Annotated in this window: 59 protein-coding genes and 1 tRNA gene (1 of these 60 only partly in view); 10 read left to right on the forward strand and 50 right to left on the reverse strand. The window is 64.0% G+C overall.

Annotation, left to right across the window (positions count from 1 at the left end):
• Positions 1–206 precede the first annotated feature (206 nt).
• On the reverse strand, positions 207–587 hold the full coding sequence (locus AC1VNY_RS19895; RefSeq protein ID WP_482406479.1) for a winged helix-turn-helix transcriptional regulator: 381 nt from the start codon (positions 585–587) through the stop codon (positions 207–209).
• A gap of 118 nt (positions 588–705) precedes the next feature.
• Here AC1VNY_RS19895 and AC1VNY_RS19900 point away from each other — a divergent pair, with 118 nt between their 5' ends.
• The 3 genes from AC1VNY_RS19900 to AC1VNY_RS19910 all read left to right on the forward strand — a co-directional run bounded on the left by AC1VNY_RS19900 (position 706) and on the right by AC1VNY_RS19910 (position 4,187).
• On the forward strand, positions 706–1,719 hold the full coding sequence (locus AC1VNY_RS19900; RefSeq protein WP_482406480.1) for a zinc-binding alcohol dehydrogenase family protein: 1,014 nt from the start codon (positions 706–708) through the stop codon (positions 1,717–1,719).
• A 191-nt stretch (positions 1,720–1,910) separates the two neighbouring features.
• Positions 1,911–2,990: a phosphotransferase gene (locus AC1VNY_RS19905; protein ID WP_482406481.1), complete on the forward strand. Its 1,080-nt coding sequence runs from the start codon at positions 1,911–1,913 to the stop codon at positions 2,988–2,990.
• 69 nt (positions 2,991–3,059) lie between these two features.
• The gene (locus AC1VNY_RS19910; RefSeq protein ID WP_482406482.1) at positions 3,060–4,187 is read left to right on the forward strand and encodes an Rv3169 family protein; all 1,128 of its coding nucleotides are present in this window, start codon (positions 3,060–3,062) and stop codon (positions 4,185–4,187) included.
• A 102-nt stretch (positions 4,188–4,289) separates the two neighbouring features.
• Here AC1VNY_RS19910 and AC1VNY_RS19915 read toward each other — a convergent pair whose 3' ends face one another.
• The 33 genes from AC1VNY_RS19915 to rpsL form a co-directional block, all read right to left on the reverse strand.
• Positions 4,290–4,586 (reverse strand): DUF1330 domain-containing protein, encoded by a 297-nt coding sequence (locus AC1VNY_RS19915; RefSeq protein WP_482406483.1) that lies wholly within the window; start codon positions 4,584–4,586, stop codon positions 4,290–4,292.
• A gap of 6 nt (positions 4,587–4,592) precedes the next feature.
• A complete protein-coding gene (locus AC1VNY_RS19920) occupies positions 4,593–5,387 on the reverse strand; it encodes an SDR family NAD(P)-dependent oxidoreductase (protein ID WP_482406484.1) in 795 nt (264 codons plus the stop codon).
• Between the two features lie 288 nt (positions 5,388–5,675).
• Positions 5,676–6,092, reverse strand: coding sequence for a 50S ribosomal protein L17 (gene rplQ / locus AC1VNY_RS19925; protein WP_028339307.1), 417 nt, complete (start codon positions 6,090–6,092; stop codon positions 5,676–5,678).
• A gap of 121 nt (positions 6,093–6,213) precedes the next feature.
• On the reverse strand, positions 6,214–7,245 hold the full coding sequence (locus tag AC1VNY_RS19930) for a DNA-directed RNA polymerase subunit alpha (protein WP_035631062.1): 1,032 nt from the start codon (positions 7,243–7,245) through the stop codon (positions 6,214–6,216).
• A 119-nt stretch (positions 7,246–7,364) separates the two neighbouring features.
• Positions 7,365–7,754, reverse strand: a complete 390-nt coding sequence (gene rpsK, locus AC1VNY_RS19935; protein ID WP_006021048.1) for a 30S ribosomal protein S11 — start codon at positions 7,752–7,754, stop codon at positions 7,365–7,367.
• Between the two features lie 115 nt (positions 7,755–7,869).
• Positions 7,870–8,238, reverse strand: a complete 369-nt coding sequence (gene rpsM, locus AC1VNY_RS19940; RefSeq protein ID WP_028339308.1) for a 30S ribosomal protein S13 — start codon at positions 8,236–8,238, stop codon at positions 7,870–7,872.
• A 189-nt stretch (positions 8,239–8,427) separates the two neighbouring features.
• Positions 8,428–9,312, reverse strand: coding sequence for an adenylate kinase (locus tag AC1VNY_RS19945; protein ID WP_482406485.1), 885 nt, complete (start codon positions 9,310–9,312; stop codon positions 8,428–8,430).
• Between the two features lie 71 nt (positions 9,313–9,383).
• Positions 9,384–10,718 carry a preprotein translocase subunit SecY gene (gene secY / locus AC1VNY_RS19950; protein ID WP_016843764.1) on the reverse strand — a complete coding sequence of 445 codons (1,335 nt, stop codon included), beginning with the start codon at positions 10,716–10,718 and terminating at the stop codon, positions 9,384–9,386.
• A gap of 156 nt (positions 10,719–10,874) precedes the next feature.
• Positions 10,875–11,360: a 50S ribosomal protein L15 gene (gene rplO / locus AC1VNY_RS19955; RefSeq protein WP_028339310.1), complete on the reverse strand. Its 486-nt coding sequence runs from the start codon at positions 11,358–11,360 to the stop codon at positions 10,875–10,877.
• A gap of 21 nt (positions 11,361–11,381) precedes the next feature.
• Complete coding sequence (rpmD, locus tag AC1VNY_RS19960; RefSeq protein ID WP_028335461.1) at positions 11,382–11,573, reverse strand: 50S ribosomal protein L30; 192 nt, start codon at positions 11,571–11,573, stop codon at positions 11,382–11,384.
• A 39-nt stretch (positions 11,574–11,612) separates the two neighbouring features.
• Positions 11,613–12,188 carry a 30S ribosomal protein S5 gene (rpsE, locus tag AC1VNY_RS19965; RefSeq protein WP_016843761.1) on the reverse strand — a complete coding sequence of 192 codons (576 nt, stop codon included), beginning with the start codon at positions 12,186–12,188 and terminating at the stop codon, positions 11,613–11,615.
• A 58-nt stretch (positions 12,189–12,246) separates the two neighbouring features.
• A complete protein-coding gene (rplR, locus tag AC1VNY_RS19970; RefSeq protein ID WP_482406486.1) occupies positions 12,247–12,606 on the reverse strand; it encodes a 50S ribosomal protein L18 in 360 nt (119 codons plus the stop codon).
• 11 nt (positions 12,607–12,617) lie between these two features.
• A complete protein-coding gene (gene rplF / locus AC1VNY_RS19975; protein WP_482406487.1) occupies positions 12,618–13,151 on the reverse strand; it encodes a 50S ribosomal protein L6 in 534 nt (177 codons plus the stop codon).
• 14 nt (positions 13,152–13,165) lie between these two features.
• Positions 13,166–13,564, reverse strand: coding sequence for a 30S ribosomal protein S8 (gene rpsH / locus AC1VNY_RS19980; RefSeq protein ID WP_018272133.1), 399 nt, complete (start codon positions 13,562–13,564; stop codon positions 13,166–13,168).
• A 15-nt stretch (positions 13,565–13,579) separates the two neighbouring features.
• Positions 13,580–13,885 (reverse strand): 30S ribosomal protein S14, encoded by a 306-nt coding sequence (gene rpsN / locus AC1VNY_RS19985; RefSeq protein WP_016843757.1) that lies wholly within the window; start codon positions 13,883–13,885, stop codon positions 13,580–13,582.
• 46 nt (positions 13,886–13,931) lie between these two features.
• Entirely contained in the window at positions 13,932–14,489 is a 558-nt protein-coding gene (gene rplE, locus AC1VNY_RS19990; protein ID WP_016843756.1) for a 50S ribosomal protein L5, read from the reverse strand.
• A complete protein-coding gene (rplX, locus tag AC1VNY_RS19995; RefSeq protein ID WP_482406488.1) occupies positions 14,482–14,796 on the reverse strand; it encodes a 50S ribosomal protein L24 in 315 nt (104 codons plus the stop codon). Before rplX ends, rplE begins: the two co-directional genes overlap by 8 nt.
• Complete coding sequence (gene rplN, locus AC1VNY_RS20000; protein WP_011473865.1) at positions 14,796–15,164, reverse strand: 50S ribosomal protein L14; 369 nt, start codon at positions 15,162–15,164, stop codon at positions 14,796–14,798. Before rplN ends, rplX begins: the two co-directional genes overlap by 1 nt.
• A 75-nt stretch (positions 15,165–15,239) precedes the next feature.
• A complete protein-coding gene (gene rpsQ / locus AC1VNY_RS20005; RefSeq protein ID WP_016843754.1) occupies positions 15,240–15,488 on the reverse strand; it encodes a 30S ribosomal protein S17 in 249 nt (82 codons plus the stop codon).
• A gap of 10 nt (positions 15,489–15,498) precedes the next feature.
• Entirely contained in the window at positions 15,499–15,705 is a 207-nt protein-coding gene (gene rpmC / locus AC1VNY_RS20010) for a 50S ribosomal protein L29 (RefSeq protein ID WP_016843753.1), read from the reverse strand.
• A 5-nt stretch (positions 15,706–15,710) separates the two neighbouring features.
• The gene (gene rplP, locus AC1VNY_RS20015; protein ID WP_016843752.1) at positions 15,711–16,124 is read right to left on the reverse strand and encodes a 50S ribosomal protein L16; all 414 of its coding nucleotides are present in this window, start codon (positions 16,122–16,124) and stop codon (positions 15,711–15,713) included.
• A 30-nt stretch (positions 16,125–16,154) separates the two neighbouring features.
• Positions 16,155–16,856, reverse strand: a complete 702-nt coding sequence (gene rpsC, locus AC1VNY_RS20020) for a 30S ribosomal protein S3 (protein WP_016843751.1) — start codon at positions 16,854–16,856, stop codon at positions 16,155–16,157.
• A gap of 20 nt (positions 16,857–16,876) precedes the next feature.
• A complete protein-coding gene (gene rplV, locus AC1VNY_RS20025) occupies positions 16,877–17,263 on the reverse strand; it encodes a 50S ribosomal protein L22 (RefSeq protein WP_016843750.1) in 387 nt (128 codons plus the stop codon).
• Positions 17,264–17,273: 10 nt separating this feature from the next.
• Positions 17,274–17,552 (reverse strand): 30S ribosomal protein S19, encoded by a 279-nt coding sequence (rpsS, locus tag AC1VNY_RS20030; RefSeq protein WP_028335459.1) that lies wholly within the window; start codon positions 17,550–17,552, stop codon positions 17,274–17,276.
• Between the two features lie 12 nt (positions 17,553–17,564).
• Entirely contained in the window at positions 17,565–18,398 is an 834-nt protein-coding gene (gene rplB, locus AC1VNY_RS20035; RefSeq protein WP_018272138.1) for a 50S ribosomal protein L2, read from the reverse strand.
• A 12-nt stretch (positions 18,399–18,410) separates the two neighbouring features.
• Positions 18,411–18,710, reverse strand: a complete 300-nt coding sequence (locus tag AC1VNY_RS20040) for a 50S ribosomal protein L23 (protein ID WP_028339313.1) — start codon at positions 18,708–18,710, stop codon at positions 18,411–18,413.
• Positions 18,707–19,327, reverse strand: coding sequence for a 50S ribosomal protein L4 (gene rplD / locus AC1VNY_RS20045; protein WP_038383104.1), 621 nt, complete (start codon positions 19,325–19,327; stop codon positions 18,707–18,709). The genes AC1VNY_RS20040 and rplD overlap by 4 nt, the downstream gene beginning before the upstream one ends.
• Position 19,328: 1 nt before the next feature.
• A complete protein-coding gene (rplC, locus tag AC1VNY_RS20050) occupies positions 19,329–20,048 on the reverse strand; it encodes a 50S ribosomal protein L3 (protein WP_029081772.1) in 720 nt (239 codons plus the stop codon).
• Positions 20,049–20,102: 54 nt separating this feature from the next.
• Positions 20,103–20,411 (reverse strand): 30S ribosomal protein S10, encoded by a 309-nt coding sequence (rpsJ, locus tag AC1VNY_RS20055; protein ID WP_002712302.1) that lies wholly within the window; start codon positions 20,409–20,411, stop codon positions 20,103–20,105.
• Positions 20,412–20,497: 86 nt separating this feature from the next.
• Positions 20,498–21,688, reverse strand: a complete 1,191-nt coding sequence (gene tuf, locus AC1VNY_RS20060) for an elongation factor Tu (RefSeq protein WP_028339316.1) — start codon at positions 21,686–21,688, stop codon at positions 20,498–20,500.
• A 39-nt stretch (positions 21,689–21,727) separates the two neighbouring features.
• Positions 21,728–23,800: an elongation factor G gene (fusA, locus tag AC1VNY_RS20065; RefSeq protein ID WP_016843742.1), complete on the reverse strand. Its 2,073-nt coding sequence runs from the start codon at positions 23,798–23,800 to the stop codon at positions 21,728–21,730.
• A 30-nt stretch (positions 23,801–23,830) separates the two neighbouring features.
• Positions 23,831–24,301, reverse strand: a complete 471-nt coding sequence (gene rpsG / locus AC1VNY_RS20070; protein WP_016843741.1) for a 30S ribosomal protein S7 — start codon at positions 24,299–24,301, stop codon at positions 23,831–23,833.
• 15 nt (positions 24,302–24,316) lie between these two features.
• On the reverse strand, positions 24,317–24,688 hold the full coding sequence (rpsL, locus tag AC1VNY_RS20075; protein WP_006611834.1) for a 30S ribosomal protein S12: 372 nt from the start codon (positions 24,686–24,688) through the stop codon (positions 24,317–24,319).
• Positions 24,689–25,388: 700 nt separating this feature from the next.
• On the opposite strand from rpsL, the gene AC1VNY_RS20080 reads away from it, so the two are divergent.
• The gene (locus AC1VNY_RS20080) at positions 25,389–26,597 is read left to right on the forward strand and encodes an FAD-dependent oxidoreductase (protein WP_482406489.1); all 1,209 of its coding nucleotides are present in this window, start codon (positions 25,389–25,391) and stop codon (positions 26,595–26,597) included.
• A gap of 45 nt (positions 26,598–26,642) precedes the next feature.
• Here AC1VNY_RS20080 and AC1VNY_RS20085 read toward each other — a convergent pair whose 3' ends face one another.
• From AC1VNY_RS20085 to rplJ, 6 genes are all read right to left on the reverse strand, one after another.
• On the reverse strand, positions 26,643–28,691 hold the full coding sequence (locus AC1VNY_RS20085; protein WP_482406490.1) for an ABC transporter ATP-binding protein: 2,049 nt from the start codon (positions 28,689–28,691) through the stop codon (positions 26,643–26,645).
• Between the two features lie 226 nt (positions 28,692–28,917).
• On the reverse strand, positions 28,918–30,978 hold the full coding sequence (locus AC1VNY_RS20090; protein ID WP_482406491.1) for an FAD-dependent oxidoreductase: 2,061 nt from the start codon (positions 30,976–30,978) through the stop codon (positions 28,918–28,920).
• A gap of 180 nt (positions 30,979–31,158) precedes the next feature.
• Positions 31,159–35,361: a DNA-directed RNA polymerase subunit beta' gene (gene rpoC, locus AC1VNY_RS20095; protein ID WP_016847590.1), complete on the reverse strand. Its 4,203-nt coding sequence runs from the start codon at positions 35,359–35,361 to the stop codon at positions 31,159–31,161.
• Between the two features lie 127 nt (positions 35,362–35,488).
• A complete protein-coding gene (gene rpoB, locus AC1VNY_RS20100; protein ID WP_038383109.1) occupies positions 35,489–39,607 on the reverse strand; it encodes a DNA-directed RNA polymerase subunit beta in 4,119 nt (1,372 codons plus the stop codon).
• A gap of 441 nt (positions 39,608–40,048) precedes the next feature.
• Positions 40,049–40,426 (reverse strand): 50S ribosomal protein L7/L12, encoded by a 378-nt coding sequence (gene rplL / locus AC1VNY_RS20105; RefSeq protein WP_038383110.1) that lies wholly within the window; start codon positions 40,424–40,426, stop codon positions 40,049–40,051.
• A 53-nt stretch (positions 40,427–40,479) separates the two neighbouring features.
• Positions 40,480–40,998, reverse strand: coding sequence for a 50S ribosomal protein L10 (rplJ, locus tag AC1VNY_RS20110; protein WP_038383111.1), 519 nt, complete (start codon positions 40,996–40,998; stop codon positions 40,480–40,482).
• Between the two features lie 620 nt (positions 40,999–41,618).
• On the opposite strand from rplJ, the gene AC1VNY_RS20115 reads away from it, so the two are divergent.
• The 3 genes from AC1VNY_RS20115 to sigJ are packed head-to-tail and all read left to right on the forward strand — an operon-like array spanning position 41,619 to position 43,396.
• Positions 41,619–41,996, forward strand: a complete 378-nt coding sequence (locus AC1VNY_RS20115; RefSeq protein WP_482406492.1) for a hypothetical protein — start codon at positions 41,619–41,621, stop codon at positions 41,994–41,996.
• 16 nt (positions 41,997–42,012) lie between these two features.
• Positions 42,013–42,534, forward strand: a complete 522-nt coding sequence (locus tag AC1VNY_RS20120) for a hypothetical protein (protein WP_482406493.1) — start codon at positions 42,013–42,015, stop codon at positions 42,532–42,534.
• A complete protein-coding gene (gene sigJ / locus AC1VNY_RS20125; RefSeq protein WP_482406494.1) occupies positions 42,512–43,396 on the forward strand; it encodes an RNA polymerase sigma factor SigJ in 885 nt (294 codons plus the stop codon). Before AC1VNY_RS20120 ends, sigJ begins: the two co-directional genes overlap by 23 nt.
• Positions 43,397–43,404: 8 nt before the next feature.
• Here the strand turns inward: sigJ and AC1VNY_RS20130 are convergent, their stop codons facing one another.
• The 7 genes from AC1VNY_RS20130 to AC1VNY_RS20160 form a co-directional block, all read right to left on the reverse strand.
• Positions 43,405–44,361, reverse strand: a complete 957-nt coding sequence (locus AC1VNY_RS20130) for a 2-hydroxyacid dehydrogenase (protein WP_482406495.1) — start codon at positions 44,359–44,361, stop codon at positions 43,405–43,407.
• Positions 44,362–44,516: 155 nt separating this feature from the next.
• Positions 44,517–45,209 carry a 50S ribosomal protein L1 gene (gene rplA, locus AC1VNY_RS20135; RefSeq protein ID WP_018272150.1) on the reverse strand — a complete coding sequence of 231 codons (693 nt, stop codon included), beginning with the start codon at positions 45,207–45,209 and terminating at the stop codon, positions 44,517–44,519.
• A gap of 6 nt (positions 45,210–45,215) precedes the next feature.
• Positions 45,216–45,644, reverse strand: a complete 429-nt coding sequence (rplK, locus tag AC1VNY_RS20140) for a 50S ribosomal protein L11 (protein WP_011088164.1) — start codon at positions 45,642–45,644, stop codon at positions 45,216–45,218.
• A 131-nt stretch (positions 45,645–45,775) separates the two neighbouring features.
• Entirely contained in the window at positions 45,776–46,309 is a 534-nt protein-coding gene (gene nusG / locus AC1VNY_RS20145; RefSeq protein ID WP_021081670.1) for a transcription termination/antitermination protein NusG, read from the reverse strand.
• 20 nt (positions 46,310–46,329) lie between these two features.
• On the reverse strand, positions 46,330–46,521 hold the full coding sequence (gene secE, locus AC1VNY_RS20150; protein ID WP_016840554.1) for a preprotein translocase subunit SecE: 192 nt from the start codon (positions 46,519–46,521) through the stop codon (positions 46,330–46,332).
• A gap of 349 nt (positions 46,522–46,870) precedes the next feature.
• Entirely contained in the window at positions 46,871–48,184 is a 1,314-nt protein-coding gene (locus AC1VNY_RS20155; protein ID WP_482406496.1) for an ATP-binding protein, read from the reverse strand.
• A gap of 20 nt (positions 48,185–48,204) precedes the next feature.
• A complete protein-coding gene (locus AC1VNY_RS20160) occupies positions 48,205–48,951 on the reverse strand; it encodes a response regulator (RefSeq protein WP_482406497.1) in 747 nt (248 codons plus the stop codon).
• 204 nt (positions 48,952–49,155) lie between these two features.
• On the opposite strand from AC1VNY_RS20160, the gene AC1VNY_RS20165 reads away from it, so the two are divergent.
• Positions 49,156–50,064 carry a DUF3313 domain-containing protein gene (locus AC1VNY_RS20165; RefSeq protein ID WP_482406498.1) on the forward strand — a complete coding sequence of 303 codons (909 nt, stop codon included), beginning with the start codon at positions 49,156–49,158 and terminating at the stop codon, positions 50,062–50,064.
• A 5-nt stretch (positions 50,065–50,069) separates the two neighbouring features.
• On the opposite strand, the gene AC1VNY_RS20170 is transcribed toward AC1VNY_RS20165, so the two are convergent.
• Both AC1VNY_RS20170 and AC1VNY_RS20175 read right to left on the reverse strand, forming a co-directional pair.
• Entirely contained in the window at positions 50,070–51,683 is a 1,614-nt protein-coding gene (locus tag AC1VNY_RS20170) for an acyl-CoA synthetase (RefSeq protein ID WP_482406499.1), read from the reverse strand.
• A gap of 60 nt (positions 51,684–51,743) precedes the next feature.
• Positions 51,744–52,508: a FadR/GntR family transcriptional regulator gene (locus AC1VNY_RS20175; RefSeq protein ID WP_018272155.1), complete on the reverse strand. Its 765-nt coding sequence runs from the start codon at positions 52,506–52,508 to the stop codon at positions 51,744–51,746.
• 184 nt (positions 52,509–52,692) lie between these two features.
• On the opposite strand from AC1VNY_RS20175, the gene AC1VNY_RS20180 reads away from it, so the two are divergent.
• Entirely contained in the window at positions 52,693–53,898 is a 1,206-nt protein-coding gene (locus AC1VNY_RS20180; protein WP_461320211.1) for an ABC transporter substrate-binding protein, read from the forward strand.
• 64 nt (positions 53,899–53,962) lie between these two features.
• On the opposite strand, the gene AC1VNY_RS20185 is transcribed toward AC1VNY_RS20180, so the two are convergent.
• Positions 53,963–54,038 (reverse strand) — tRNA-Trp (locus AC1VNY_RS20185).
• Positions 54,039–54,207: 169 nt separating this feature from the next.
• Here AC1VNY_RS20185 and AC1VNY_RS20190 point away from each other — a divergent pair.
• Positions 54,208–55,110: the 5' portion of a serine hydrolase domain-containing protein gene (locus AC1VNY_RS20190; protein WP_482406500.1), read on the forward strand. It continues 321 nt past the right edge of the window; only the first 903 of its 1,224 coding nucleotides appear in the window; the start codon lies at positions 54,208–54,210; the stop codon falls past the right edge of the window.

A 55,110-nucleotide genomic window follows, 5' to 3' on the forward strand; every position in this document is an offset into this window, starting at 1 on the left:
GGAGAGTTGTATAAGAGACAGCTCCACAAACTCGTCATGCCCGGGCTTGTCCCGGGCATCCACGTCTTTGTTTCCAGGCGAAGAAAGACGTGGATGGCCGGGACAAGCCCGGCCATGACGGTGCGGAAGAATCGGTTCATTCCATATGCGATTGCCCTGCCACACGCGGGGCGAGGTGAAGCGGAGTGCGTCGCTCGAACATGCTTTCAAGCCGCGCGCTTCGCCTTCTTCACAACGACCTCCGGCGCCGGCGCGCAAGACAGCCGCTTCTGATGGCCCTCGCCCCAGGCTTTCAAAATATCGATCACCGGGCGCAGGCTCTCGCCGAGTTCGGAAAGTGTATATTCGACCCGCGGCGGCACCTCGGCATAGACCTTGCGGATCACGAGGCCATCGTCCTCGAGCGCGCGCAGCTGCTTGGTCAACATGCGCTGGGTGATGCCGGGCATCCGCTTCCGCAGCTCGCCGAACCGCTGGGTGCCGGCCTGCAAGTGGTACAGGATCACGCCCTTCCATTTGCCGTCGATCAGGTCCAGCGCCGCCTCGACCGCGCAGCCCGGCCGGCGCGCAAAATTCTGCCGTTTCATCGGAGATTTCCCAATAGTATACAAACAGGGACTAGTTCCCTGTTTTTACAGTACTTGCCAAAAGGACGCCAGCGCGACAGGTAAGACGGCAGGCAATCGCCCACCACGGAGACCAGGCATGAAGGCCGTCGGATACCAAAAATCGCTGCCGATCGAGGCGGCGGATTCGCTCGTCGATTTCGAGATCGCCAAGTCCGAGCCGAAGGGGCGCGACGTCCGCGTCGCGGTGAAGGCCATCTCGGCCAATCCGGTCGACTACAAGGTGCGCAAGCGCGCGGCGCCGACCGACGGCGGCTACAAGATCCTCGGCTTCGACGCGGCCGGCGTGGTCGACGCGGTCGGGCCCGACGTCTCGCTCTTCAAGCCCGGCGACGAGGTGTTCTACGCGGGCTCGATCCTGCGCCAGGGCACCAATTCGGAATTTCACCTGGTCGACGAACGCATCGTCGGCAACAAGCCGGCGTCGCTTTCCTTCGCGCAGGCCGCCGCCCTGCCCCTGACCTCGATCACCGCGTGGGAGCTGCTGTTCGACCGGCTCGGCGCGGTGCCGGGCAAGAGCCTCGATCCGCGCACGCTGCTGATCACCGGCGGCGCCGGCGGTGTCGGCTCGATCCTGATCCAGCTTGCGCGCCGCCTCACCGGGCTGACCGTGGTCGCGACCGCAACGCGGCCGGAGTCGCAAAAGTGGTGCCGCGATCTCGGCGCCCATGCGGTGATCGACCACTCGCAGCCGATGAAGGAGCAGATCGAAAAACTGAAGTTGCCGCCGGTCGGCCTCGTCGCCAGCCTCACCTTCACCGACCAGCACTACAAGTCGATCGCCGACTTCATCGCGCCGCAGGGCAAGTTCGGCCTGATCGACGATCCGCCGGAGTTCAACGTCGCCGCGTTCAAGGGCAAGGCGGTTTCGGTGCACTGGGAATCGATGTTCACGCGTTCCTCGTTCCAGACGCCTGACATGATCGCGCAGCATCATCTGCTCAACGATGTCGCCGACCTGATCGACAAGGGCGTGCTGCGCACCACGCTCGACCAGACCTTCGGTACCATCAACGCTGCGAACCTCAAGCGCGCCCACGCTTTACTGGAAAGCGGCAAGTCACGCGGCAAGATCGTGCTGGAAGGCTGGTAAGGCTCCTAACGTCCGCTTCCTCATGCCCGGGGGCAACATCCCGGGCATGATATCCCCACAGGCCCGCCGCGGCTTTTGCCAAAGCCACGGCATCGCCTGTATGATTTGCGCAACGATCACCCCGTCCTCAATCCAACCGCGCAAGACGCGGCTGGAGCGGTGGTGACGCCCACGGGGATGGGAGGAAACCGATGAATTTGCTCACGGCCGATCCGTCGCGGATCGATCCGGAGTGGATGACGCGGGCGCTGCGCGAAGCCGGCGTGATCGACCAGGTCAGGGTCGTCGATCTCGCGTGCAAGCCGGTCGGCAATGGCCTCGTCGGCGACAGCTATCGATTTCACCTGACCTATGACGGCGATGAGCCGAACACGCCCGCGAGCGTGGTCGGAAAATTCCCGGCCGCGGATCCCGACAGCCGCCACTCCGGTTCCGCGCATACGCTTTACGTCCGCGAGGTCGCGTTCTATCGCGAGCTGGCCGCGACCGTCGCCATTCACACGCCGCGGCCGATTCTCGCCGAGATCGATCCGGCGACCGACGACTTCACCCTGATCCTGGAGGACCTGGCGCCGGCGCGCGCGGGTGATCAGCTCGCCGGATGCGTGATCGCCGACTGCCTGACGGCGATGCGTGAGGCCGCCGCGCTGCATGCACCACGCTGGAACGACCCGACGCTCGACACCGTGCAATGCTTCGTGGTGGCCGCAAGCCGGCGCAGAGACCTTCGCGCGGTGCTGCCCGGCATCATCGGTCACTACAAGGAGCGATATCGCGGCGTGATCGAGCCGGAATTTCTTGATCTGATCGACCGGCTTCCGGACGCGCTATTGCGCTACCAGTCCGATCGATCGGCGCCGCGAACGCTGCAGCACGCGGATTTCCGGCTCGACAACATGCTGTTCGACGTCCGCGGCAATACCCATCCGATGGCGACGCTGGACTGGCAGACGCTGACAGTGGGCCCGGGAATCGTCGACGTCGCCTATTTCCTCTCGGCCGGCATCGATCCGATCGAACGACGGCTTCATGAGGCCGACCTGGTGCGGTTCTATCATTCGGAACTGATCCGGCGCGGCGTGCGGGGATATGGCTGGGACGATTGCTGGCGGGATTACCGGCGTTACACGCTGCACGGCATCATGATGGGCGTCGTCTCCGCGCTCAGCGTCCAGCGCTCCGAGCGCGGCGACGCGCTGTTCCTGAAAATGACCCGCGGCGCCTGCGCGCAAGCGCTGGACCACAACAGTTTTTCATACTGGCAGGACTAGGGCGTTTTCGAGCGAACCGTATAGCGGTTCGCGTGCGGATGACGCGTCAGGACAGCGAAAGGGATCGGCGTGCTCAACAAACTGGACGACTTCCCCATCCACCAGACGCCGGAGCCGATCGCGGTTCCCTCGACCAGCGACCGCAATGTCTATGATCGGACCTGGTTCAATGGCTATACCGCCGACGGCGCGTATTATTTCGGCATCGGCATCGCGATCTACCCGCACCGCAAGATCCTCGATTGCGCCTTCAGCGTCGTGGAACGCGGTGGGCGGCAGCACTGCTTTTACGGTTCGCGGCGGGCCCCGATCGAGCGCACCGAGATGCAGGTCGGTCCGTTCCGGCTCGAAGTGCTCGAGCCGATGCTGCGGACCCGGGTCGTGCTCGACGACAATGCGACGGGCCTCGCCTGCGACCTGACCTTCTCCGCGCGCACGGCGGCGATCCAGGAAGCGCGCCAGACGCTTTGGTCCGGCGGCCGCCGCGCGATGGATTCGACCCGGTTCGACCAGTTCGGCCGCTGGAGCGGCGTCATCAGCCACCCCGACGGCGGGATCAAGGTCGACGATCGCACCTGCTACGGCACCAAGGATCGCTCCTGGGGCGTGCGCAATGTCGGCGAGCGCGACGTCGGAGGCGCGCCGATGCCGCCACCGAGCGTGTTCTTCCTCTGGGCGCCGCTGGTCTGGGACGACCACATCTCGCACGCGATCTTCTTCGACGGGACGCAGGGCGAAGCGCTGGTCCGCGAGGGCATCACCGCGCCGCTCTACCGAAGCGAGGCCGAGATCCCCGGCGTGATCGACGGCCTCGACCGCCGCATGGCGACCGCGCGGCATCGCGTCAAATACGTGCCGAACACCCGGCTCGCGCAGTCGGCTGAAATCGACCTCGTCGATATCGACGGCCACACCACGACCATCGCGCTCGACCCGATCCTCAAATTCCAGATGAAGGGCCTCGGCTACGGCCATCCGCAATGGGGCCAGGGCATGTGGAAGGGCGAGCTCGAGATCGGCGGCGAGTCGTTCGATCCAGTCACGCTGGACCCGCTGGCCCGCGAGAATGTGCACGTGCAGCAGGTGGTCCGCGCCCGCCAGGGCGGGCAGACCGGAATTGGCGTGCTGGAGCAGATTTGCTTCGGCCCTTACCGTCCCGCGGGCTTCAGCGAATTCCTGGACGGCGCGAAGGGATAGCTAGAGCCTATCCCGTTCCGATTGAATCGGAACGGGGCTCTAGATTCTTGTTTTGACGCGTTTTCTTCACGCGAACCGGTATCCACTTCGCTCGAAAACGCTCTAGATCGGCGGCACGCCCTCGACGAACAGAAGGCGTCGCTCCAGCGCGGTTGCGCGAAGCTTCAACGCTTCGGCGTATTCCGGTGATGCGTACCATTCGCGCAGGCGCGCCATGGTCGGAAATTCGACGATGACGATCGCGTTCGGTGGTGGACCGCCCTCCACCAGTTCAGCCGCGCCGCCGCGCACGACGTAGCGCCCGCCATATTGCGCGATGGTGTTCGCCGCCAGCGTCCGATAGGCATCGAACGCAGCGGCGTCCCGCATCTCGACCTCGGAAATCACATAGGCCGGCATGCGGCCTCATGCGATCGTGTTGACGATGCCGCCCTCGGCGCGCAGCGCGGCGCCGTTGGTCGCGGAGGCCTGCTTGGAGCAGACATAGACCACGAGATTGGCGATCTCCTCGGTGCTGGCAAAGCGCTGCAGCAGCGAGGTCGGCCGGTGCTGCTTGACGAAGTTCGAAGCCGCCTCCTCGACCGACTGGCCGTTCTGCTTGGCGAGATCCTTCACGAAGGTCTCGACGCCCTCGGACATGGTCGGTCCGGGCAGCACCGAGTTGACGGTAACGGCGGTGCCCTTGGTCAGCTCGGCGAGGCCGCGCGCGATCGCAAGCTGCGCGGTCTTGGTCATGCCGTAGTGGATCATCTCGGTCGGAATGTTGAGGCCGGATTCGGAGGAGATGAAGACGATGCGGCCCCAGTTGCGCTTCAGCATGCCCTGCATGTAGCCGCGCGACAGCCGCACGCCCGACATCACGTTGACCTCGAAGAAGCGGCTCCAGTCCTCGTCGGGAATGTCAAAGAACGGCTTCGGTTCGAAGATGCCGGCATTGTTGACGAGGATGTCGACGTCCGGCAGCGCCGCGAGCAGCGCCTTGCAGCCCGCCGCGGTCGAGACATCGGCGGCAATGCCGCGGACCTTTGCGCCGGGCACTGCTTTGGTGATCGCGGCAATCGCGGCATCGACCTTGGCCTGGCCGCGGCCATTGACCACGACCTCGGCACCGGTCGCCGCCAGCCCCTTCGCAATGGCGTTGCCGATGCCCGCCGTGGAGCCGGTTACCAGCGCAGTCTTTCCGGAAAGGTCGATTTTCATCTGTCATCTCCATTGATGTCGATGAGATATCGGGCGCGGCACGATGCACCGCAATTGTGTCTCACCGATGCGTGAGGAAATAGAACACACCTCGTCGTCCTGGCGAAAGCCAGGACCCATTACCACCGCAGGTGATTATGAGAAGGATTTGAGCCCCAGCGTCGCGCAACAATTTAGATTTGGGGTAATGGGTCCTGGCTTTCGCCAGGACGACGGGGATGGAGCGCGGCCGTCAAATAAAAACGGCGCCCGAAGGCGCCGTTCTCAAAATCTGCTCGGTAACCGGGCTTACGCCGCCTCGGCTTCCTTGTCCTGCGTCGGACCGGAGTCCTGGCCCTTGGCGTCGACGTCGCGGTCGACGAACTCGATCACGGCCATCGCCGCGTTGTCGCCGTAGCGGAAGCCGGCCTTGATGATGCGGGTGTAGCCGCCCTGGCGATCCTTGTAGCGGGTCGCCAGCGTGTCGAACAGCTTCTTGACCTGGTCGACGTCGCGCAGCTCCGAGATCGCCTGGCGGCGCAGGGCGAGGCCGCCCTTCTTGCCGAGGGTGACGAGCTTCTCGACGATCGGCCGCAGTTCCTTGGCCTTCGGCAGCGTGGTGACGATCTGCTCGTGCTTGATCAGCGCGGCCGCCATGTTGGCGAACATCGCACGCCGGTGCTCGGCGGTGCGGTTGAGCTTCCGATGAACCTTGCCGTGACGCATTGTCTATTCCTTACTTGGTATCTGCCGCGACGGTTCGTCGGACATGTTGCTCAGGTGGGCTGCCTGCGTTCGCCCGGTAGAATCATGGCCGGGACAGCCCGGCCATGATGATGGAATCGGATCAGTAGTGATCCTCGAAGCGCTTGGCGAGCTCGTCGATGTTCTCCGGCGGCCAGCCCGGCACTTCCATGCCGAGGTGCAGACCCATCTGGGCCAGCACTTCCTTGATCTCGTTCAGCGACTTGCGGCCGAAGTTCGGGGTGCGGAGCATTTCCGCTTCCGACTTCTGCACGAGGTCGCCGATGTAGACGATGTTGTCGTTCTTCAGGCAGTTTGCCGAACGCACTGACAGCTCGAGCTCGTCGACCTTCTTGAGGAACGCCGGGTTGAACGCGAGATCGGGGATGATCTCCTGCGTGACTTCCTTGCGCGGCTCTTCGAAGTTGACGAACACGTTGAGCTGATCCTGCAGGATGCGCGCGGCATAGGCCACCGCGTCCTCCGGCGTGATGGCGCCGTTGGTCTCGATCGTCATGGTCAGCTTGTCGTAGTCGAGGATCTGGCCCTCACGGGTGTTCTCGACCTTGTAGGAGACCTTGCGGACCGGCGAGAACAGGCTGTCGACCGGGATCAGGCCGATCGGAGCATCCTCCGGACGGTTGCGCTCGGCGGCGACATAGCCCTTGCCGGTCGTGACCGTGAACTCCATGCGGATCTCGGCGCCGTCGTCCAGCGTGCAGAGCTGCAGGTCGGGGTTGAGCACGGTGACATCGCCGACGGTCTGGATGTCGCCGGCGGTGACGGCGCCCGGGCCCTGCTTCTTCACGACCATGCGCTTCGGGCCTTCGCCCTGCATCTTGATCGAGATGTCCTTGATGTTGAGGACGATGTCGGTGACGTCTTCACGGACACCGGCGATCGAGGAGAACTCGTGCAGCACGCCGTCGATATGCACCGACTGCACCGCCGCGCCCTGCAGCGAGGACAACAGGATGCGGCGCAGCGCGTTGCCGAGCGTCTGGCCGAAGCCGCGCTCGAGCGGTTCAGCGACCACGGTGGCGAACCGGCTCGCGTCCGAGCCCGGCGTCACCTGCAGCTTGTTCGGTCGAATGAGTTCTTGCCAATTTTTCTGGATCGTCACTGTTTCACCCATTTGCCGGTCAGGGGGCCAAATCGAATGGCCGAACCCGGCGTTGGAGATCGCGGATCAGTCCGCGCGGTCAATTCCAAAAACCATCGCACGGCGGCCAGAGGCCGCCCGCGACTTACAGATCAAACGCGCCGACGCTTGCGCGGACGGCAGCCATTGTGCGGGATGGTGGTCACGTCGCGGATCGAGGTGACGGTGAAGCCCGCAGCCTGCAGCGCGCGGAGCGCCGACTCACGGCCCGAACCCGGGCCGGCCACTTCAACCTCCAGCGTGCGCATGCCGTGTTCCTGCGCCTTCTTGGAGACGTCTTCGGCCGCGACCTGCGCGGCATAGGGGGTCGACTTGCGCGAGCCCTTGAAGCCCATGGTGCCGGCCGACGACCAGGCGATGGTGTTGCCCTGCGCGTCGGTGATGGTGATGGTCGTGTTGTTGAACGACGAATTCACGTGCGCGATGCCGGAGGCGATGTTCTTGCGTTCGCGGCGGCGTACGCGGGTGGCTTCCTTGCCCATTTCAAACCTTTCCTGTGATCTCAACGCCGCCGTAGTGCCAGCGGCTACACCTCAAAACGCAAATGGCGAGTAGCGAATTTTCGATTCGCTACTCCCCACCTGCAATTCGCAAATCTTACTTCTTCTTGCCGGCGATCGCCTTGGCCGGCCCCTTGCGGGTGCGCGCATTGGTGTGGGTGCGCTGGCCGCGCACCGGCAGACCGCGGCGATGACGCAGGCCGCGATAGCAGCCGAGGTCCATCAGCCGCTTGATGTTGATGCCGACCTCACGACGAAGATCGCCCTCGACCAGATAGTCGCGGTCGATGACTTCGCGGATCTGCAGGACCTCCTGGTCGGTCAACTGGTTGACGCGACGGTCCAGCGGGATCTTGACCTTCTCCACGATGTCGGCCGCGTGCTTCTGGCCGATGCCATGGATGTACTGAAGCGCGATCAGAACGCGCTTGTTGGTAGGAATGTTGACGCCGGCAATACGGGCCACGGACTTCTCTCCTGTCGCCGATCCATCACGGATACGGGCTTCTCGAGTTCTTGCTCTCTCGGGCTTGTGTCCACAAACGCGAACACGACGCCCTCCCCTCATGTCCTTCGGGGCCCGGCATCGTCATAAAACTATCCAACTTGGATGCGGGGCTTATTAAAGGATTCATGTCGGTTTCGTCAACCGCTCCTAGCGTTTAGCTCGCTTTTTCGTGAGCTTTTTTGCCGCCTTTTTGGCGGTCTTTGCTCCCTTGCGGGCTTTCGCGGCGCCGGCGGCCTTCTTTACCGCCTGCTTTGCGGCTTTCTTCACGGTTTTCTTGGCGGCTTTGGCCTTGGAGGGCGCCTTGGCAGCCTTCCGGGCCGATTTGGCGGCCTTTTTGGCTGATTTAGCTACCTTCTTGGCCGGCTTCTTGCTGGCCCTCATGGCCACCTTGGCGGCCTTTTTAGCCGCCTTGGGGGCGTGATCCTCGTGATCCTTCGGTTCCAGCGCGCCGAGCGCGGTCAGGATCCGGTTGATCTCGCGGGTGACGTGCTCGATGGTCATCATGCCATCGACCGTCAGGAGCTTCCGCCGCTCCGAATAGTAGTGGATCAGCGGCTCCGTCAGCGAACGGTACTGCGCCAGGCGCTTGGTCAGCACCTCCGGCGTGTCGTCGAGGCGGACTTCCTCGCCGCGCGCGCGGGTTTCCTCGGCACGCTTCTCAACGCGGGCGAGCAGCGCGCTCTCGTTGACGCGGAGCTCGACCACGGCGTCGAGCTTGAGGTGCTTTTTCCGGAGCAGATCGTCGAGCGCCGCGGCCTGAGGCACGGTGCGCGGGAAGCCGTCGAGAATAAAGCCCTTCTTGGCATCGGGCTCCTCGATCCGGTCGGCGATGATTCCCACCACGACCTCGTCGGGAACCAGGCCGCCATTGGCCATGATCTCCTTGGCCTGCAAGCCGATCGGCGTGCCCGCGGCTACCGCAGCGCGCAGCATCTCACCGGTCGAGAGCTGGACGATGCCGTGCTTGTGCACCAGCCGCTGCGCCTGGGTTCCCTTGCCCGAGCCCGGCGGCCCCAAAAGGATCAATCTCATTTCTGTTTCGCCCCCCGGCTAGGTGGGCGACGTCCGCACACCTGTGTTTTGAGTTCGAAGCCGAGCCGCGATCAGCGGCGGCGGCCTCCCCTGAGCTTCGACTTCCTGATCAGCCCTTCATACTGATGAGCGAGCAGATAGCCCTGCACCTGCGACACCGTATCCATCGTCACGCTGACGACGATCAACAGCGAGGTGCCGCCAAAGTAGAACGGGACAGATGCGTAGGAAATCAGAATTTCAGGAATCAGGCAGACGATCGCGAGATACACCGCGCCGAGCACCGTGATGCGCGACAGCACATAGTCGATGTACTCGGCGGTGCGCTCGCCGGGCCGGATGCCGGGGATGAAGCCGCCATGCTTCTTCAGATTGTCCGCGGTCTCGGTCGGGTTGAACACGATCGCGGTGTAGAAGAACGCGAAGAACACGATCAGCGCGAGATACATGAACAGGAACAGCGGCCGGCCATGGCTGAGCTGGGTCGTGATCCACTGGAACCATTCCGGCCCCTTGCCGGCGTTGAAGTTCGCGACCGTGGTCGGCAGCAACAGCAGCGACGAGGCGAAGATCGGCGGAATCACGCCCGAGGTGTTGAGCTTGAGCGGCAGATGCGAGGACTGCCCCTCGAACATCTTGTTGCCGACCTGGCGCTTCGGATACTGGATCAAAAGCCGGCGCTGCGCGCGCTCCATGAACACGATGAAGGCGATCACGGCGACCGCCATCACGATGACGATCAGGATCAGGCCGGTCGACATCGCGCCCTGGCGGCCGAGCTCCAGCATGTTGGCGAGCGCCGACGGCAATTCGGCGACGATGCCCGCCAGGATGATCAGCGAAATACCGTTGCCGATGCCGCGCGAGGTGATCTGCTCGCCGAGCCACATCAGGAACATGGTGCCGCCGGTCAGCGTGATCGCGGTCGAGATCCGGAAGAACATGCCGGGGTCGCTGACGACATTGCCGGCGCCTTCGAGGCCGATCGCGATGCCGTAGGACTGGAACAGCGCCAGGATCACCGTCAGATAGCGCGTGTACTGGTTCAGCGTCTTGCGGCCCGCCTCGCCTTCCTTCTTGAGCGCCTCGAGCTGCGGCGACACGGTGGTCAGCAGCTGCACGATGATCGATGCCGAGATGTACGGCATGATGTTCAGCGCGAAGATCGCCATGCGGTGGATGCCGCCGCCGGCGAACATGTTGAACATGCCGAGGATGCCGCCGGACTGGCTGCGGAACACCTGCTCCCAGATGTTGGGATCGATGCCGGGCAGCGGTATGTAGGTGCCGAGCCGATAAACAAGCAGCGCACCCAGGGTGAACCAGATGCGCTTCTTCAGCTCGTCGGCTTTCGCCAGCTGTCCGAAATTGAGGTTGGCGGCAAGTTGTTCGGCTGCTGAGACCATGTTTCGGCTTTCTCCCGGAGCCCACTTCGCCAGCGCCCCCAAGGAGATCAATTCCCTGGGCGCCAGCAGACACCGGACATTATCTGGTGCTCGGCCTCGATAAGTCCATCATTCGATCTGCGGATTGCCCGCGCGTCGCGGGCAATGACGCAGATGTTACGCCGCCTCGCCTTCTTCCTTGGCGGGGGCCAGGATCTTGACCGAGCCGCCGGCCTTCTCGACCGCGGCAATGGCCGACTTGGAAGCGCCGTGCACCTCGATGGTCAGCTTGGTCTTGATCTCGCCGCGGCCGAGCAGCCGCAGGCCGTCCTTGGCGCGGCGCAGCACGCCAGCCTTCACCAGCGATTCGACGTTCACCGTCGCGCTCGCATCGACCAGCTTGTTGTCGATCGCTTCCTGCAGACGGTCGAGATTGATCTCGGCGAAGTCGAGCCGGAAGATGTTGTTGAAGCCGCGCTTCGGCAGACGGCGATGCATCGGCATCTGGCCGCCTTCGAAACCCTTGATGCGGACGCCCGAACGCGCGGTCTGGCCCTTGCCGCCGCGGCCCGAGGTCTTGCCCTTGCCGGAACCGATGCCACGGCCGACACGCATGCGCTTCTTGCGCGAGCCGGCGTTGTCGGCGATATCGCTGAGCTTCATCGCCCTTCTCCTTATCTCTGCTTACTCGCCGACGACGCGGACGAGATGCTGAACCTTGCTGATCATGCCGCGAACTTCAGGGGTATCCTGCAGCTCGGCAACCCGGCCGATCTTGTTGAGCTTGAGGCCGATCAGCGTCGAACGCTGCGAGTGATGGCGGCGGATTGCGCTGCCGATCTGCTCGACCTTGATGGTCTTGCTGGCCTTGGCCATGACAGTAACTCCGAATAGCGCTTCGAGAAGCGCGCGTTGTTATTCCGCCACCACTTCGGCGTCGCCGCCGACGCGGCGCGATTGCAGGGTGGAGACCTTGATGTTGCGGCGTGCCGCCACCGAGCGCGGCGAATCCTGATGCTTCAGCGCGTCGAACGTGGCGCGAACCATGTTGTAGGGATTCGACGAGCCGATCGACTTCGCCACCACGTCCTGGATGCCGAGCGTCTCGAACACCGCACGCATCGGGCCGCCGGCGATGATGCCGGTACCGGCCGGAGCGGCACGCAGGTAGACGCGGCCGGCGCCGTGACGGCCGGCGATGTCGTGATGCAGCGTGCGGCCTTCGCGAAGCGCGACGCGCGTCAGGTTGCGCTTCGCCGATTCGGTCGCCTTGCGGATCGCTTCCGGAACTTCGCGCGCCTTGCCGTGGCCGAAACCGACCCGGCCCTTCTGGTCGCCGATCACGACCAGCGCCGCAAAGCCGAAGCGCTTGCCGCCCTTGACGACCTTCGCCACGCGATTGATGTGGACGAGCTTGTCGACGAACTCGCTGTCGCGCTCCTCGCGCTCCCTGCTCCGTTCGCGTCCGCCGCGTTCGCGTTCACCTGCCATGGTGTTTTCCAATCTCTAGGAGGCCTTGCGCCTCTTTCCTCGTCATCGTTCGTAAAATTTAGAAGCTCAATCCGCCTTCGCGCGCTGCATCCGCGAGCGCCTTGACGCGCCCGTGATAGATGTAGGCGCCGCGATCGAACACGACTTCCCTGACACCCTTCTGCGCCGCGCGCTCGGCGAGCAGCTTGCCGACCGCCTTCGCCGCATCGATGTCGGCGCCGGTCTTGCCGGCGTCGCGCATGGTCTTCTCCAGCGACGAGGCGGAGGCGAGCGTCTCGCCCTTCTGGTCGTCGATGACCTGGGCGTAGATGTGCTTGGACGAGCGGAACACCGACAGCCGCGGACGGCCGCCTGCCGAGCGGCGAAGCGCAAGGCGCACGCGCTGCTTGCGCCGGGCATTCGTAACCTTGAGTGACATGACCGGCTCCGTTACTTCTTCTTGCCTTCCTTGCGGAAGATGAATTCGTTGGCGTACTTCACGCCCTTGCCCTTGTAGGGCTCCGGCGGACGGTAGGCGCGGATCTCGGCGGCGACCTGGCCGACGCGCTGCGGATCGTTGCCGGTGATCGTGATCTCGGTCGGCTTCGGCACCGCGATGGTGATGCCTTCCGGGATCGCGTACACCACGTCGTGGCTGTAGCCGAGCGCGAGCTGCACGTTCTTGCCCTGCATTGCGGCGCGGTAGCCGACGCCGGTGATCTCGAGCTTCTTCTCGAAGCCCTTGGTGACGCCCTCGACGAGGTTGGCGACCTGCGCGCGCGCGGTGCCGTACATCGCCTGCGCGCGGTTGGTCTTGATCCGCGGAGCGACCTTGACCTGGCCGTTCTCGAACTTCACCTCGACGTCGTCATGCACGACGAACTGAAGCTGGCCCTTCGGCCCCTTCACCTTGACGGTCTGACCTTCGACGGTCGCCGTCACACCCGACGGGATCGCCACCGGCCTTTTGCCGATACGTGACATCGTAAAATCCTTCCTCAGAACACCGTGAAGAGAACTTCGCCGCCCACGTTGGCGTCGCGCGCCTGGTGGTCAGCCATGATTCCCTTCGGCGTCGACAACACCGAAATGCCGAGACCGTTGTTCACGCGCGGCAGGTTCTTCACCGAGGCGTAAACGCGGCGGCCCGGCTTCGACACCCGCTCGATCTCGCGGATGACGGGCTCGCCGTCGAAATACTTCAGTTCGATCTCGAGCTCGCTCCGGCCCGAGGCATGCTCGACGCTGGCGTAGCCGCGGATGTACCCCTCGGACTTCAGCACCTCGAGCACGTTGGCGCGCATCTTCGAGCCCGGGCTCGAGACCTTGGACTTGGAGCGCATCTGCGCGTTGCGGATGCGGGTGATGAGATCGCTGATCGGATCGTGCGTAGACATTGTTCCGACCCTCCCTTACCAGCTCGACTTCACGAGGCCGGGAACCAGGCCCTTGGAGCCGAGTTCACGCAGCGCGATGCGCGAGAGCTTGTTCTTGCGATAGTTCGAGCGCGGACGCCCGGTCAGCTCGCAACGGTTGCGGATGCGCGTCGGCGACGAGTTGCGCGGCATCTCGGCGAGCTTCAGCGTCGCCGCGAAGCGCTCTTCCATCGGCTTGGTCTTGTCGGCGATGATCGCCTTCAGCTTCTCGCGACGCGGGCCGGCGTTCTTCGCCATCCGCTTGCGCCGGTTGTTCTTCTCGACTGAACTCTTCTTTGCCATGCTTGGCTCCTGGGTATCCGCGTTTGAGTGGCTTTGGCTCAGCTACTCACTGCCGGAACGGGAAATTGAAAGCGGTCAACAAGGCACGCGCCTCGTCGTCGGTCTTGGCGGTGGTGCAGACCGTGATGTCCATGCCACGCGCTTCCGAGACCTTGTCGAAGTCGATCTCGGGGAAAATGATGTGCTCCTTGATGCCGAGCGAATAGTTGCCGCGGCCGTCGAAGCTCTTCGGGTTCAGGCCGCGGAAGTCGCGGACGCGGGGCAGCGCCACGTTCACCAGGCGGTCGATGAACTCGTACATATGGGTCTTGCGCAACGTGACCTTGCAGCCGATCGGCTGGTTTTCACGCAGCTTGAAGGTCGCGATCGCAATCCGCGAATAGGTCACGATCGCCTTCTGGCCGGCGATCTGGGTCAGCTCGGCGGCGGCGGTCTCGGCCTTCTTGCGGTCGTTGACGGAGTCGCCCACGCCCATGTTGAGCACGACCTTGTCGAGGCGCGGCACCTGCATCACGTTGGCATAACCGAACTTCTCGGTCATCATGCCGCGGATCTTCTTGTCGTACTCCGCGCGCAGACGCGGCGTGTAAGCTGTATCAGCCATCGATCTCTGCTCCCGAGCTCTTGGCAACACGAACCTTCTTGCCATCGGCCTGAATCTTGAACCCGATGCGGGTCGGCTTTCCGTCCTTGCCGACATACGCAATGTTCGAAAGGTCGATCGGCATCTCCTTGGAGATGATGCCGCCTTCCTGGGTCTGGGTCTGCTTCTGGTGACGCTTCACCAAGTTGATGCCGCGAACGAGAGCCTTGTTCTCGTCCGGACGCACCTCGAACACCTCGCCGGTGCGACCCTTGTCGCGGCCGGTGAGCACCATCACCTTGTCGCCCTTGCGGATCTTGGCAGCCATCACAGCACCTCCGGCGCGAGCGAAATGATCTTCATGTGGTTCTTGGCGCGCAGCTCGCGCGGCACCGGCCCGAAGATACGGGTGCCGACCGGCTCGGACTGATTGTTGATCAGCACGGCGGCGTTGCGGTCGAAGCGGATGACCGAACCGTCGGCGCGGCGGATGTCCTTGCGGACCCGGACCACGACGGCCTTCATCACGTCGCCCTTCTTCACCTTGCCACGCGGAATGGCTTCCTTGATCGACACAACGATAACGTCGCCCACGGTGGCATAGCGGCGCTTGGAACCTCCAAGAACCTTGATGCACATGACACGGCGTGCGCCTGAATTATCGGCCACGTCGAGGTTGGTCTGCATCTGAATCATTGATGCACCTCGTCCTCTTTCTGCGCTTTAGCGCGCTCAAAATTTCCCTGAATTCCCTCGGCCAGGCCGAAGTAATCAGGCCGTTTTCTTGTGTTCGCCCCGGACCACGGTCCAGCGCTTCAGCTTCGAGATCGGCTTCGATTCCTCGATCCAGACCATGTCGCCCGGCTTGAACTGGTTGTTCTCGTCGTGCGCGTGGTAGTTCTTGGAACGGCGGATCGTCTTCTTGTAGATCGGGTGGGTGAAGCGGCGATCGACGCGCACCACGATGGTCTTGGCTTGCTTGTCGCTGACGACCACGCCCTGCAGAGTACGTTTCGGCATAGCTGGCCCCTTACTTCTTCTTCGCGCGCTGCTGGGCAGCGATGGTCTTGATACGAGCGATATCGCGGCGGGCTTCCCGCATCCGCGAGGTGTTCTCCAGCTGCCCGGTGGCCCGCTGGAAACGCAGGTTGAAGCGTTCCTTCTTCAGATTCAGGATCGCGTCTTCCCGCTGGTCGTCGCTCATCGCGCGAATGTCTTCAACTTTCATCTCGGCCATGGCGATTACTCCGCAATGCGCGCAACGAAGCGCGTCTTGATCGGCAGCTTGGCGGCGGCGAGCGAAAGCGCTTCCTTCGCGGTCTGCACCGGCACGCCGTCGATCTCGAACATCACGCGGCCCGGCTTGATCCGGACCACCCACAATTCCGGGGCACCCTTGCCGGAGCCCATGCGGACTTCGGCGGGCTTCTTCGACACCGGCACGTCCGGGAACACGCGGATCCAGACGCGGCCGGCGCGCTTCATGTGACGGGTCAGTGCGCGGCGGGCGGCTTCGATCTGACGGGCGGTGACGCGCTCAGGCTCCATCGCCTTCAGGCCGAACTGGCCGAACGCCAACGTCGCGCCAGAGGTCGCAACGCCGTGGATACGGCCCTTATGCGCCTTCCGGAACTTCGTTTTCTTAGGTTGCATCATGGCTTTAAGCCCTCAAATTCCTGCTTTGCCTCAAGCGGCGTCGCGGCGCGAACGCGGCGTGCTGTCGCCTTCGGCCATCTTCTTGTCCTGGGCCATCGGATCGTGCTCGAGGATCTCGCCCTTGAAGATCCAGACCTTGACGCCGCAGGTGCCAAAGGTCGTGAACGCGGTGGCAACGCCGTAGTCGACGTCGGCGCGCAGCGTGTGCAACGGCACGCGACCTTCGCGGTACCACTCCATGCGCGCGATTTCGGCGCCGCCGAGACGGCCCGAGCAGTTGATGCGGATGCCACCGGCACCGAGACGCATCGCCGACTGCACGGCGCGCTTCATGGCGCGGCGGAACGCGACGCGGCGCTCGAGCTGCTGGGCGATCGATTCAGCGACCAGGGTCGCGTCGAGCTCCGGCTTGCGGATTTCGACGATGTTGATCACGACGTCCGACGAGGTGATGTCGGCAACCTTCTTGCGCAGCTTGTCGATGTCGGCGCCCTTCTTGCCGATCACGACGCCCGGACGGGCCGAGTGGATCGTCACGCGGCACTTCTTGTGCGGACGCTCGATCACGATGCGGGCCACGGCCGCCTGCTTGAGCTCCTTGTGCAGGATCTCACGGATCTTGACGTCCTCGTGCAGCAGCTTGCCGTATTCCTGCTTGCCGGCGAACCAACGGGAGTCCCAGGTCCGGTTGATGCCGAGACGCAGTCCGATTGGATTGATCTTTTGACCCATCGTCTTCTCCTGCGCCCTTCTTAGGCGCTTGCCTCGGCCTCGACCTGACGAACCACGATGGTCAGGTGCGAGAACGGTTTGAACACACGGCCCGAACGGCCACGGCCGCGCGGAGCAAAACGCTTCATCACGATGCCGTTGCCGACATGCGCCTCGGCGACGACCAGATCGTCAACCTCGAGGTCATGGTTGTTCTCGGCGTTCGCGATCGCCGATTCCAGGCACTTCTTGACGTCGACCGCGATCCGCTTGCGCGAGAACTGCAGGTCGGCGAGCGCAGCGGACGCCTTGCGGCCGCGGATCAGCTGCGCCACCAGGTTGAGCTTCTGCGGGCTGACGCGCAGCATGCGGGCGACGGCCTTGGCCTCATTGTCCGCGAGGCTACGTTCGCGCTTTGGTTTGCTCATCGGTTAATCCTCAAGCCTTCTTGGCTTTCTTGTCGCCCGAATGGCCGTGGAAGGTCCGGGTCGGCGAGAACTCGCCGAACTTGTGACCCACCATTTCCTCGTTGATTGCCACCGGCACGTGCTTGTGGCCGTTATAGACGCCGAACGTCAGGCCGACGAACTGCGGCAGGATGGTCGAGCGGCGGCTCCAGATCTTGATGACGTCGTGACGGCCGGACGAGCGCGCGGCATCTGCCTTCTTGAGCAGAGAACCTTCGACGAACGGGCCTTTCCAGACTGAACGAACCATGTCCGGCGTTCCTTACTTCTTCCGCTTGTGGCGGCTGAGGAGAATGAATTTGTTGGTCGACTTGTTGGTGCGGGTCTTCTTGCCCTTGGTCGGCTTGCCCCACGGAGTGACCGGGTGACGACCGCCCGAGGTACGACCTTCACCACCGCCGTGCGGGTGATCGATCGGGTTCATGACGACGCCGCGGTTGTGCGGACGCCAGCCGAGCCAGCGGGTACGACCGGCCTTGCCGATCGAGATGTTCATGTGATCCGGGTTAGAGACCGCGCCGATCGTGCCGCGGCAACGGCCGTGCACCAGACGCTGTTCGCCCGAGTTCAGGCGGATGATCACGTAGTCCTGGTCGCGGCCGACGATCTGGGCGTAGGTGCCGGCGGAGCGCGCCAGCTGACCGCCCTTGCCGATCTTCAGCTCGATGTTGTGCACGATCGTGCCGACCGGCATGTTGCCGAGCGGCATGACGTTGCCCGGCTTGACGTCGACATAGTTGCCGGCGACGACGGTGTCGCCCGCCGCCAGACGCTGCGGCGCCAGGATGTAGGCCAGCTCACCGTCCTGATACTTGATCAGCGCGATGAACGCGGTGCGGTTCGGATCGTACTCGAGCCGCTCCACGACCGCCGGCACGTCCACCTTGTCGCGGCGGAAGTCGACGGTGCGGTAGGCCTTCTTGTGGCCGCCGCCGCGGAAACGCACGGTGATGCGACCGGTGTTGTTGCGACCGCCATTGCCGAGCTTGCCCTCGGTCAGGGTCTTCACCGGCTTGCCCTTGTAGAGCGCCGAACGATCGACCATGACCAGCTGGCGCTGGCCCGGCGTCGTGGGATTAAAGGTTTTCAATGCCATCGTCGTTGCGCCTTATAGTCCGGTAGTCACGTCGATGCGGTGGCCCTCTTCCAGGGTCACGATCGCGCGCTTGGTGTCCGACTGCGAGCCGAGATTGCCGCGGAACACCTTGGTCTTGCCCTTGCGAACGAGAGTGTTGACGCTCTTCACCTTGACGTCGAACAGCTTCTCGACCGCTTCCTTGATCTGCGGCTTGGTCGCCTTGCCGGCGACCTTGAACATCACCTTGTTGTGCTCGGAGGCGAGCGTCGCCTTTTCCGTCACGACGGGAGAGATGATGACGTCGTAGTGGCGCGGATCGATGTTCTTCATTTGAAGCGCGCCTCCAGCGCATCAACCGCAGCCTTGGTCAGCACCAGCTTCTGGCGGCGGAGAATGTCGTAGACGTTGATGCCCTGGATCGGCAGCACGTCGATGTTCGGAATGTTGCGGGCCGCGGTCGCGAAACCGGCGTTGAGCTCGGCGCCGTCGATGATCAGCGCGTTGGTGAGCCCGAGGCCGGAGAAGTGACCGAGCAGCGCCTTGGTCTTGGCGGCCTCGAGCTGCGCATTGTCGATCACGATCAGCCCGCCGTCCTTGGCCTTGGCCGACAGCGCATGCTTCAGCGCGAGCGCGCGCACCTTCTTCGGCAGGTCGGTCGCGTGCGAGCGAACCACCGGACCGAACGCACGGCCACCGCCGCGGAACTGCGGCACGCGGGCCGACCCGTGACGGGCGCCGCCGGTGCCCTTCTGCTTGTACATCTTCTTGCCGGTGCGCCAGATCTCGGCGCGGCCCTTGGCTTTGTGGGTACCGGCCTGACGCTTGTTCAGCTGCCACTGCACGCAGCGCTGGATGATATCCTTGCGCGGCTCGAGACCGAAGATCTCGTCCGACAGCTGGACCGAACCAGCTTCCTTGCCTTCAAGGGTGGTGACTTTCAGTTCCATCTCACACACCCTCCTTCTCGGCCACAGCCTCGGCAGCTTCGCCGCCGGCAACCTTGAACTTGCCGGGCTTCGGGGCTTCCTTCGGCAGCGGCTTCTTGACGGCGTCGCGCACCGAGATCCAGCCGCCCTTGGAGCCGGGAACGGCGCCTTCGACGAGGATCAGGCCGCGCTCGACGTCGGTCGAAACCACGCGCAGATTGAGCGTGGTGATACGGTCGACGCCCATGTGGCCGGGCATCTTCTTGTTCTTGAAGGTCTTGCCGGGGTCCTGGCGGCCACCGGTCGAACCGATCGAACGGTGCGAGACCGACACACCGTGGGTGGCGCGCAGACCGCCGAAATTCCAGCGCTTCATGCCGCCGGCAAAGCCCTTACCGATCGAGGTGCCGGTCACGTCGACAAACTGGCCGACCACGAAATGGTCCGCCTGGATTTCCGCGCCGACCGGGATCAGCGCGTCCTCGGACACACGGAACTCGGCGACCTTGCGCTTCGGTTCGACCTTGGCGACCGCGAACTGACCGCGTTCGGCCTTGGGCATGTACACGGTCTTGCGGGCGCCCGAGCCGAGCTGAAGAGCGACATAGCCGTTCTTCTCGGTCGTGCGGTGGCCAAGCACCTGGCAGTTGCCCAACTTCAGCACGGTCACAGGGATATGCTCACCGGTCTCCGTAAAGACCCGCGTCATCCCGACCTTTTGTGCGATCACTCCGGAGCGCATCGGCGTGCTTCCTGTCTTTCTGTCCGCAAGCGGCGGACGTAAAAATCCAAAACCTTAGAGCTTGATCTCGACGTCGACACCGGCGGCCAGGTCGAGCTTCATCAGCGCATCGACGGTCTGCGGGGTCGGGTCGACAATGTCGAGGAGGCGCTTGTGGGTGCGCATCTCAAATTGCTCGCGGCTCTTCTTGTCAACGTGCGGCGAACGGTTGACGGTGAACTTCTCGATGCGGGTCGGCAGCGGAATCGGTCCGCGAACCTGCGCACCGGTGCGCTTCGCCGTGTTCACGATCTCACGGGTCGACGTATCGAGGATTCGATGGTCGAACGCCTTGAGACGGATGCGAATATTTTGGCCGTTCATTGCCGTATTCTTTCTTTAGTGAGTGGCGAGTAGCGAATAGCGAATGGAGTGACCCACTCGCTACTCGCCATTCCCTATTCGCGTAGTTACTCGATGATCGCGGCGACGACGCCGGCGCCGACGGTGCGGCCGCCTTCGCGGATCGCGAAGCGCAGCTTCTCTTCCATCGCGATCGGCACGATCAGGTGCACTTCCATCGCGATGTTGTCGCCCGGCATCACCATCTCGGTGCCTTCCGGCAGGTGCACGACACCGGTCACGTCGGTGGTGCGGAAGTAGAACTGCGGACGGTAGTTGGTGAAGAACGGGGTGTGGCGACCGCCCTCTTCCTTGGTGAGGATGTAAGCCTCAGCCTTGAACTTGGTGTGCGGCTTGACCGAACCGGGCTTGCACAGCACCTGGCCACGCTCGACTTCCTCGCGCTTGGTGCCGCGGAGCAGCGCACCGATGTTGTCGCCGGCCTGGCCCTGATCGAGCAGCTTGCGGAACATTTCGACGCCGGTGACGATGGTCTTCTGGGTGTCGCGGATACCGACGATCTCGATTTCCTCGCCGACCTTGATCACGCCGCGCTCGACACGGCCGGTGACGACGGTGCCGCGGCCCGAGATCGAGAACACGTCTTCAACCGGCATCAGGAACGGCTGGTCGATCGGACGCTCCGGCTGCGGGATGTACTCGTCGACATTGCGCATCAGCTCGAGGATGGCGTCGTGGCCGAGCTTCTTGTCCTTGTCTTCGAGGGCGGCGAGAGCCGAGCCCTTGATGATCGGGATCTTGTCGCCCGGGAATTCGTACTTCGAGAGCAGCTCGCGGACTTCGAGCTCGACGAGCTCGAGCAGCTCCGGATCGTCGACCATGTCGCACTTGTTGAGGAACACGACGAGCGCGGGCACGCCGACCTGCCGGGCGAGCAGGATGTGCTCGCGGGTCTGCGGCATCGGACCGTCAGCAGCCGACACGACCAGGATCGCGCCGTCCATCTGGGCAGCACCGGTGATCATGTTCTTCACGTAGTCGGCGTGGCCGGGGCAGTCGACGTGAGCATAGTGGCGGTTCTGCGTCTCGTACTCGACGTGAGCGGTCGAGATCGTGATGCCGCGCGCCTTCTCTTCCGGCGCCTTGTCGATCTGGTCGTAGGCGGTGAACGTCGCGCCGCCGGTTTCTGCGAGCACCTTGGTGATCGCTGCGGTCAGCGAGGTCTTGCCATGGTCGACGTGACCGATGGTGCCGATGTTGCAGTGGGGCTTGTTACGTTCGAATTTAGCTTTGGCCATTTGACTCTCCGTTCAATCGTTGACTGCCATCAACGACAATCAGGCAAACTTCTTCTGGACTTCAGCCGACACGTTCGCCGGAGCTTCGGCGTAGTGATCGAACTGCATGGTGAAGGTCGCGCGCCCCTGGCTCATCGAGCGCAGGTTGTTCACGTAACCGAACATGTTCATGAGCGGTACCATCGCGTTGATGACGTTGGCGTTGCCGCGCATGTCTTGGCCCTGAATCTGGCCGCGCCGGGAATTCAGGTCGCCGATGACCGAGCCGGTGTAGTCTTCCGGGGTCACCACCTCGACCTTCATGATCGGCTCGAGCAGAACGGACTTGCCCTTCGTCAACGCTTCGCGGAACGCGGCCCGCGATGCGATTTCGAACGCCAGTGCCGACGAGTCGACGTCGTGATACTTGCCGTCGACCAGTTGCACCTTGACGTCCACGACCGGGAAGCCGGCAACGACACCAGAGCCCATGACGCTGTTGAGGCCCTTTTCGACGCCGGGGATGTATTCCTTCGGCACCGCACCGCCGACGATCTTCGATTCGAACTCATAGCCCTTGCCGGGCTCGTTCGGCTCGACGACAATCGACACTTCGGCGAACTGACCGGTACCGCCGGTCTGCTTCTTGTGCGTGTACTTGACTTCGGCCTTCTTGGTCACGCGCTCGCGGAACGCCACCTGCGGCGCGCCGATGTTGGCATCGACCTTGTAGGTGCGCTTGAGAATGTCGACCTTGATGTCGAGATGCAGTTCGCCCATGCCCTTGAGAATGGTCTGGCCGGACTCCTGGTCGGTCGACACGCGGAACGACGGATCTTCCGCGGCGAGCTTGGCAAGCGCGACGCCGAGCTTTTCCTGGTCGGCCTTCGACTTCGGCTCGATCGCGATCTCGATCACCGGCTCCGGGAATTCCATCTTCTCGAGGATCACCGGCTTGTCGGGATCGCACAGCGTGTCACCGGTGCGCGCTTCCTTCAGGCCAGCCAGCGCGACGATGTCGCCGGCATAGGCTTCCTTGATGTCTTCGCGGTTGTTCGCATGCATCAGCAGCATGCGGCCGATACGTTCCTTCTTCTCGCGGGTCGAGTTCACCACGCCGGTGCCCGACTGCAGGATGCCCGAGTAGATGCGGCAGAAGGTGATGGTGCCCACGAAGGGGTCGTCCATGATCTTGAACGCGAGCAGCGCCAGCGGCTCCTTGTCGTCCGCCTTGCGCACGACCTCGTTGCCGTCCTCGTCGGTGCCCTTGATCGCGGGCACGTCGATCGGCGACGGCAGATAGTCGACGACGGCGTCGAGCAGCGGCTGCACGCCCTTGTTCTTGAACGCGGAGCCGCACAGCACCGGATAGAACGCGCCGGTCAACACGGCCTTACGGATCAGGCGCTTCAGGGTCGCCTCGTCCGGCTCCTTGCCGTCGAGGAACGCAGCCAAAGCGTCGTCGTCGAGCTCGACGGCGGCTTCCACCATCTTCTCGCGATATTCCTTGGCCTGCTCGACCAAATCTTCCGGAATGTCGACATAGTCGAACTTGGCGCCGAGCGATTCATCGTTCCAGATGACGCCCTTCATCTTCACGAGGTCGACCAGACCCTTGAAGTTGTTCTCGGCACCGATCGGCAGCTGGATCGCGATCGGCTTGGCGCCGAGGCGGTCGACGATGTCGGACAGGCACTTGAAGAAGTCGGCGCCGGTCTTGTCCATCTTGTTGGCGAAGACGATGCGCGGAACCTTGTACTTGTCGCCCTGGCGCCAGACGGTCTCGGTCTGCGGCTCGACGCCCTGGTTGGAGTCGAGGACGCAAACGGCGCCGTCGAGCACGCGCAGCGAACGCTCGACCTCAATGGTGAAGTCGACGTGGCCGGGGGTGTCGATGATGTTCAGGCGCTTGCCGTTCCAGAACGCGGTGGTCGCGGCCGAGGTGATCGTGATGCCACGCTCCTGCTCCTGCTCCATCCAGTCCATCGTCGCGGCACCTTCGTGCACTTCGCCGATCTTGTGGCTCTTGCCGGTGTAATACAGGATGCGCTCGGTGGTCGTGGTCTTGCCGGCGTCGATATGCGCCATGATACCGAAGTTGCGGTAGTCCTCGATGGCATGTTGGCGGGGCATGAGACTGTTCCTTAAATTCCGTTGTTCGCCTTACCAGCGATAGTGCGAGAACGCGCGGTTGGCTTCCGCCATCCGGTGCACGTCTTCCCGCTTCTTGACGGCGTTGCCGCGATTGTTCGAGGCGTCGAGCAGCTCAGCCGAGAGACGCTCCGTCATGGTCTTCTCGTTGCGCTCGCGGGCGGCCGAGATCAGCCAGCGGATGCCGAGCGCCTGACGGCGCACCGAACGGACTTCGACCGGGACCTGGTAGGTCGCGCCGCCGACGCGGCGGGAACGAACCTCGATGGTCGGCATCACGTTCTCGAGCGCCTGCTCGAACACGCCGAGCGGGTTCTGCTTGGTCTTGGCCTCGATCATGCCGAGCGCACCGTAGACGATGTTTTCGGCAACCGACTTCTTCCCGGCGTACATCACCGAGTTCATGAACTTCGTAATGATGATGTTCCCGAACTTCGGATCCGGAAGAACTTCACGCTTCTCGGCAGAATGGCGACGCGACATCTGATCGGTTCCCGCTTACTTCGGACGCTTCGCGCCGTACTTCGAACGACGCTGCTTACGGTTCTTGACGCCCTGGGTATCCAGCACGCCGCGGAGGATGTGGTAGCGCACACCGGGCAAGTCCTTGACGCGGCCGCCGCGGATCATGACCACCGAGTGCTCCTGCAGGTTATGGCCTTCACCCGGGATGTAGCCGATCACCTCGAAGCCGTTGGTCAGGCGCACCTTGGCGACCTTACGAAGCGCCGAGTTCGGCTTCTTCGGGGTCGTGGTGTAGACGCGCGTGCACACGCCGCGCTTCTGCGGCGACTGCTGCAGCGCCGGCACCTTCTTACGCGACTTCTGCACTTCACGCGGATTTGCGATCAGCTGGTTGATCGTCGGCATGCAGCCTTCACCCTTTAGTTCGCGCGAAAACCTTGAATGGCTCCGCAAATTTCTTCTCGGGACTAGCCGTCCCGCACGGCCCGCTCGGCACGGAACAAACAACCGCGCAAAGCGAAATCGCGCCAACCACTCATCGCTGAGCGGAAAGCGCATCGACGCCACAGAGGACCGCGATCCCGAACCGGTCAGCGTTCGCTGTTCGGTCCGCCACCGAGGTCATGCATCCGAATTCACTCTCAAGAGGACGTGCTCAAGAGAACTAATATCGTCCTGGCATTGCCTAGCTATCATCGACAGCGTTTGAGCGGCATTCGTCGAGGTTGGTGCCCGTCCGGCTCCTCAAAAAGGACCTTCGGGTGTTCCGTTCCGACGCTGGCGTAGCTCACCGCCTGTCGTTAAGTGGGCGCCTTGTATAATCGAGAGATAGTGAAGTCAAGCAAAACGACAAGCAAAGAAACGCCTCTGGCACTTGCAGATTTCGCATTTCGCCGAGGTTCGGCGCAAGGCGAAATGTGACGGCCGACCGACCTCCCCGCACCTTCATCCGAATCTTGGGGGCGCACGCGGAATCATATTATACCCGGATACAATATAGATAGAAACAACTCTCCCCAAGTTGGTCTTGAAGGCAAACTTCGAAACTAAGCCTTTATTTGCCATTCGCAGCGCAAAAATCGGGGTCACGGCCACGGAAACTCTTATGCGGTATACCGACATCGCGATCATCGGCGGAGGTCTTGCGGGCTCGACCGCAGCCGCCATGCTCGGCCGTGCCGGGATACCGACGGTCCTGGTCGACCCCCACCAGGTCTATCCGTTCGATTTCCGTGTCGAAAAGATCGGCGGCGACCTCCAGCTCGAGCGATTCGCCAGGACCGGCCTTGCCGAGTCGGTGCTCCGCTCGGCGACGCTGGACGGCGAGAACTGGATCGCGCGATTCGGCCACCTGCTCGACCGGCAGCCGAGCCGGCAATACGGCATCATGTACGACGCGCTGATCGCCGCGATTCGGAACGAAATCGCGGGGCCGGCGGAGTTCATCTGCGACAAGGTGGTCAATGTCGCGACCAGCTCCGAGCGGCAGCGGCTCGTGCTTTCCAATGGCGAGGAGATCTCGGCGCGCCTCGTGGTGCTGGCCAACGGCCTGAACGTCGGGCTGCGCCGGATACTCGGCATCGAGCGGCTGGTCACGAGCTTCTGCCACTCGATCTCGCTCGGGTTCGATTTCGTCCCCGTAGGCCGCCCCGCCTTCCCGTTCGCGGCCATGACCTATTTCTCGGAGCGGCCCAGCGACCGCATCCCCTACATCACGCTGTTTCCGGTCGGAGACCGGATGCGCGCCAACCTCTTCACCTATCGCAAGGCCGACGATCCCTGGCTGCGGGCGATGCGGCGCAATCCGGTCGAGACGCTGAACGCCGCGCTGCCGCGGCTGCGCCGGCTCGCCGGCGAGTTCGATATCGCGGGCGATATCAAGATCAGGCCCGCCGATATCTATGTCAGCACCGGTTATCGGCAGGCAGGCGTCGTGCTGGTCGGTGATGCCTTCGCCAGCACCTGCCCCGTCACCGGCACCGGCACCGACAAGGTGTTCACCGACGTCGTCCAGCTCTGCAACGTCCACATCCCGGCCTGGCTGTCGACCGACGGCATGGGCGAGGACAAGATCGCCGCGTTCTACGACGATCCGGTCAAGACCGCCTGCGACGCCTGGTCGAACGCCAAGGCATTCAGCTTCCGCGAGGTGTCGGTCGGCAAGGGGCCCAGCTGGCAGGCCCAGCGCTGGGCACGCTTTTTCGGCTATCTCGGCCGCGGCTGGCTGCGCCGGCTGCACAACCCCGTGGCGGCGCCGACGAGGCGGCCGGCCAACCAATTCCGGCAACGTCCACAAGCCGCGGACCGGGCGTAAAGTAAAATCCAGCGCTCGGCCATCGCCCGCGTCGCGGCGCGGGCCTCACGCCTCCTCATCCTCGTCTTCGTCCTCATCTTCATCATCGTCATCATCCGAGTCGTCGGCGTCCTCGTCATGATTCAGATGCCCCTGGTCGTCCCACAGCTTGCGATAGACGCCATTGCGGGCGAGCAGTTCCTCGTGCGAGCCGCGTTCGATCGCCCTGCCGCCGGAGATCACGATGATCTCGTCCATCTCGACCACCGAAGTCAGGCGATGCGTCGACCAGATCATGGTGCGGCCCTCGGCGACCTTGAGCAGCGTGCGGTTGATCGCAGCCTCCGTGGTCTGGTCGAGCGCCGAAGTCGCCTCGTCGAGCAGCAGAACGGACGGGTTGCGGATGATCGCGCGCGCGATCGCGATGCGCTGGCGCTGGCCGCCCGACAGGGTATCGCCGCGCTCGCCGACCGGCGTGTCGTAGCGCTGCGGCAGGCTCATGATGTAGCGATGGATTTCGGCCTTCCGGGCGGCGTCCTCGACTTCCGCGTCGGTCGCGCCTTCCTTGCCGAGCCGGATGTTTTCGCGGATCGACATGTTGAACAGCATGTTCTCCTGGAACACGACCGCCATGCTCGCCCGCAGCGACTCGCGCGTCACCCGGCGAATATCGACGCCGTCGATGGCGACCCGGCCCTCGTCCGGTACGTAGAGCCGCAGGATCAGGTTGATCAGCGTGCTCTTGCCCGAGCCGCTGGGACCGACGATCGCGATGCTCTTGCCGGCATTGAGCTTGAGGCTGAGATTGTCGAGCACCGGCGTCTGCGCCCCCTCATACTGGAAGGTGACGCGGTCGAAGGAGATGTCGTTGGTGATGCGCGGCAGATCCGGCGCGCCGGGACGGTCGGCGCCGCGGGTCGGCTCGTCGAGCAGTTCCTGGATGTGCCGCACCGCCGCCGCCGACTGGATCGACACCGGGATGAAATGCATCAGATGGGCGATGTTGTACGATACCTCCCAGAACGCACTCTCGAAGGTCACGAAGGTGCCGACGGTGATCTGCCCCTTGGTGGCGAGATAGGCGCCGATCGCCAGCACCACGAGGTGGAGCAGCAGCACCGCGATGGTGACGGTGCGCTCCACCATGGTCGACAGGAACATGGCTGACGCGGCCTTGGCCCGGACGTCGCGGTTGCGCATCGTGAACCAGCCGAGCGCCCGGCGCTGCAGATTGAACGCCTTCACCACCGCCTGGGCGGCAACGTTCTCCTGCACCGTTCCGAGCAGCGCGGCTTCGTTCTGCTTCTGCTCGTAATTGGCCTGCACCGCCTTCGGCGTCAGGATGCGCGGTCCGATCAGGGTGATCGGAAACACCAGCAAGGCGACCACGGCAAGCTGCCAGTTCAGGAACAGCATCAGGATGATGCCCGCGACAAGCTCGAGGCCCGGCAGCGCCGCGCTGTTGGCAAAGGTCTTGACCGAACCCTCGAACGCCGACAGATCGATCGAGAAGCGCGACAGGATCTCGCCGCGCTTGGTGCGCGCGAAATAGGCCGACGGCAGGTTCTGGACATGGTCGAACAGCCGCGTCCGCACGTCGGCGATGATGCCGGCGGCAAGTCGCGCATCCCAGCGCTCGTACCAGACGGCGATGATCGAGGTGACGATGCCGGCCACCGCCAGCACGCCGAGAATCTTGTAGAGGGCTCCGAAATCCTCCTCGCCGAGCGCGTCGTCGATCAGGAATTTCAGGCTGAGCGGCATGATGACGTTGAACAACGTCTCGACCAGCACGCCGAAGGCGACGCAGGCGAACGGCTTCTTGTAGTTCGCCAGGATCGGCCTGACGAAGCCAAAGATCGTGGAGAGCGCGCCGGCGGCTTCCTTGGCGGTGAAGACGACGAGGTCCTCGTCATCATCGTCGTCATCGAGCTCGAACTCGTCGTCCGCGTCCTCATCCTCTTCGTCGTCAGCCGGCGCCGCGGCTGGCTTCGTGGAAACGGCCGCCGCGGGCGGACCGGACGCGGGCTTCTTCTTCAGCTCGGGATCGTCGGCCGCCGCTCTCGTCGGATCGTCTGATGCAGGAGGTCTTGATGAGGGAGGTCTTGGCGCCATGAAACCAACCGATGCTCCACGGCCGGCATGACCGCAAATCGAAACCGCAGCCGATAACACTGCGGCCGTAATCCTATGCGATCATGACGAATTCGGCAAAGCGTTTGGAACGGCCGACGCGCCGCCGCACGCTCGCGCGGATTCGCGGAGCGCAGCATTGCCGCCGTTTGACAGCTGGTTGACACAAGGCCGGTCGCCTGGCGGCAAAGGCTTCCGCTCGGCGCCGCTAGTCGTCGAGCTCGGCTTCGACCTTGTCGAAGAAGGAATAGCGCAGGCTGTCGGAGTCGGCGTACCACTGCCCCGGCCCCTTGTTGGCGGCCAGCGTCAATGTCCACAGCGCATCGGTGCAGTCGCGGCGGTGCATCGACAGGTCGAAGCCGTTGCCGAAGAACAATTCCGACCACTCCCACCAGGTGCCGAGCTTCTTCACCCCGCGCAGCAGGTCGTAGCGGTCGATCACCGCCGGCGCCATGTCGGAAGTCACCGACGCGAACACGACGCCGGTCTTGACCACGCGGTTGAGCTCGCGCACCCCGCGCACGACCTGCTTCTCGCCGAGATGGCACAGCGAGGTCTCGAACACGAAGTCGAACTCGTTGGCCTTGAACGGCATGTCGGCGATCGAGCCGAGCTTGTTGTACTTCTTGAGCGCCTTCGGCGTCTTGCCGTGGATGTAGCGGTTGTTCTCGATGCCCCAGGCATCGATGCCACGTTCGCGCAGCGCGCCGACCAGTTCGCCGCTGGCGGAGCCGGCGATCAGCAGCTTGTAGCCCTTCGCCCTGCCCCACACCGTCTTGATCAGGTCCGTCAGATAGGCCGGGTCGGTGAAGTTGCGCCAGACCTCGCCGTAGGGCCCGGCGCCGCGATAATTGTCGAAATAGCTGCGGTCGATCTTGTCGGACAGCGAGCTCTCGTCCCGCGCGCGGGTACGGCGCAGCCGCATCATCTCGGTGACGATGATGTCGGTCGCGGCATCGGAGGAATCGAGCAGTCCGTTCAGCGTCGAATCGAACAGATAGTCGCCGACCACCACGATGCCGGGGTGCTCCTTCGGCTCCGGGCGGTGGTTGGTCATGACGTCGCGCACCGGCAGGCCGCCCGGCAGCGCGTTGACCGACGACAGCCAGCGATGGATCCTGCCTTCCAGGAAATGCTCGCGCGCATCGCCGAGCGAGGGCGGCAGCGACTTCAAGGCGGCGTCGATCAGCTCCTGGTCGCTGAGATTGGCGAAGGCGAGCGCATCCGAGCCCGCGATCAGCCAGTTCAGCACGCCGTGCTTGCCGACATCGTGGCGCGCGCCCTCATTGTAGACGCAGCAGCCGCCGAACGCCTCCGACATGAACCAGGCGCCCGGGATCTTCTCGCCCCAGAACGGCTCGTCGAACAGGATCGAGACCCGCAGATAATGCGCGGGCCGGTCGAAATAGGCGACGTGCTTGACCATCGACTTGCGCAGCTGCTCGCCGTCCCAGCGCATGGTCGCGAGCCAGGAGTGCGGCAGGCAGACCAGCACGAGATCGAAGTCGCGCGTCTCCGGCCCCTTGCCGTTCATCATGTTGAGCTGGTAGCGGCCATCGGCGGTCTTGCCGACCTTGAGTACACGATGGTTGAGCTGGATGTCGGCGCTGACTTCCGAGCGCAGACAATCGATCAGCTGCTCGTTGCCGTTCTGGATCGAATACAGGCCGATATAGCCGTCGACGTCCATCACGTAGTTCTTCAGCGCGTTGAGGCCGTTGGTGTTGTGGCTCTCGGTCGCGATGTCGGAACGCGCCATCACCTTGAAGAAGCGCTTGGCGGTCGCGTCCTCGACCTCCTCGTCGAGGACCTGCTCGGCGGTCTTGTAGGCCCACGGGTGTTCGTTGTCGTGGGCGCCGACGCCCTCGTAATATTCGATCGGCGACACCAGGTCGCTGCAGCGCTTGCGGAACGCCTCGATCGCGGCCGCGGTCTTCGCCCCGTATCTGCGGCGCATGCCGGGAACGTCGGCGAGCAGCTCGCCGTCGAGTTGCACCTGCTCGGCATCCATCGGGATCGTCTGCAGGCCGAAATGCTGGATCAGCTCGCGCAGCGGGTCCGGCCCCGTCATCGAGTAATCATAGATCTCGGCGACGCCGGCCTCATACATCGCAGGCGCAGTGTCGAATTTGCGCGTGACGATCTTGCCGCCGAGGCGGTTCGACGCCTCGAAGATGGTAACGCGGCAGAGGTCGCCGAGTTTGCGCTTCAAATACCAGGCGCTCATCAGCCCCCCGGGGCCGCCGCCTACGATAGCCAAGTCGAGCATATGGATTCCGTCGTCTCCGGCGCGAGCCAAACAACCGGTCTAAGTCACCCTAGCAAAGGCACTTTTTTGCCTGAAGGAAAGATGAACAAACTGCGTCCCTGCACCGCAGCAAGCAAAGAAAGCAGCAAAAAGGCCGGCTAAACGCCGGCCTTCTCGCCATACCCGTAGTCTTGCGGATGCCTATTCCGCGGGCGGCAGCGCCAGCGGCTCCGCTTCCGGAGCCGTCGGCACGATCGCCGCCTGCTGCTTCTCGCGCTCGTCGAGGATCAGCTTGTCGCGCTTGACCGCGACTTCGCGGATCCGCGCCATCGAGGCGCCGGTGCCGGCCGGGATCAGGCGGCCGACAATGACGTTCTCCTTGAGGCCCTCGAGCGGGTCCACCTTGCCGTTGACGGCAGCTTCGGTGAGCACGCGCGTGGTCTCCTGGAACGAGGCCGCCGAGAAGAAGGAGCGGGTCTGCAAGCTCGCCTTGGTGATGCCGAGCAGAACCGGCGTACCCGTGGCGGGCTTCTTGCCCTCCTCCTTGGCCTTGGTGTTGAGCGCGTCGAACTCGATCTTGTCGACCTGCTCGCCCGAGATCATGTCGGTGTCGCCCTGATCGGTGACCTCGACCTTCTGCAGCATCTGACGGACAATCACCTCGATGTGCTTGTCGTTGATGAGCACGCCCTGCAACCGGTAGACCTCCTGGATTTCGTTGACCAGATAGGCAGCGAGTTCCTCGATGCCCTTGATCGCCAGGATGTCGTGCGGCGCCGGATTGCCTTCGACGATGAAATCGCCCTTTTCGACGATGTCGCCGTCCTGAAGGTGGATGTGCTTGCCCTTCGGGATCAGGTACTCGCGCGGCTCCTCGGTCTTGTCCATCGGCTCGATCGAGATGCGGCGCTTGTTCTTGTAGTCGCGGCCGAAGCGGATCGTTCCCGCGGTCTCCGCGATGATCGCCGCATCCTTCGGCTTGCGAGCCTCGAACAGTTCCGCCACCCGCGGCAGACCGCCGGTGATGTCACGCGTCTTGGCGCTCTCGGTCGAGATACGCGCCAGGATGTCGCCGGGCATCACCTTGCCGCCGATGTCGACCGACAGAATGGCGTCGACCGACAGCATGTAGCGGGCATCGCCGCCACGCGCGAGCTTCATCACCTTGCCGTCCTTGCCCTTGACCACGATGGCCGGGCGCAGGTCCGAGCCGCCGCGCGTCGTGCGCCAGTCGATGACCACGCGCTTGGCGATACCGGTCGATTCGTCGAGCGTTTCCGAGATCGACTGGCCTTCGACCAGATCCTCGAAACCGATCGTGCCCTCGACTTCGCTCAGCACCGGGCGGGTGTAGGGATCCCACTCGGCGATGCGCTGGCCGCGCTTGACCATGTCGCCTTCGTCAACGTGCATCTTCGAACCGTACTGGATACGGTGGGTTGCACGCTCGGTGCCATCGGCATCGACGATCGCAACGACCATGTTGCGCACCATCGCGACCAGGCTGCCTTCGCTGTTGCGGGCGATCGCCTTGTTCCTGATCACGATCTTGCCGTCGAAGTTCGATTCGACGAACGACTGCTCGTTGAGCTGCGCGGCGCCGCCGATGTGGAACGTGCGCATCGTCAGCTGCGTGCCGGGCTCACCGATCGACTGCGCCGCGATGACGCCGACGGCCTCACCGTGGTTGACCGGCGTGCCGCGAGCCAGATCTCGGCCGTAGCACTTGGCGCAGATGCCGTTGATCAGCTCGCAGGTCAGCGCCGAGCGGATCTTCACTTCCTGGATGCCGGCCTGCTGGATCGCGTCGACATGGCTCTCCTCCATCAAGGTGTCACGCTTGATGATGACCTCGTTGGTGGCGGGATCGCGCACGTCGTCGCAGGCCACGCGGCCCAGGATGCGCGAACCGAGCGAGGCGACCACGGTGCCGGCGTCGACGATGGCGCGCATCTTGATGCCGAGTGTGGTGCCGCAATCGGTCTGCGTGATGATGCAGTCCTGCGCGACGTCGACCAGACGGCGGGTCAGGTAGCCCGAGTTCGCGGTCTTCAACGCGGTGTCCGCGAGGCCCTTGCGGGCGCCGTGGGTCGAGTTGAAGTACTCGAGCACCGACAGACCTTCCTTGAAGTTGGAAATGATCGGCGTCTCGATGATCTCGCCCGACGGCTTGGCCATCAGGCCGCGCATGCCGGCGAGCTGGCGCATCTGCGCCGGCGAACCACGCGCACCGGAGTGCGCCATCATGTAGATCGAGTTGATGTCGGCATCCGCGCCCGCCGCCGTCTTCTTGGTGGACGAGATCTCCTTCATCATCGCCTTGGCGACTTCTTCACCGGCCTTCGACCAGGCGTCGACGACCTTGTTGTACTTCTCGCCATGGGTGATCAGGCCGTCATTGTACTGCTGCTCGAAATCCTTCGCCAGCGTACGGGTCTGATCGACGATCTTCCACTTCGACGCCGGCACGACCATGTCGTCCTTGCCGAACGAGATGCCCGCCTTGAAGGCGTTGTAGAAGCCGAGCGCCATGATGCGGTCGCAGAAGATCACCGTCTCCTTCTGACCGCAGTGCCGGTAGACCTGATCGATCACGCCGGAGATCTCGCGCTTGGTCATCAACTTGTTGATGATGTCGTACGAGATCTTCGGGTTCTTCGGCAGCAGGTTGCCGAGCATGACGCGGCCCGCGGTGGTTTCGATCCAGCGCTTGGACTGCTTGCCTTCCTCGTCGAGGCCTTCCCACCGGTACTTGATCTTGGTGTGGAGGTGGATGACCTTCGAATGCAGGGCGTGCTCGAGCTCGGCCATGTCGCCGAAGATCTTGCCCTCGCCGGGCAGGCCTTCGCGCATGATCGAGACGTAGTAGAGGCCGAGCACGATGTCCTGCGACGGCACGATGATCGGCTGGCCGTTCGCCGGATGCAGGATGTTGTTGGTCGACATCATCAGGACGCGCGCTTCCAGCTGCGCTTCGAGCGACAGCGGAACGTGCACGGCCATCTGGTCGCCGTCGAAGTCGGCGTTGAAGGCGGCGCAGACCAGCGGGTGCAGCTGGATCGCCTTGCCCTCGATCAGCACCGGCTCGAACGCCTGGATGCCGAGGCGATGCAGCGTCGGTGCGCGGTTGAGCAGCACCGGATGCTCGCGGATCACCTCGTCGAGGATATCCCAGACCTCCGGACGCTCCTTCTCGACCAGCTTCTTGGCCTGCTTCACCGTGGTGGACAGACCCTTGGCATCGAGCCGCGAGTAGATGAACGGCTTGAACAGCTCGAGCGCCATCTTCTTCGGCAGGCCGCACTGGTGCAGGCGCAGCTCGGGACCGACCACGATCACCGAACGGCCGGAATAGTCGACGCGCTTGCCGAGCAGGTTCTGGCGGAACCGGCCCTGCTTGCCCTTCAGCATGTCGGCGAGCGACTTCAAAGGCCGCTTGTTGGCGCCGGTGATGACGCGGCCGCGGCGGCCGTTGTCGAACAGCGCGTCGACGGCCTCCTGCAGCATGCGCTTTTCGTTGCGGATGATGATGTCGGGCGCACGCAGCTCCATCAGCCGCTTCAAGCGGTTGTTGCGGTTGATGACGCGGCGATACAGGTCGTTGAGGTCGGAGGTCGCGAACCGGCCGCCGTCAAGCGGCACAAGCGGACGCAGGTCCGGCGGAATCACCGGCACCACCGTCATGATCATCCATTCCGGCTTGTTGCCGGAAACGCGGAAGGCCTCGACGATCTTCAGGCGCTTGGCGAGCTTCTTGTGCTTGATGTCGGAGTCGGTCTCCGCCATGTCGGCACGCAGCGTCGCCTCGAGCTTTTCGAGCTCGAGCCCCTTGAGCAGCTCGCGGATCGCCTCGGCGCCGATCATGGCGGTGAAGGAATCCTGGCCGTACTCGTCCTGCGCCTTCAGATACTCGTCTTCGGACAGCAGCTGGCGGTCCTTCAGCGCGGTGAGACCCGGCTCGAGCACGACGTAGTATTCGAAGTAGAGGATCCGCTCGAGATCCTTCAGCGTCATGTCGAGCAACAGGCCGATGCGCGAGGGCAGCGACTTCAGGAACCAGATGTGGGCGACAGGCGCGGCCAGCTCGATATGGCCCATGCGCTCGCGCCGGACGCGCGACAGCGTCACCTCGACCGAGCACTTCTCGCAGATGATGCCCTTGTACTTCATCCGCTTGTACTTGCCGCACAGGCACTCGTAGTCCTTGATCGGCCCGAAGATGCGCGCGCAGAACAGGCCGTCACGCTCCGGCTTGAAGGTGCGGTAGTTGATGGTCTCCGGCTTCTTGATCTCGCCGTAGGACCAGGACAGAATCTTCTCCGGAGACGCGATCGAAATCCGGATCTGGTCGAAGACCTGGGCCGGGGTCGTCGGATTGAAAAGATTCATAATCTCTTGATTCATGGTCTTCTCCTCGCGTGCCGATCGTCACCGGCAGCAAATTCGAAACTTCTATTCAGCGCGCGCCCCGCCCAACGTCCGAGCGGAGTGCGGAGGCCCGGCGCATTTCGCGCCGGGCATGATCACAGCGTTACTCGGCCGCTTCCGACGTCGACGCCGGTCCCACCTTGGAATTGTGCAGGTCGACGTTGAGGCCGAGCGAGCGCATTTCCTTGACCAGCACGTTGAACGATTCCGGAATACCGGCCTCGAAGGTGTCGTCGCCGCGCACGATCGCCTCGTACACCTTGGTACGGCCGGCGACGTCGTCCGACTTCACGGTCAGCATCTCCTGCAGCGTGTAAGCGGCGCCGTAGGCTTCCAGCGCCCAGACCTCCATTTCGCCGAAGCGCTGGCCGCCGAACTGCGCCTTGCCGCCCAGCGGCTGCTGGGTGACGAGCGAGTACGGACCGATCGAACGCGCGTGGATCTTGTCGTCCACGAGATGATGGAGCTTGAGCATGTAGATGTAGCCCATCGTCACCTTGCGATCGAACTGGTCGCCGGTACGGCCGTCATAGACGGTCGACTGGCCGGAGGCGTCGAAGCCCGCGAGCTTCAGCATCTCCTCGATATCGGCTTCCTTGGCGCCGTCAAACACCGGCGTTGCGATCGGCACGCCGTGGCTCAGGTTACGACCGAGCTCGACCAGCTCGTTGTCGTTCAGCGACTTGATGGTCTCGTCTTCGCCGTAGATCTTCTTCAGGGTCTCGCGCAACGGCTTGAGATCCTGCTTGTGATAATAGGCGTCGATGGTCTGGCCGATGCGCTTGCCGAGGCCGGCGCAGGCCCAACCGAGATGCGTCTCAAGGATCTGACCGACGTTCATGCGCGAAGGCACGCCGAGCGGATTGAGCACGATGTCGGCGTGCGTTCCGTCCTCGAGGAACGGCATGTCCTCGATCGGCACGATCTTCGACACCACACCCTTGTTGCCGTGACGGCCGGCCATCTTGTCGCCGGGCTGGATCTTGCGCTTCACCGCGACGAAGACCTTGACCATCTTCATCACGCCGGGCGGCAGCTCGTCGCCACGCTGCAGCTTCTCGACCTTGTCGAGGAAGCGCTGCTCGAGGCCCTTCTTCGACTCGTCGTACTGCTTCCGCATGGCCTCGATCTCGGCCATCAGCTTGTCGTTCGGCGAGGCGAACAGCCACCACTGCGACTTCGGATACTCGTCGAGCACCGCGCGGGTGATCTTGGTATCCTTCTTGAAGCCCTTCGGGCCGGCGATGCCCTGGCGGTTCTCCAGTAGCTCGGCGAGGCGGCTGTAGACGTTGCGGTCCAGGATCGCCTGCTCGTCGTCGCGGTCTTTGGCCAGACGCTCGATCTCCTCGCGCTCGATCGCCAGCGCACGCTCGTCCTTGTCGACGCCGTGGCGGTTGAACACGCGGACTTCCACGATGGTGCCCTGCACGCCCGGAGGCACGCGCAGCGAGGTGTCGCGGACGTCGGAGGCCTTCTCGCCGAAGATGGCGCGCAGCAGCTTCTCTTCCGGCGTCATCGGGCTCTCGCCCTTCGGCGTGATCTTGCCGACCAGGATGTCGCCGGCGCGGACTTCCGCACCGATGTAGACGATACCGGCTTCGTCGAGATTCTTCAGCGCTTCTTCCGAGACGTTCGGAATGTCGCGGGTGATTTCCTCAGGACCGAGCTTGGTGTCGCGGGCCATCACCTCGAACTCCTCGATGTGAATCGAGGTGAAGACGTCGTCCTTCACGATCCGCTCGGAGAGCAGGATCGAGTCTTCGAAGTTGTAGCCGTTCCACGGCATGAACGCGACCAGCACGTTGCGGCCGAGCGCGAGCTCGCCGAGATCGGTCGACGGACCGTCGGCGATGATGTCGCCCTTCTTGACGATGTCGCCGACCTTCACCAGCGGACGCTGGTTGATGCAGGTCGACTGGTTCGAGCGCTGGTACTTCATCAGCCGGTAGATATCGACGCCCGACTTGGTCGGATCGAGATCCTCGGTGGCGCGGATCACGACGCGGGTGGCGTCGATCTGGTCGATCACGCCCGAGCGGCGCGCGGCAATCGCCGCGCCCGAGTCACGGGCGACCACGCCTTCCATGCCGGTGCCGACGAACGGCGCCTCGGCGCGAACCAGCGGCACCGCCTGGCGCTGCATGTTCGAGCCCATCAGCGCGCGGTTGGCGTCGTCGTTCTCGAGGAACGGGATCAGCGCCGCGGCGACCGAAACCAGCTGCTTCGGCGACACGTCCATGTAGTCGACCTTGTCCGGCGTCACCGGCAGCACTTCGCCGGCATGACGGCAGACCACGAGGTCGTCGGTGAAGCGGCCCTTGGCATCGAGCGGCACGTTGGCCTGCGCGACGCGGTAGCGGCCCTCTTCCATCGCCGACAGATAGATCACCTCGTCGGTGACCCGGCCGTCCTTGATCTTGCGATAGGGCGTCTCGACGAAGCCGTACTTGTTGACGCGCGCGAACGTCGCCAGCGAGTTGATCAGGCCGATGTTCGGACCTTCCGGCGTCTCGATCGGGCAGATGCGGCCGTAATGCGTCGGATGCACGTCGCGGACTTCGAAGCCGGCGCGCTCGCGGGTCAGACCGCCCGGGCCAAGCGCCGACAGACGCCGCTTGTGGGTGATCTCCGACAGCGGGTTGGTCTGGTCCATGAACTGCGACAGCTGCGAGGAGCCGAAGAACTCGCGCACCGCGGCGGCCGCGGGCTTGGCGTTGATCAGGTCCTGCGGCATCACGGTGTCGATATCGACGCTCGACATGCGCTCCTTGATCGCGCGCTCCATGCGGAGCAGGCCGATCCGGTACTGGTTCTCCATGAGTTCGCCGACCGAGCGCACCCGGCGATTGCCGAGATGGTCGATGTCGTCGATCTCGCCCTTGCCGTCGCGCAGGTCGACCAGCGTCTTGATGACCGCCAGAATGTCTTCCTTGCGCAGCGTGCGATGGGTATCGGGCGCATCGAGCTCGAGGCGCATGTTCATCTTGACGCGGCCGACCGCGGAGAGGTCGTAGCGCTCGGCGTCGAAGAACAGCGACTGGAACATCGCCTGCGCCGAATCCAGCGTCGGCGGCTCGCCCGGACGCATCACGCGGTAGATGTCGAACAGCGCGTCCTCGCGCGTCATGTTCTTGTCGGCCGACAGCGTGTTGCGGATGTAGGCGCCGACATTGACGTGGTCGATGTCGAGCAACGGCAGGTCTTTGTAGCCCTGCTCGTTCAGCACCTTGAGCGACTTCTCGGTGATCTCCTCGCCGGCTTCGGCGTAGATCTCACCGGTCTTCGGGTTGACGAGATCCTCGGCGAGATAGTTGCCGACGAGCTCCTCGTCCGACATGCGCAGCGCCTTCAGGCCCTTCTCCTGAAGCTGGCGCGCCTGGCGCACGGTCAGCTTCTTGCCAGCCTCGAGCACCACCTTGCCGGTGTCGGCGTCGATCAGGTCGTTGACGGTCGAATAGCCGCGGAAGCGGTTGGCATCGAACGGCACGCGCCATCCGTCCTTGGTCCGCTTGTAGGTGATCTTCTTGTAGAAGGTCGACAGGATCTGCTCGCCGTCGAGACCGAGCGCGTACATCAGCGAGGTCACGGGCAGCTTGCGGCGGCGGTCGATGCGCGCGAACACGATGTCCTTGGCGTCGAACTCGATGTCGAGCCAGGAACCGCGATACGGAATCACGCGCGCGGCAAACAGCAGCTTGCCGGACGAATGGGTCTTGCCCTTGTCGTGGTCGAAGAACACGCCCGGCGAACGGTGCATCTGCGAGACGATGACGCGCTCGGTGCCGTTGACGACGAAGGTGCCGTTCATCGTCATGAGCGGGATATCGCCCATGTAGACGTCCTGCTCCTTGATGTCCTTCACCGACTTGGCGCCGGTTTCCTCGTCGATATCGAACACGATGAGGCGCAGCGTCACCTTGAGCGGCGCAGCGAAGGTCATGCCGCGCTGGCGGCACTCGTCGACGTCATATTTCGGCTGCTCGAACTCGTAGCGGACGAATTCGAGCATCGAGGTGCCGGAGAAATCCGAGATCGGGAACACCGAACGAAACACCGCCTGCAGGCCCTCGTCGAGCCGACCGCCGGTCGGCTCGTCGACCATCAGGAACTGGTCGTAGGACGCCTTCTGAACCTCGATGAGGTTCGGCATCTCGGCGACTTCCTTGATGTGACCGAAAAACTTGCGTACGCGTTTGCGACCGGTGAATGTCTGCTGCGCCATCGTGGCCTCTCATTTTCGTCGCCTTTGTGGGGCGAACCTTCCGGGAGCGACTGCCATCGGCCCCGGGTTGAATTTCGAATCGTCTCGAAGGAACGAAGCGCAAAGTCAGGAATTAAATCCCCGTCCCGGCCCCGACCACCTCCAAAACGCAAAACAACGCGCGGGGCGCATCACTGCACCCGCTCGTCCAAACGCTCCGCTTTACGGACTGAAAAAGCCCGAAATCTGACTGTCTCCCAACGGCTTCCGCCGAGGACCCTGCCGTCCCCGCCGCCTACCGTGTTTTTCCGCTGCCAACCCGATATGGGATGGCAATAAAGGAGATTCGAGGGTTAAGTCCACGGATCCCCACACTTTTTTGTGTCCGGCGCGCCACGCGACAACCTGTCGCACGCCGTTTGCATGGCCCGGGAGCGCCCAGAGGCGCTCCCGGATCGCGCATTACTTGAGGTCGACCTTGGCGCCAGCCTTCTCGAGCTGGGCCTTGATCTTGTCGGCTTCTTCCTTGTTGACGCCTTCCTTGACGGGCTTCGGAGCGCCTTCGACGAGGTCCTTGGCTTCCTTCAGGCCCAGGCCAGTGATGGCGCGGACTTCCTTGATGACTTCGATCTTCTTGTCGCCGGCCGAGGCCAGCACGACGGTGAAGTCGGTCTTCTCTTCAGCCGGAGCAGCGGCAGCGCCACCAGCAGCCGGGCCAGCAACCGCAACGGCGGCAGCGGCGGACACGCCCCACTTTTCTTCGAGGAGCTTGGCGAGTTCGGCCGCTTCGAGCACGGTGAGGCTCGAGAGGTCGTCGACGATTTTCTGCAGATCAGCCATTGTTCAGTTCCTTAAACGTTTGGTTCGAACCAGGTTTGAGATTAGCGAAGGGGTCAGGCCGCTTCGCTCTTTGAGGCATGAGCCTGAATGACGCGCGCGAGCTTGGCCGCGGGCGCGTTGGAGAGCTGAGCGAGCTTGGTCGCGGGTGCCACGAGGAGGCCCACGATCTTGCCGCGCAGTTCGTCGAGCGACGGCAGTGAGGCAAGTGCCTTCACGCTGTCGACATTCAGGACGGTTTTACCCATCGAACCGCCGAGGATGACGAACTTCTCGTTCGCCTTGGCGAATTCGACGGCAACCTTTGGCGCCGCAACCGGATCGTTCGAAGTAGCGATCACGGTCGGCCCCTTCAGCAGGGAGCCGATGGCAGCGACGTCAGTGCCATCAAGAGCAATTTTGGCGAGACGGTTCTTCGAGACCTTCACCGACGCGCCCGCCTGCTTCATCTGCATACGCAGCTTCTGCATCTGGGCCACGGTGAGGCCGGAATAGTGAGCAACGATCGCAACCGACGTGGTCTTGAAGACCTCGTTAAGTTGTTCGACCGACTCTTTTTTTGCCGCTCGTTCCACAGCAAGCTCTTTCCGGTTGGCGGCCTTTCCGCGAAGGCAGGACCGCCGGGTTGCACCCATCGTCCCGCCCTAAACCTGATCCGCAGGGTGCAAGACCCTTCGGACATGCCGGGCAAGACGACATCTAGAAGCCTGCCCTCCCAGAGCCTTGCGGCCATGGGCTGTCGAGGTTCGAACCAAACCAGCCTCTCAAGCCGCGAACGATCCGCGACCTGGAGTGCAAAATCCGGTCTTCACCCGTCTATGCAGGCCATGCGATTAAGCCGTTGAAAACACGAAGTTCTCGCGGGCGCCTGCAGTCTTGGACAGGATCGAGGCACTTCAGCATGCTGAAGGCCCCTGCTCTCATTCCTCTGGAGGCGACGGGTCTCCTTCCTTTCGAGCATCCTTGCGGGCATGCGGAAAGGAATGATCTCCTATCATCTCAGGTTTTCGGAATGCGAGCACAGACATGCCAGCAAGTGCCAGCACGCCCGGAAGGCGCTATGTAGCCGGTCCTGCCCTGCTTGCCAAGAGCAAATTTCAGACCAGTTCGGCGATCTGCCCGGCCCAGCGAAAAATTTCTTCCCGGACGGCGTCACGCCCCAATGCCGTCGCTCGTCTGGGCGCTGGAGGCTCGCATGAAACGATGGATTGCAGGAATTCTCGCCCTATTCAACCTCGCCAATGGGCTGGTGATGCTGTCAGCCGGTTCCATCTGGTGGTCGCTGGTGCCCGGCGCCGCCGATACCGGCCCGTTCAACCCTCATTTGGTCCAGGACGTCGGCATCGCCTTCATCGCGGCCGGGCTCGGCCTGGCGGCGCGGGCCTTGTGGCCGGCCTGGTGGCCGGCAGCGGTCGCGGGCGCCGCGTTCCTGGCCGGCCACGGCGCGCTGCACCTCGTGATGATCGCCGGCGGCCACGACCGCCATGCCGCATCCGATCTGGTGGCGGTCGTCCTGCCCGCGACACTCGCCCTCTATTCCGCCCTGCCAAATCAAGGAGACCGACATGCGTAGCTTCATCGCGCGCCGCATGCTGCGCGCCTATTCCAGGCGCTACGGCTACGACACCACCTATCTCGAGATCATGCTCAAGGAATCGCCCGCCGCGTTCTTCAAATTCGCCGCCGCGATGAAGGCCGCCACCTACCGCGCCGTCGCGCCGGTTGAGGCCTTCTATGCCGCCAAGCTGACCGGCGCCCTGGCGGAAGATTGCGGTCCCTGTGCGCAACTGGTCGTCGACATGGCGATCGGAGCCGGAATGGCGGAGCAGCAGGTCACCGCCGTGCTCAGGCGTGACGTTGCCGCCATGACCGCGAACACCGCGCTCGGTTTCCGCTTCGCGGAGGCGATCGTGCAACGCTCGGCCGACGACGATGCCTGCCGCGACGCGGTTCGCGCGCGCTGGGGCGAAAAAGGCGTGATCGACCTCGCTTTGGCCCTACAAATCGGCCGCATCTTCCCCATGATGAAGCTGGCGCTGGGATATGCCAAGGAGTGTCGCCGCGTGACCGTGGCCGGCCATCAGATCGATGTCATCAAGCAGGCGGCCTGAGCGCGACCCGCTGGGTCCGTATCGGACGCGGCTGACCGGGCTCGCCTACCGCATGCTCGGCAGCCGCGGCGATGCCGACGACGTGGTACAGGACGCCTGGCTGCGGTTCGCCGCGGCTGACGACGTTCGCAATCCCGAGGCGTTCCTGGTCACGGTGGTGACCCGGCTCTGTCTCGACCGGCTGAAGAGCGCCCGCGCCCAGCGCGAGGTCTATGTCGGCGCCTGGTTGCCCGAGCCGGTGTTCGACGAGGCGCTGTCGGCCGAGGCGGCAACCGAACTCGCCGACGATCTCTCCTTCGCGCTGATGCTGGCGCTCGACGCCCTGACGCCGCTCGAGCGTGCCGCGTTCCTGCTGCACGACGTGTTCGACCGGCCGTTTGCGGAAGTCGCCCGCACGCTCGAGCGCAGCGAGGCGGCCTGCCGGCAACTCGCCGCGCGCGCCCGCCGATCGGTCCGCGACAACCGCCCTGTTCCCGCCGAGCCGCCCGAAGGCCACGCACGGCTGCTGACGGCATTCTGCAAGGCCGCGGCCAGCGGCGACGTCTCCGCCCTCGCCAACCTGCTGCGCGAGGATGCCATTGCGATCACCGACGGCGGCGGCCGCAAGCTGGCGGCGCTGAAGCCGATCAAGGGGGCCGAGAAGATCGTCCGCTTCATCATCGGCATCGCCGGCAAGAACGCCGGCAGCGAGGTTCGCGTCGAACCGATGATGGTCAATGGCAGCGCGGGCGCGCTGATCTTCCTCGATGGCGAAGTCGACCACACGCTGAGCATGGCGATCGACGGCGAGACAGGCCGGATCGCGGCGATCTACATCGTCCGCAACCCGGAGAAGCTGCGCCACGCGCCGCGCCGGAACTGAAGCTCCGGTCAGGACGCCGTCGCCACCGGATAGGTGAGCGGCTTGCCGGCAAAGAACGCGTCGAGATTGGCGAGCACGCAATCCTGCATCGCCACGTGCGATTCCAGCGTGTGGCCGCCGAGATGCGGCGACAGCACCACGTTCGGCAACGCGGTCAGCCCATCGGGCGCATGCGGCTCCCTGGCGAACACGTCAAGGCCGGCACCGGCGATCACGCCCTCGGTCAGCGCCGCGACCAGGGCATGCTGGTCGATCACCGAGCCGCGCGAGATGTTGACGACGAACCCGTCGCTGCCGAGCCGGCGCAGGATGTCGGCATTGACCGCATGCTCGGTCTCGGCGCCGGCGCGCACGGCCACCATCAGCACGCTGCACCAATCGGCGAGCGCCTCCAGCGTCGGAAAATATTGATAGGGCACGTCGGGCTTCGAGCGGCTGAAATAGCCGATCTCGGTCTCGAAGGCCGCGACGCGTGCGGCGATCTTGCGGCCGATCTCGCCCATGCCGTAGACGCCGACCTTGCGGCCGCGCATGCCGGCCTGCGGCCGCATCATCGGCGACGGCTTTGCACCGGCCCAGTCGCCGCTCCGCACGTAATTGTCAGCCACCAGCAGCCGCCGCACCGACGCCAGCATCAAGGTGACTGCGGTGTCCGCGACCGACGCCGCATTGGCACCGGGGCTGTGACCGACCGCGATGCCGCGCTTCGCGGCGGCGGCGAGATCGACGCCGTCATAGCCGGTGCCGTAGCAGACGATCGCGCCGAGCTTCGGCAGCATGTCCATGGCCTCGGTGCCGAGCGCGGTGCCGCCTGCCGTGATCATGGCGCGGATCTCGGCGAGCTCGGCCGGCGGGAACGCTTCGTCCAATCGCTTGCCTGCCGCGTTCAGCAGCTCATAGCGCTCGGCGAAGCGGATCAGCTGGGCCTTGGGAAAGCGTGAATAAACCAGGACCTTATCGGGCATTGTTCTTCTTTCTTGCGAGAGGCTTCAGATATTGTCTTGGCGCGTTTTCTTCACGCGAACCGGTAGCCACTTCGCTTGAAAACGCTTTGGCAAAAACAAAGGGCGGAACCGGTTGCCCGATCCCGCCCCTCTTTATCTCTTCACGGCCAGAGACCTCAGCCGAGGATCGTGCCCGGCTCGACCTTCACGCCCGGGCCCATGGTGGAGGAAACCGCCACGCGCTGGATGTAGGTGCCCTTGGAGCCGGCCGGCTTCGCCTTGGAGACCGCGTCGGCCAGCGCCTTGACGTTCTCGACCAGCTTGTCCTCGGAGAACGAGGCCTTGCCGATGCCGGCCTGGACGATGCCGGCCTTCTCGACGCGGAACTCGACCGAGCCGCCCTTGGCGCCCTTCACGGCGTTGGTGACGTCCATGGTCACGGTGCCGATCTTCGGGTTCGGCATCATGCCGCGCGGACCGAGCACCTTACCGAGGCGGCCGACCAGCGGCATCATGTCGGGAGTGGCGATACAACGATCGAAATCGATCGCGCCGCCCTGCACCTTCTCGACCAGGTCTTCGGCACCGACGACGTCGGCACCGGCGGCCTTGGCTTCCTCAGCCTTGGCGCCGCGCGCGAACACGCCGACGCGCAGCGTACGGCCGGTTCCGTTCGGCAGGTTGACGACGCCGCGGACCATCTGGTCGGCGTGGCGCGGGTCGACGCCGAGATTGATCGCGATCTCGATCGTCTCGTCGAACTTCGACTTGGCGCGCTCCTTGACCATCTTGATGGCGTCCGCGAGCGGGTAGAGCTTCTCGCGATCGACGCCCTCGCGGGCCTTCTTCAAACGCTTTCCGATTGACATGGCCCGTTACCCCGCAACTTCCAGACCCATCGAACGGGCAGAGCCCTCGACCATCTTCATGGCCGATTCGATGGTGTCGCAATTCAAGTCCTTCATCTTCTTCTCGGCGATCTCGCGCACCTGCGCCTTGGTCACCTTGCCGGCCTTGTCACGGCCCGGCGCCTTCGATCCGGACTGGATCTTGGCGGCCTGCTTGAGGAAGTAGGACATCGGAGGGGTCTTCATCTCGAAGGTGAAGGACCGGTCCGCATAGATGGTGATGATCACCGGGATCGGGGTGTTCTTCTCTTCCTTCTGGGTCTGCGCGTTGAACGCCTTGCAGAACTCCATGATGTTGAGACCGCGCTGACCAAGCGCGGGGCCGATCGGGGGCGAAGGATTCGCCGCTCCGGCCGGGACCTGAAGCTTCAGGTATCCGGTCACTTTCTTTGCCATTTATCACTCCTGTTGTGCCGGACAGGGCCGGCGGTTTCAGGTTCCGTGGTTCGGTTGAAGGGGCTGGCGACCGCCTCCTCCCTCCCACGGCCTCTCGACTTGACGCGAGGCATATACCCCGCGCCGTCCGGTCAGACCACCTTTTCGACCTGACCGAATTCCAGTTCCACGGGCGTCGCGCGGCCGAAGATCGACACCGCGACCTTCACGCGCGAGCGCGCCTCGTCGATTTCTTCCACCACACCGGAGAACGAGGCGAACGGGCCGTCGGCCACGCGCACGTTCTCGCCGATTTCGAACGACACCGACGCCTTCGGACGCTCGACGCCCTCCTGCACCTGGTGCAGGATCCGCATCGCTTCCGCTTCCGAGATCGGCATCGGCTTGTTTTCCGCGCCGAGGAAGCCGGTCACCTTCGGGGTGTTCTTGATCAGATGGAACGCCTCGTCGGTCAGCTTCATCTTGACCAGCACATAGCCCGGGAAGAACTTGCGCTCGGCGTCGATCTTGCGGCCGCGGCGCACCTCGGTGACCTTCTCGGTCGGCACCAGAATCTGCTCGAACAGCTCTTCCAGCCCGCGCTGTTTAGCCTGCTCGCGGATCGATTCCTGAACCTTCTTCTCGAAGTTCGAATAGGCGTGAACGATGTACCAGCGCTTGTCCATCAATTGAGTTCCCATGCTCATCAGTGGATGCCCAGTATCAGGGTAATCAGATAGCGGATGATCTGATCTGCGGCGAAGAAGAAGATCGAGGCCAGCGCCACCATCACGAACACCATGATGGTGGTGATGGTCGTCTCGCGACGCGTCGGCCAAGTGACCTTGGCGGTCTCCGAGCGCACTTCCTGCAGGAATTTGAACGGGCTGAAAGCCATCGTGAGATCCGCGTCCGTTACCGGACGATTGCAACGTTTCAAGGAATCCGAACAGCCGACCTTGCGGACCCAGCCCTCGTTTGGAAGGTTGAGCCGATAAACGAGCTCGAATGTTCGGGGAATTAGGCCGCGCCGGATATCCGCCATCTAAGCGGGCCGGCTGCGAGTGCCGGGTATCTACTGCGAGACCGGCCAAACGTCAAGGTCGGCAGGGTCGCGCCCGGCGCCCGCCCGGCTCGGGCCGATCGGGCATTGGCCTCTCCAAATCAAGGGCTTAGCCGGCGCCCTGCGACCCCCTGGCTTCCTGGCGAGATCAGGATCGTTCGTCTCGCCTCGTCTAGACCAAGGTCTAGGCCTGGCCGGGTTTTGGCGGCAGCAGCATCGATACAAGCAGTCCGCTCGGCTCCCGCAGCCTCAACGCGATGCTGCCGCCATGGCGCTTGGCGATATCCTGCGCGATCGATAGCCCCAGCCCGAAGCCCCCTTCCTGCCGGGCGCTGTCGGCCTTGAAGAAGGGCTCGAACACCTTGTCGTGCAGCGCCGGCGGAATGCCCGGACCGTCGTCGGCCACCTCGATCTCGATGTGACCGGCCTCCGTGAGGCGAAGCGTCACCGCGACCCTGCTGCCGTGCTTGACCGCATTCTCCACGATATTGGTGACGGCGCGCGACAGCGCGCGTGGCCGACAGGCATAAGGCAGACGCACCGGCCCGGCATAGAATACCGCGTGGCCCATGTCGGCGAAGTCCGAACAGATGGTCTGCAGGAAGCTCGGCAGGTCGATGAACGACGCCGCCTCCGAGCGGGCGTCGTCGCGCAGATACTCCAGGGTCTCGTTGATCATGCGCGTCATCTTGGCGATATCGCCCAGCATCGCCGGGCGCAGGGTGTCGTCGCCGACGCGCTCGGAACGCAATCTGAGCCGGGTCAGCGGCGTCCGCAGGTCATGGCTGATGGCGGCGAGCATGCGGGTGCGGTCGTCGAGCAGCGCTGCGATGCGCGTGCGCATGTCGTTCAGCGCGTCGGCGACCTGGGCGATTTCGAGCGGACCGCGCCGGCGCAACGCCTGGGGAGCCCGCGGCGAGCGGCCGAACGAGGTCGCGGCACGCGCGACGTCGGCCAGCGGTGCGATCACCCAACGCACCGCATAGACCGACAGCAGCAGCATGGATATCAGCACGATGATCGCGCCCCCGGCCGCCGGGCGGAGCAGAACGGACCAGAAGCCGCCCTTGACCGCGACGTCGGCCATCAACGCGTGGCCGTCGTCGAGCTTCACGACCACCTGTGACGACGAGCCTGCCGGATGGCGCAGCTCCTCCAGCAACTCAATTCCAGACTCGGCCGCCAATTGCCGAAACGCTTTTATGGAAAACGGCCGCGTCTCTCCGACCGTGCGAGGCACGAGTTCGCTCAACGCGACGCGTCTGACGTCGAGACCGCCGCGCCTGGCTGCCCCCAGCAGTTCATCCGCGTCGGCTGCCGTCTTCGTGAAACGCAGAAGCTGCGTGAGCTCCGCGACCCGCCCGGCAAGAAACTTCTGCGTGTCATTGATTGAGGGAGAGTCGAACAGAAAAATGACGGTCGCCGCCGCGAGCGTGATGCCGATCAGCTCCGAGAGCGCGACGAGGCTCATCAGCTGCGCGGCGATGCTGCGCGGCATCAGCCGCTGTGCCCATCGCATCAGATCTGCTCGACCGCCGGCGTGAACAGGTAGCCGCCGAGCCGCACCGTCTTGATCATCGAGCGGTCCCTCGGATCCGGCTCGATCTTCTGCCTGATGCGGCTGATATGAACGTCGACGCTGCGCTCGACCGATGCAATCAGGCCGCCGAAGGCCTGCTCGATCAGCTGCTCGCGCGACAGCACCTGTCCCGGATTGCGGCAGAACGCCAGCAGCAGATCGAACTCGGCACCGGTCAGCGTGATCCGGACGCCCGCTGGGTCATGCAGCTCACGGGTGGTGGGATTGATGCGCCATCCGGCGAAGGTCAAAGGACGCGGCCGTGACCGCGACGAGGCGCCGCTCTCGACCCTGCGCAGCAGTGCCCGGATACGGGCGACCAGTTCGCGCGAATTGAACGGCTTGGTGACGTAGTCGTCGGCACCGAGCTCGAGGCCGAGGATGCGGTCGATGTCCTCGCCGCGCGCGGTGACCATGATGATCGGAATCGAAGATGACATGCGCAGGCGCCGGCAGATGCTCAGCCCATCCTCGCCCGGCAGCATCACGTCGAGTACGACGAGATCAAAACTCTCGCGCTTGAGCAGCGCATCCATCTCCACGGCCGAGCCGACCAGCACCGGTCTGAAGCCGTTGTCCTCAAGCACCTCGGCCAGCATGCGCGCGATATCGGCATCGTCCTCGACGCAGAGGATGCGGGCGTTGGTGACGGGGAAAGCCACGAGGTCATATTCCAGGATTTGCATCACGGCATTTTAGAAGCCTCGGCCCCAAATGCGCAGCGCGCAAATATAGCGTTTTGTTAAGCCTGCACGGCCAAATGTGGCTCAAATAGGTCGCACGGTTTCGCGAGCTACATCTGACTTAATATCTCTTAATCCCGACCCGGGCGGCCCTGCTCTATCGTGACGTTCGATCGTTCGTGGGGTGAGCGGTCGTTCGAGGGGTACATGAGAGTCGAATTTCTGCCGGACGCTGCGGCTGATGCGCGGAGCACGGGCCGGGCGTCGCGCAACGGTCAGCCCAATCGGTCATCCCTGCTTGCCGGCGCTGCGGTTGCGATGATGTTGTTGTCGGGCTGTGCCAGCGCACCGATGACGCGGGGCGGATCACTGGCATCCTACGACAATCTCACGCCGTCCGACGGCGTGCTGGCGAAATCGCTGGTTCGCGTCAACAAGGACGAGGTCCTCGCTGCGAAGACGGTGCGAATCGTGCCGACGACCTTCTCGCAGACAGCGTCGCCGACGCTGTCCCAGGAGCAGAGACACCTGGTGGCCAACGCGATCGATCGTTCGCTGTGCGTCGGCCTGAGCGAGCGGCTTCAGGTCGTTGGTCCCGATCAGCCCGCGGATCTGTCCGTGCACGCGCTTGTCACCCAGGCGGCCCCCACCGACGAGGTCGCGGCGGGCACTTCCAAGGTGGTCAGCTTCCTGCCGAGCGCGCTCGGCGCGGGCGTGCCGGTGCCGGTGCCGCGGTTGCCGGTCGGGCTTGGCAGCCTGACCGTCGAAGCCGAGGTGCGCGATCAGGCCAGCCGCCAGCAGGCGGCGATGATCTGGGCCCGCGGGGCGAATTCGTTCACCAACTCGCCCATGGTCTCGAGCGCCGGTGACGCCTACGATCTCGCCCCTTCCTTCAGCGACGATTTCAGCAAGCTCGTCGTCACCGGCGCGACGCCATTCGGAAAGGCGCCGGAGCTGCCATCGCTCGACAAGATTGGCGCAACGCTCGGCGGCAAGCCGAAATACGCGGCCTGCGAGGCGTTCGGCCGCAATCCCGGCCTGGTCGGAATGGCCGCCGGCAAGCTCGGCTTGCCGCCGGAATGGTCGGACAAGGCGCCGGCGGCAGCTGGCCAATAGACAGCCTAGCCGGCGAAGCTCTTCTGCACCGCCTGGTCGAGCGTGGCGCCGCCGACATAGCGCTGCCGCAGCTCGCGCTTGAGCAGCTTGCCGCTCGGATTCTTCGGCAAGGCATCCACGAAGATGACCTGCTTCGGCACCTTGAAATGGGCCATCGACGCCGCGCAATGCTTGATGACGGCGTCGGCATCGAGGCTCTGGCCGGCCTTGACCACGACGATCGCGGTCACCGCCTCGATCCAGCGCGGATCGGGCAGCCCGACCACCGCAACCTCCGACACCGAAGGCAGCCGGTAGATCATCTCCTCGACCTCGCGGCTCGCGACATTCTCGCCGCCGCTCTTGATCATGTCCTTCACGCGATCGACGACGCTGATGTAGCCGTCAGCATCGACGATCGCGAGGTCGCCGGAATGAAACCAGCCGCCGGCGAACGCCGCCGCGGTCTTGACCGGATCATTGTAGTAGCCGGACAACAGATGCGGCGAGCGGTGCACGATCTCGCCGACTTCCCCGACCTTGACGTCGGTCATGTCCGGCCTGACCACCCGCGTCTCGACGTTGATCGCGGGCTTGCCGGCCGAGCCGGCCTTCGGCAGCTGGTCCTCCGGCGTCAGCACGGTCGCGAGCGGCGCGATCTCGGTCTGGCCGTAGAAATTCCAGAACTTCACCTCGGGCAGCCGCCGCTGCAACTCGAGCAGCACCTCGACCGGCATGATCGAGGCGCCATAATAGCCCTTGCGCAGGGTCGACAGGTCGGTGCGGTCGAACGCGCCCGAGCGCAGCATCGCGATCCAGATCGTCGGCGGCGCGAAGAACGAATTGATCTTGTGGGCCGCGATCAGCGCCAGGACATTGTCAGGCACCGGCTTGCCGGTAATGAGGCTGGTGGCGCCGAGATAGATCGCGGGCCCCAGGAAAACGTCGAGCTGCGCGCAGTGATAGAGCGGCAGCGCGTGCAGCACCGTGTCGTCGGTCGCCATGCCACCGTCGATGATGCAGCTGACATACTGCCACATAACGGCTTCATGGGTGAGGATTGCGCCCTTCGGCAGCGACTCGGTGCCGCTGGTGTAGATGATCTGCGCGGGATCGCGGCCGTCGACCGAGACATCCGGCGCCGACGCGTCGCTGTGCAACAGGCTGTCGAATGTCGTGATGCCGTCGGGCGCGTTGGCCGGATCCTCGCCCGGCAGCCAGATCAAGGTCTCGACCGCCGAGCCCTTGGCGGCCGCGGCGTGCGCCGTCTCCACGAAATCGGGGCCGACCGCGAGCAGCTTGGCGCCGGAATTGGCGAGGATGAAACTGATCTCATCCGGATTGAGCATGAAGTTGATCGGCACCAGGATGGCGCCGATCCGCGCCACCGCAAAGCGCAGCGCGGCGAAGCCATGCGAGTTGCGCGACAGCACCGCGACGCGATCGCCCTTCGCAACGCCAAGCGCGAGCAAGCCGCGGCCGAGCCGATTGCAGAGCGCATCCATCTCCGCAAAGCTCCAGCTCACCTCGCCGCAGATCAGCGCGGTCTTGCCGGGGTAGCGCTTTGCCGACCGGCGCAAGAGATCGCCGATGCTGTGCTCGCGGGCGCGCTGGATGGTTGCTGCGATGTCTCCGCTCATTAAGTCCCTCCCGAATGTGCTTGTTGTCGTTGTTTTCGTCTTGTCTTGGCCGCGCCGTCCCTATTGCCGCGCGGCGTAAGCGTGTTCCATGTAGGTGTGCTCGACCGAGCGATCGAGCGAGGCGATCTTCTCGAAGCCGCGCCGCCAGTCCTGCAAATGCCGCCGCGTCCACAGCACGCCGGCCTCCTTGTCGCGCCGCTTGATCGCGTCGAGCAGATGATGGTGTGCCTCGACCAGCCGCGCGCCGCCCTCCGGCACGCCACCCACGATCATCTCGGTGGTCGGAAAGAACAGTTGCGCGGCGGGCTCGCGCGCCAGCTGCAGCACGCGGTTCTGCGAGGCCTTGGCCATCAGCACATGGAATTCCGCATCGAGCTCGGCGAGCGCAGCGGGATTGCCGACGACCGCCGCGCTGCGCTCGAGATTGCCGGCAAGCTCGGCGATGTTCTCCTCGGTGGCGCGCTCCACCGCACCCTCGACGCTCGCGACCTCCAGCGTCATCGAGGTCTCGAACAATTCGCGGAACGTCACCTCGTGCAGGATCAGCGCACGGGACAGTCGCGTCGCGAGCTTGTTGTAGCGCGGCAGGCAGGCCTGCAGCCGGCGGCTGGAATCGCGGCGGATCAGCCCGCCCTCCTCGAGCACGCGAATGCCTTCGCGCACCGTCGAGCGGTTGACGCCGAACTGCGCCACCAGTTGCTGCTCGGTGCCGATCGGCTCGCCCGGCTTGATCCGGCCGTTGATGATCTCGCGTTCGATCGCATCGGCGACCTTCTGATAGGCCGGCGCGACATCGATACGCCGGAACAGCGGCGTGGTGGGCATCTTCAGCTCCCCCGGACCCCGATTGTCGTTTGTCGGACAAAAGATAGGCGAAGGCCCTTGGGGCGTCAAACGGGCAATATTTGGCCTGATTGTCGCACCCAGGCAGCTGGAATTGACACCGGAACCGGGCAAATCTAGCTTTGTCGGACAAACTGACAAGAACACCTCGGGGAGGCACACCATCATGAAATCCATCGTCACGAGTCTGTCCGCCGCCGGCCTGATCGCGGCTGCGCTGGCAGGGCCGGCGCTCGCGCAGCAAGCGCCGCTCAAGATCGGCGTGCTCACGGATTTCCAGTCGGTCTATTCGGACATCGGCGGTGCCGGCAATGTCGAGGCCACCAAGATGGCGATCGAGGAGTTCGGCGGGTCGATGTTCGGCAAGCCGATCGAGCTCGTCACCGCCGACGCCCTCAACAAGGCCGACGTCGCCGCCACCATCACGCGCAAATGGTACGAGGCCGAGAATGTCGACATGATCATCGACATGCCGACCTCGGCGACCGCGCTCGCCGGCATGGAGATGTCGAAGCAGTTCGAGAAGATCATGATCGTGACGGATGCGGCGAGCTCCGACATCACCGGCAAGTCCTGCTCGCCCTACACGCTGCACTGGACCTACGACACCTACGCCAACGCCCACACCGTCGGCAGCGCGATCGTGAAGAACGGCGGCGACACCTGGTTCTTCATCACCGCCGACTATCTGTTCGGCCATTCGATCGAGCGCGACACCGGCGACGTGGTCCGCGCCGCCGGCGGCAAGGTGCTCGGCAGCGCGCGGCATCCGCTCAACACGCCGGACTTCTCGTCCTTCCTGCTGCAGGCGCAGGCCTCGAAGGCCAAGATCATCGGCATGGCCAATGGCGGCGCCGACACCATCAACACCATCAAACAGGCCTCCGAATTCGGCATCGTCGCGGGCGGGCAGAACCTCGCCGGCATCGTGATGTTCATCTCTGACATCCACAGCCTCGGGCTGAAGCTCGCGCAGGGCCTGATCATCACCGAGGCCTACTACTGGGATCTCAACGACCGCACCCGCGCCTTCGGCAAGCGCTTCTTCGAGCGCATGAAGCGGATGCCGACGATGAACCAGGCCGCGACCTACAGCGCCACCCTGCACTACCTCAACGCGGTTAAGGCCGCCGGCACCAAGGAGACCAAGCCGGTGCTGGCCAAGATGCGCGCGACCCCGGTCCGCGACGCCTTTACCGACAACGGCGTGGTCCGCGAAGACGGCCGCATGGTGCACTCAATGTTCCTGTTCGAGGTCAAGAAGCCCGAGGAATCGAAGGCGCCGTGGGATTATTACAAAGTGCTCGCCGAAGTCCCCGGCGACCAGGCGTTCCGGCCGCTGAAGGATGGCGGCTGCCCGCTCATCAAGTAGCTGAAAATGATCATGGCCGGGGTCCGGGACCTCGGCCAACACCTTCAAATGAATGGGTAAAAGCTGGCAGGAGTGGCAGGGCTCGAACCTGCGACCCCCGGTTTTGGAGACCGGTGCTCTACCAATTGAGCTACACTCCTGCAGGGAACCCGCGTCGCCGCCGGTTCGCGCCGTTTCAAGCACAGGGCATGGCCGGTTTGCAAGGGCGAAGCGGTGAAGCTTCTGTTCATTGCAAAACTTCTGCGCCAAACTTCGGCGATCACCCCACGTCGGCACCTCGCCGCAAGAATCAAGAACCAGGGAGAGACCATGAACGCTCAAACCGCCACCAAGCACGCCGCCAGCCCGGCCACCCCGTCCCTCCCCCTCGCCAAGCCCGAATCGATCGGGCTGTCGAGCGCGCGGCTGCAGGCGATGTCCGACACCTTCCGCCGCGAGGTCGACAAGGGAACCGTGCCCGGCGTGACGGTGCTGGTGGCGCGGCGCGGCCAGATCGGCTGGTTCGACGCGATCGGCCGGCAAAGCCCGACCGCCTCGGCGCCGATGACCCATGACACGATCTTCCGCATCTTCTCGATGACCAAGCCGATCGTCTCGGTCGGCATCATGCAGCTGCTGGAGGACGGCCACTTCCTGCTCAACGACCCCGTCGCGAAGTTCATCCCCGAATTCGCCGAGACCAAGGTCGGCGTCGAGAACAACGGCAAGCTCGAGCTGGTCGCGGCGAAGCGGCAGATGACGATCCAGGACCTGCTCCGCCACACGTCTGGGCTTACTTATGACCACACCGGCAACGGCCCGGTGCAGCAGCTCTACCAGCAGTCGCGGCTACGCAGCCGCAAGATCACCAATGCCGAGCACGCCACCATGCTCGCCGGCATGCCGCTGGTCTGCCAGCCCGGCGCCGAATGGAACTACAGCCGCTCCACCGACATCCTCGGCCGCATCATCGAGGTCGTCAGCGGCAAGACGCTCGGCACGTACCTCACTGAGCGCATCCTCTCGCCGCTGCAGATGACCGAGACCGCCTTCCACACCGGGGAAGCCAATGCCGGCCGCCTCTCCGAGGCCTTTGCCAGCGATCCCTGGACCAACGAAAAGGTGCAGCTGTTCAACATGCTGGAGAAGCCGGCGATGGAATCCGGCGGCGGCGGACTGGTTTCGACCACGATGGACTATGCGCGCTTCGCGCAGATGCTGCTGGGTGGCGGC

The sequence above is a fragment of the Bradyrhizobium ferriligni genome, assembly GCF_056837965.1.

Excerpts from the sequence above, each read along its gene's own strand:
- AC1VNY_RS19895 (WP_482406479.1), bottom strand. The coding sequence starts at position 587 with ATGAAACGGCAGAATTTTGCGCGCCGGCCGGGCTGCGCGGTCGAGGCG.
- AC1VNY_RS19900 (WP_482406480.1), top strand. The coding sequence starts at position 706 with ATGAAGGCCGTCGGATACCAAAAATCGCTGCCGATCGAGGCGGCGGAT.
- AC1VNY_RS19905 (WP_482406481.1), top strand. The coding sequence starts at position 1,911 with ATGAATTTGCTCACGGCCGATCCGTCGCGGATCGATCCGGAGTGGATG.
- AC1VNY_RS19915 (WP_482406483.1), bottom strand. The coding sequence starts at position 4,586 with ATGCCGGCCTATGTGATTTCCGAGGTCGAGATGCGGGACGCCGCTGCG.
- AC1VNY_RS19920 (WP_482406484.1), bottom strand. The coding sequence starts at position 5,387 with ATGAAAATCGACCTTTCCGGAAAGACTGCGCTGGTAACCGGCTCCACG.
- rplQ (WP_028339307.1), bottom strand. The coding sequence starts at position 6,092 with ATGCGTCACGGCAAGGTTCATCGGAAGCTCAACCGCACCGCCGAGCAC.
- AC1VNY_RS19930 (WP_035631062.1), bottom strand. The coding sequence starts at position 7,245 with ATGGGTGAAACAGTGACGATCCAGAAAAATTGGCAAGAACTCATTCGA.
- rpsK (WP_006021048.1), bottom strand. The coding sequence starts at position 7,754 with ATGGGCAAGGAAGCCACCCGCGTACGCCGCCGCGAACGCAAGAACATC.
- AC1VNY_RS19945 (WP_482406485.1), bottom strand. The coding sequence starts at position 9,312 with ATGAGATTGATCCTTTTGGGGCCGCCGGGCTCGGGCAAGGGAACCCAG.
- secY (WP_016843764.1), bottom strand. The coding sequence starts at position 10,718 with ATGGTCTCAGCAGCCGAACAACTTGCCGCCAACCTCAATTTCGGACAG.
- rplO (WP_028339310.1), bottom strand. The coding sequence starts at position 11,360 with ATGAAGCTCAGCGATATCGCCGACAACGCCGGCTCGCGCAAGAAGCGC.
- rpmD (WP_028335461.1), bottom strand. The coding sequence starts at position 11,573 with ATGGCCAAGGCCAGCAAGACCATCAAGGTCGAGCAGATCGGCAGCGCA.
- rpsE (WP_016843761.1), bottom strand. The coding sequence starts at position 12,188 with ATGGCAGGTGAACGCGAACGCGGCGGACGCGAACGGAGCAGGGAGCGC.
- rplR (WP_482406486.1), bottom strand. The coding sequence starts at position 12,606 with ATGTCACTCAAGGTTACGAATGCCCGGCGCAAGCAGCGCGTGCGCCTT.
- rplF (WP_482406487.1), bottom strand. The coding sequence starts at position 13,151 with ATGTCACGTATCGGCAAAAGGCCGGTGGCGATCCCGTCGGGTGTGACG.
- rpsH (WP_018272133.1), bottom strand. The coding sequence starts at position 13,564 with ATGTCTACGCACGATCCGATCAGCGATCTCATCACCCGCATCCGCAAC.
- rpsN (WP_016843757.1), bottom strand. The coding sequence starts at position 13,885 with ATGGCAAAGAAGAGTTCAGTCGAGAAGAACAACCGGCGCAAGCGGATG.
- rplE (WP_016843756.1), bottom strand. The coding sequence starts at position 14,489 with ATGGCTGATACAGCTTACACGCCGCGTCTGCGCGCGGAGTACGACAAG.
- rplX (WP_482406488.1), bottom strand. The coding sequence starts at position 14,796 with ATGGCTGCCAAGATCCGCAAGGGCGACAAGGTGATGGTGCTCACCGGC.
- rplN (WP_011473865.1), bottom strand. The coding sequence starts at position 15,164 with ATGATTCAGATGCAGACCAACCTCGACGTGGCCGATAATTCAGGCGCA.
- rpsQ (WP_016843754.1), bottom strand. The coding sequence starts at position 15,488 with ATGCCGAAACGTACTCTGCAGGGCGTGGTCGTCAGCGACAAGCAAGCC.
- rpmC (WP_016843753.1), bottom strand. The coding sequence starts at position 15,705 with ATGGCCGAGATGAAAGTTGAAGACATTCGCGCGATGAGCGACGACCAG.
- rplP (WP_016843752.1), bottom strand. The coding sequence starts at position 16,124 with ATGATGCAACCTAAGAAAACGAAGTTCCGGAAGGCGCATAAGGGCCGT.
- rpsC (WP_016843751.1), bottom strand. The coding sequence starts at position 16,856 with ATGGGTCAAAAGATCAATCCAATCGGACTGCGTCTCGGCATCAACCGG.
- rplV (WP_016843750.1), bottom strand. The coding sequence starts at position 17,263 with ATGAGCAAACCAAAGCGCGAACGTAGCCTCGCGGACAATGAGGCCAAG.
- rpsS (WP_028335459.1), bottom strand. The coding sequence starts at position 17,552 with ATGGTTCGTTCAGTCTGGAAAGGCCCGTTCGTCGAAGGTTCTCTGCTC.
- rplB (WP_018272138.1), bottom strand. The coding sequence starts at position 18,398 with ATGGCATTGAAAACCTTTAATCCCACGACGCCGGGCCAGCGCCAGCTG.
- AC1VNY_RS20040 (WP_028339313.1), bottom strand. The coding sequence starts at position 18,710 with ATGAAGAACATCGATCCGCGCCACTACGACGTCATCATCTCTCCCGTC.
- rplD (WP_038383104.1), bottom strand. The coding sequence starts at position 19,327 with ATGGAACTGAAAGTCACCACCCTTGAAGGCAAGGAAGCTGGTTCGGTC.
- rplC (WP_029081772.1), bottom strand. The coding sequence starts at position 20,048 with ATGCGCTCCGGAGTGATCGCACAAAAGGTCGGGATGACGCGGGTCTTT.
- rpsJ (WP_002712302.1), bottom strand. The coding sequence starts at position 20,411 with ATGAACGGCCAAAATATTCGCATCCGTCTCAAGGCGTTCGACCATCGA.
- tuf (WP_028339316.1), bottom strand. The coding sequence starts at position 21,688 with ATGGCCAAAGCTAAATTCGAACGTAACAAGCCCCACTGCAACATCGGC.
- fusA (WP_016843742.1), bottom strand. The coding sequence starts at position 23,800 with ATGCCCCGCCAACATGCCATCGAGGACTACCGCAACTTCGGTATCATG.
- rpsG (WP_016843741.1), bottom strand. The coding sequence starts at position 24,301 with ATGTCGCGTCGCCATTCTGCCGAGAAGCGTGAAGTTCTTCCGGATCCG.
- rpsL (WP_006611834.1), bottom strand. The coding sequence starts at position 24,688 with ATGCCGACGATCAACCAGCTGATCGCAAATCCGCGTGAAGTGCAGAAG.
- AC1VNY_RS20080 (WP_482406489.1), top strand. The coding sequence starts at position 25,389 with ATGCGGTATACCGACATCGCGATCATCGGCGGAGGTCTTGCGGGCTCG.
- AC1VNY_RS20085 (WP_482406490.1), bottom strand. The coding sequence starts at position 28,691 with ATGGCGCCAAGACCTCCCTCATCAAGACCTCCTGCATCAGACGATCCG.
- AC1VNY_RS20090 (WP_482406491.1), bottom strand. The coding sequence starts at position 30,978 with ATGCTCGACTTGGCTATCGTAGGCGGCGGCCCCGGGGGGCTGATGAGC.
- rpoC (WP_016847590.1), bottom strand. The coding sequence starts at position 35,361 with ATGAATCAAGAGATTATGAATCTTTTCAATCCGACGACCCCGGCCCAG.
- rpoB (WP_038383109.1), bottom strand. The coding sequence starts at position 39,607 with ATGGCGCAGCAGACATTCACCGGTCGCAAACGCGTACGCAAGTTTTTC.
- rplL (WP_038383110.1), bottom strand. The coding sequence starts at position 40,426 with ATGGCTGATCTGCAGAAAATCGTCGACGACCTCTCGAGCCTCACCGTG.
- AC1VNY_RS20115 (WP_482406492.1), top strand. The coding sequence starts at position 41,619 with ATGAAACGATGGATTGCAGGAATTCTCGCCCTATTCAACCTCGCCAAT.
- AC1VNY_RS20120 (WP_482406493.1), top strand. The coding sequence starts at position 42,013 with ATGCTGCGCGCCTATTCCAGGCGCTACGGCTACGACACCACCTATCTC.
- sigJ (WP_482406494.1), top strand. The coding sequence starts at position 42,512 with ATGTCATCAAGCAGGCGGCCTGAGCGCGACCCGCTGGGTCCGTATCGG.
- AC1VNY_RS20130 (WP_482406495.1), bottom strand. The coding sequence starts at position 44,361 with ATGCCCGATAAGGTCCTGGTTTATTCACGCTTTCCCAAGGCCCAGCTG.
- rplA (WP_018272150.1), bottom strand. The coding sequence starts at position 45,209 with ATGTCAATCGGAAAGCGTTTGAAGAAGGCCCGCGAGGGCGTCGATCGC.
- rplK (WP_011088164.1), bottom strand. The coding sequence starts at position 45,644 with ATGGCAAAGAAAGTGACCGGATACCTGAAGCTTCAGGTCCCGGCCGGA.
- nusG (WP_021081670.1), bottom strand. The coding sequence starts at position 46,309 with ATGGACAAGCGCTGGTACATCGTTCACGCCTATTCGAACTTCGAGAAG.
- secE (WP_016840554.1), bottom strand. The coding sequence starts at position 46,521 with ATGGCTTTCAGCCCGTTCAAATTCCTGCAGGAAGTGCGCTCGGAGACC.
- AC1VNY_RS20155 (WP_482406496.1), bottom strand. The coding sequence starts at position 48,184 with ATGCCGCGCAGCATCGCCGCGCAGCTGATGAGCCTCGTCGCGCTCTCG.
- AC1VNY_RS20160 (WP_482406497.1), bottom strand. The coding sequence starts at position 48,951 with ATGCAAATCCTGGAATATGACCTCGTGGCTTTCCCCGTCACCAACGCC.
- AC1VNY_RS20165 (WP_482406498.1), top strand. The coding sequence starts at position 49,156 with ATGAGAGTCGAATTTCTGCCGGACGCTGCGGCTGATGCGCGGAGCACG.
- AC1VNY_RS20170 (WP_482406499.1), bottom strand. The coding sequence starts at position 51,683 with ATGAGCGGAGACATCGCAGCAACCATCCAGCGCGCCCGCGAGCACAGC.
- AC1VNY_RS20175 (WP_018272155.1), bottom strand. The coding sequence starts at position 52,508 with ATGCCCACCACGCCGCTGTTCCGGCGTATCGATGTCGCGCCGGCCTAT.
- AC1VNY_RS20180 (WP_461320211.1), top strand. The coding sequence starts at position 52,693 with ATGAAATCCATCGTCACGAGTCTGTCCGCCGCCGGCCTGATCGCGGCT.